The organism is Streptomyces sp. NPDC107765, assembly GCF_055657085.1.
Genome location: NZ_JBVKBL010000018.1, coordinates 64,570 through 122,240, shown reverse-complemented (window position 1 = coordinate 122,240; position 57,671 = coordinate 64,570). Strand labels below are relative to the sequence as shown.

44 protein-coding genes and 9 pseudogenes (1 of these 53 running past the window's edge) are annotated in these 57,671 nt (G+C 67.2%); 35 read left to right on the top strand and 18 right to left on the bottom strand.

The window, feature by feature from the left end; genetic code table 11:
* From ACZ7MX_RS33585 to ACZ7MX_RS33565, 5 genes and pseudogenes are all read left to right on the top strand, one after another.
* Positions 1 to 742, top strand: partial view of a helix-turn-helix domain-containing protein gene (locus ACZ7MX_RS33585; protein ID WP_472137687.1) — the 3' portion only. It extends 332 nt beyond the left edge of the window; 742 of the gene's 1,074 nt are visible here — the last part of the coding sequence; the start codon falls outside the window, past its left edge; its stop codon occupies positions 740 to 742.
* Positions 743 to 762: 20 nt separating this feature from the next.
* Entirely contained in the window at positions 763 to 1,284 is a 522-nt protein-coding gene (locus tag ACZ7MX_RS33580) for a hypothetical protein (RefSeq protein WP_472137685.1), read from the top strand.
* A gap of 46 nt (positions 1,285 to 1,330) precedes the next feature.
* Positions 1,331 to 1,520 (top strand): annotated as a pseudogene (locus ACZ7MX_RS33575) (IS256 family transposase); the annotation flags it as partial.
* Positions 1,521 to 2,143: 623 nt separating this feature from the next.
* Entirely contained in the window at positions 2,144 to 3,724 is a 1,581-nt protein-coding gene (locus tag ACZ7MX_RS33570; protein WP_472137747.1) for a TIGR03086 family metal-binding protein, read from the top strand.
* 254 nt (positions 3,725 to 3,978) lie between these two features.
* Positions 3,979 to 4,050: pseudogene (locus tag ACZ7MX_RS33565) on the top strand.
* Between the two features lie 692 nt (positions 4,051 to 4,742).
* Here the strand turns inward: ACZ7MX_RS33565 and ACZ7MX_RS33560 are convergent.
* Both ACZ7MX_RS33560 and ACZ7MX_RS33555 read right to left on the bottom strand, forming a co-directional pair.
* Positions 4,743 to 5,267 carry an Lsr2 family DNA-binding protein gene (locus ACZ7MX_RS33560; RefSeq protein ID WP_472137683.1) on the bottom strand — a complete coding sequence of 175 codons (525 nt, stop codon included), beginning with the start codon at positions 5,265 to 5,267 and terminating at the stop codon, positions 4,743 to 4,745.
* A gap of 6 nt (positions 5,268 to 5,273) precedes the next feature.
* Entirely contained in the window at positions 5,274 to 7,820 is a 2,547-nt protein-coding gene (locus ACZ7MX_RS33555; protein WP_472137745.1) for a DNA/RNA non-specific endonuclease, read from the bottom strand.
* A 669-nt stretch (positions 7,821 to 8,489) separates the two neighbouring features.
* Here ACZ7MX_RS33555 and ACZ7MX_RS33550 point away from each other — a divergent pair.
* A pseudogene (locus ACZ7MX_RS33550) lies at positions 8,490 to 9,155 on the top strand (IS5 family transposase); the annotation flags it as partial.
* A 59-nt stretch (positions 9,156 to 9,214) separates the two neighbouring features.
* Here ACZ7MX_RS33550 and ACZ7MX_RS33545 read toward each other — a convergent pair.
* From ACZ7MX_RS33545 to ACZ7MX_RS33535, 3 genes are all read right to left on the bottom strand, one after another.
* Positions 9,215 to 9,619, bottom strand: coding sequence for a hypothetical protein (locus tag ACZ7MX_RS33545; protein WP_472137681.1), 405 nt, complete (start codon positions 9,617 to 9,619; stop codon positions 9,215 to 9,217).
* A gap of 102 nt (positions 9,620 to 9,721) precedes the next feature.
* Positions 9,722 to 10,624: an aminoglycoside phosphotransferase family protein gene (locus ACZ7MX_RS33540; protein WP_472137679.1), complete on the bottom strand. Its 903-nt coding sequence runs from the start codon at positions 10,622 to 10,624 to the stop codon at positions 9,722 to 9,724.
* A 54-nt stretch (positions 10,625 to 10,678) separates the two neighbouring features.
* Positions 10,679 to 11,419: a class I SAM-dependent methyltransferase gene (locus tag ACZ7MX_RS33535; RefSeq protein WP_472137677.1), complete on the bottom strand. Its 741-nt coding sequence runs from the start codon at positions 11,417 to 11,419 to the stop codon at positions 10,679 to 10,681.
* Positions 11,420 to 11,552: 133 nt separating this feature from the next.
* Here ACZ7MX_RS33535 and ACZ7MX_RS33530 point away from each other — a divergent pair.
* From ACZ7MX_RS33530 to ACZ7MX_RS33510, 5 genes and pseudogenes are all read left to right on the top strand, one after another.
* Positions 11,553 to 11,711, top strand: a pseudogene (locus ACZ7MX_RS33530) (hypothetical protein); the annotation flags it as partial.
* The gene (locus tag ACZ7MX_RS33525; protein ID WP_472137743.1) at positions 11,635 to 12,249 is read left to right on the top strand and encodes a recombinase family protein; all 615 of its coding nucleotides are present in this window, start codon (positions 11,635 to 11,637) and stop codon (positions 12,247 to 12,249) included. The pseudogene ACZ7MX_RS33530 and the gene ACZ7MX_RS33525, both read left to right, overlap by 77 nt.
* Positions 12,250 to 12,482: 233 nt before the next feature.
* Entirely contained in the window at positions 12,483 to 14,339 is a 1,857-nt protein-coding gene (gene murJ, locus ACZ7MX_RS33520; RefSeq protein ID WP_472137675.1) for a murein biosynthesis integral membrane protein MurJ, read from the top strand.
* A gap of 1,052 nt (positions 14,340 to 15,391) precedes the next feature.
* A complete protein-coding gene (locus ACZ7MX_RS33515) occupies positions 15,392 to 16,969 on the top strand; it encodes a serine/threonine-protein kinase (protein ID WP_472137673.1) in 1,578 nt (525 codons plus the stop codon).
* A gap of 569 nt (positions 16,970 to 17,538) precedes the next feature.
* Positions 17,539 to 18,087, top strand: coding sequence for a hypothetical protein (locus ACZ7MX_RS33510; RefSeq protein ID WP_472137671.1), 549 nt, complete (start codon positions 17,539 to 17,541; stop codon positions 18,085 to 18,087).
* A gap of 112 nt (positions 18,088 to 18,199) precedes the next feature.
* On the opposite strand, the gene ACZ7MX_RS33505 is transcribed toward ACZ7MX_RS33510, so the two are convergent.
* Complete coding sequence (locus tag ACZ7MX_RS33505) at positions 18,200 to 18,427, bottom strand: hypothetical protein (RefSeq protein ID WP_472137669.1); 228 nt, start codon at positions 18,425 to 18,427, stop codon at positions 18,200 to 18,202.
* Between the two features lie 323 nt (positions 18,428 to 18,750).
* Here ACZ7MX_RS33505 and ACZ7MX_RS33500 point away from each other — a divergent pair, with 323 nt between their 5' ends.
* On the top strand, positions 18,751 to 19,185 hold the full coding sequence (locus ACZ7MX_RS33500) for a hypothetical protein (RefSeq protein ID WP_472137667.1): 435 nt from the start codon (positions 18,751 to 18,753) through the stop codon (positions 19,183 to 19,185).
* Between the two features lie 481 nt (positions 19,186 to 19,666).
* On the opposite strand, the gene ACZ7MX_RS33495 is transcribed toward ACZ7MX_RS33500, so the two are convergent.
* The 3 genes from ACZ7MX_RS33495 to ACZ7MX_RS33485 form a co-directional block, all read right to left on the bottom strand.
* Positions 19,667 to 20,152 carry a GntR family transcriptional regulator gene (locus ACZ7MX_RS33495; RefSeq protein WP_472137665.1) on the bottom strand — a complete coding sequence of 162 codons (486 nt, stop codon included), beginning with the start codon at positions 20,150 to 20,152 and terminating at the stop codon, positions 19,667 to 19,669.
* Positions 20,145 to 20,924, bottom strand: a complete 780-nt coding sequence (locus ACZ7MX_RS33490) for a hypothetical protein (RefSeq protein ID WP_472137663.1) — start codon at positions 20,922 to 20,924, stop codon at positions 20,145 to 20,147. The genes ACZ7MX_RS33495 and ACZ7MX_RS33490 overlap by 8 nt, the downstream gene beginning before the upstream one ends.
* 376 nt (positions 20,925 to 21,300) lie before the next feature.
* Positions 21,301 to 21,666 (bottom strand): DoxX family protein, encoded by a 366-nt coding sequence (locus ACZ7MX_RS33485; protein WP_472137661.1) that lies wholly within the window; start codon positions 21,664 to 21,666, stop codon positions 21,301 to 21,303.
* 60 nt (positions 21,667 to 21,726) lie between these two features.
* Between ACZ7MX_RS33485 and ACZ7MX_RS33480 the strand changes: the two genes are divergently transcribed.
* The gene (locus ACZ7MX_RS33480; protein ID WP_472137659.1) at positions 21,727 to 22,608 is read left to right on the top strand and encodes a LysR family transcriptional regulator; all 882 of its coding nucleotides are present in this window, start codon (positions 21,727 to 21,729) and stop codon (positions 22,606 to 22,608) included.
* Between the two features lie 927 nt (positions 22,609 to 23,535).
* Here ACZ7MX_RS33480 and ACZ7MX_RS33475 read toward each other — a convergent pair.
* Together ACZ7MX_RS33475 and ACZ7MX_RS33470 are read right to left on the bottom strand one after the other, a co-directional pair.
* Positions 23,536 to 23,853 (bottom strand): hypothetical protein, encoded by a 318-nt coding sequence (locus tag ACZ7MX_RS33475; RefSeq protein ID WP_472137657.1) that lies wholly within the window; start codon positions 23,851 to 23,853, stop codon positions 23,536 to 23,538.
* A gap of 91 nt (positions 23,854 to 23,944) precedes the next feature.
* Positions 23,945 to 27,943, bottom strand: coding sequence for a polymorphic toxin-type HINT domain-containing protein (locus tag ACZ7MX_RS33470; RefSeq protein ID WP_472137655.1), 3,999 nt, complete (start codon positions 27,941 to 27,943; stop codon positions 23,945 to 23,947).
* Between the two features lie 444 nt (positions 27,944 to 28,387).
* Here ACZ7MX_RS33470 and ACZ7MX_RS33465 point away from each other — a divergent pair, with 444 nt between their 5' ends.
* From ACZ7MX_RS33465 to ACZ7MX_RS33440, 6 genes and pseudogenes are all read left to right on the top strand, one after another.
* On the top strand, positions 28,388 to 28,891 hold the full coding sequence (locus tag ACZ7MX_RS33465) for a hypothetical protein (RefSeq protein WP_472137653.1): 504 nt from the start codon (positions 28,388 to 28,390) through the stop codon (positions 28,889 to 28,891).
* A 208-nt stretch (positions 28,892 to 29,099) separates the two neighbouring features.
* Entirely contained in the window at positions 29,100 to 30,668 is a 1,569-nt protein-coding gene (locus ACZ7MX_RS33460) for a S1 family peptidase (RefSeq protein ID WP_472137651.1), read from the top strand.
* A 303-nt stretch (positions 30,669 to 30,971) separates the two neighbouring features.
* Positions 30,972 to 32,696: a trypsin-like serine peptidase gene (locus ACZ7MX_RS33455; RefSeq protein ID WP_472137649.1), complete on the top strand. Its 1,725-nt coding sequence runs from the start codon at positions 30,972 to 30,974 to the stop codon at positions 32,694 to 32,696.
* Positions 32,697 to 33,722: 1,026 nt separating this feature from the next.
* Positions 33,723 to 33,890 carry a hypothetical protein gene (locus ACZ7MX_RS33450; protein ID WP_472137647.1) on the top strand — a complete coding sequence of 56 codons (168 nt, stop codon included), beginning with the start codon at positions 33,723 to 33,725 and terminating at the stop codon, positions 33,888 to 33,890.
* Positions 33,887 to 34,228, top strand: a complete 342-nt coding sequence (locus tag ACZ7MX_RS33445; protein ID WP_472137645.1) for a hypothetical protein — start codon at positions 33,887 to 33,889, stop codon at positions 34,226 to 34,228. The genes ACZ7MX_RS33450 and ACZ7MX_RS33445 overlap by 4 nt, the downstream gene beginning before the upstream one ends.
* A gap of 92 nt (positions 34,229 to 34,320) precedes the next feature.
* Positions 34,321 to 34,755, top strand: a pseudogene (locus ACZ7MX_RS33440) (transposase); the annotation flags it as partial.
* Between the two features lie 339 nt (positions 34,756 to 35,094).
* Here the strand turns inward: ACZ7MX_RS33440 and ACZ7MX_RS33435 are convergent.
* A complete protein-coding gene (locus ACZ7MX_RS33435) occupies positions 35,095 to 36,246 on the bottom strand; it encodes a hypothetical protein (protein WP_472137643.1) in 1,152 nt (383 codons plus the stop codon).
* Between the two features lie 275 nt (positions 36,247 to 36,521).
* On the opposite strand from ACZ7MX_RS33435, the pseudogene ACZ7MX_RS33430 reads away from it, so the two are divergent.
* From ACZ7MX_RS33430 to ACZ7MX_RS33405, 6 genes and pseudogenes are all read left to right on the top strand, one after another.
* Positions 36,522 to 36,645: pseudogene (locus ACZ7MX_RS33430) on the top strand (IS5/IS1182 family transposase); the annotation flags it as partial.
* Positions 36,646 to 37,438: 793 nt separating this feature from the next.
* Positions 37,439 to 37,591 (top strand): hypothetical protein, encoded by a 153-nt coding sequence (locus ACZ7MX_RS33425; protein WP_472137642.1) that lies wholly within the window; start codon positions 37,439 to 37,441, stop codon positions 37,589 to 37,591.
* 525 nt (positions 37,592 to 38,116) lie between these two features.
* Positions 38,117 to 38,491, top strand: coding sequence for a hypothetical protein (locus ACZ7MX_RS33420; protein WP_472137640.1), 375 nt, complete (start codon positions 38,117 to 38,119; stop codon positions 38,489 to 38,491).
* Between the two features lie 329 nt (positions 38,492 to 38,820).
* Complete coding sequence (locus ACZ7MX_RS33415) at positions 38,821 to 40,974, top strand: ATP-dependent nuclease (protein WP_472137638.1); 2,154 nt, start codon at positions 38,821 to 38,823, stop codon at positions 40,972 to 40,974.
* On the top strand, positions 40,971 to 42,785 hold the full coding sequence (locus tag ACZ7MX_RS33410) for a UvrD-helicase domain-containing protein (RefSeq protein ID WP_472137636.1): 1,815 nt from the start codon (positions 40,971 to 40,973) through the stop codon (positions 42,783 to 42,785). The genes ACZ7MX_RS33415 and ACZ7MX_RS33410 overlap by 4 nt, the downstream gene beginning before the upstream one ends.
* A gap of 142 nt (positions 42,786 to 42,927) precedes the next feature.
* On the top strand, positions 42,928 to 43,914 hold the full coding sequence (locus ACZ7MX_RS33405) for a helix-turn-helix domain-containing protein (RefSeq protein WP_472137635.1): 987 nt from the start codon (positions 42,928 to 42,930) through the stop codon (positions 43,912 to 43,914).
* A 181-nt stretch (positions 43,915 to 44,095) separates the two neighbouring features.
* Here the strand turns inward: ACZ7MX_RS33405 and ACZ7MX_RS33400 are convergent, their stop codons facing one another.
* The 3 genes from ACZ7MX_RS33400 to ACZ7MX_RS33390 all read right to left on the bottom strand — a co-directional run bounded on the left by ACZ7MX_RS33400 (position 44,096) and on the right by ACZ7MX_RS33390 (position 45,897).
* Positions 44,096 to 44,455 carry a peptidase inhibitor family I36 protein gene (locus ACZ7MX_RS33400; RefSeq protein WP_472137633.1) on the bottom strand — a complete coding sequence of 120 codons (360 nt, stop codon included), beginning with the start codon at positions 44,453 to 44,455 and terminating at the stop codon, positions 44,096 to 44,098.
* 43 nt (positions 44,456 to 44,498) lie between these two features.
* Positions 44,499 to 45,383, bottom strand: a complete 885-nt coding sequence (locus ACZ7MX_RS33395) for a hypothetical protein (RefSeq protein WP_472137631.1) — start codon at positions 45,381 to 45,383, stop codon at positions 44,499 to 44,501.
* 136 nt (positions 45,384 to 45,519) lie between these two features.
* On the bottom strand, positions 45,520 to 45,897 hold the full coding sequence (locus ACZ7MX_RS33390) for a peptidase inhibitor family I36 protein (protein WP_472137629.1): 378 nt from the start codon (positions 45,895 to 45,897) through the stop codon (positions 45,520 to 45,522).
* 879 nt (positions 45,898 to 46,776) lie between these two features.
* Between ACZ7MX_RS33390 and ACZ7MX_RS33385 the strand changes: the two genes are divergently transcribed.
* From ACZ7MX_RS33385 to ACZ7MX_RS33355, 7 genes and pseudogenes are all read left to right on the top strand, one after another.
* Positions 46,777 to 47,121 (top strand): hypothetical protein, encoded by a 345-nt coding sequence (locus ACZ7MX_RS33385; RefSeq protein WP_472137627.1) that lies wholly within the window; start codon positions 46,777 to 46,779, stop codon positions 47,119 to 47,121.
* A gap of 86 nt (positions 47,122 to 47,207) precedes the next feature.
* Positions 47,208 to 47,780: pseudogene (locus tag ACZ7MX_RS33380) on the top strand (sigma factor-like helix-turn-helix DNA-binding protein); the annotation flags it as partial.
* Positions 47,781 to 48,030: 250 nt separating this feature from the next.
* Positions 48,031 to 48,513 carry a hypothetical protein gene (locus ACZ7MX_RS33375; protein WP_472137625.1) on the top strand — a complete coding sequence of 161 codons (483 nt, stop codon included), beginning with the start codon at positions 48,031 to 48,033 and terminating at the stop codon, positions 48,511 to 48,513.
* Positions 48,514 to 49,090: 577 nt separating this feature from the next.
* The gene (locus tag ACZ7MX_RS33370) at positions 49,091 to 49,336 is read left to right on the top strand and encodes a hypothetical protein (RefSeq protein ID WP_472137624.1); all 246 of its coding nucleotides are present in this window, start codon (positions 49,091 to 49,093) and stop codon (positions 49,334 to 49,336) included.
* 119 nt (positions 49,337 to 49,455) lie between these two features.
* The gene (locus ACZ7MX_RS33365; protein WP_472137622.1) at positions 49,456 to 50,535 is read left to right on the top strand and encodes a helix-turn-helix domain-containing protein; all 1,080 of its coding nucleotides are present in this window, start codon (positions 49,456 to 49,458) and stop codon (positions 50,533 to 50,535) included.
* A gap of 33 nt (positions 50,536 to 50,568) precedes the next feature.
* Positions 50,569 to 50,979, top strand: coding sequence for a hypothetical protein (locus ACZ7MX_RS33360; protein WP_472137620.1), 411 nt, complete (start codon positions 50,569 to 50,571; stop codon positions 50,977 to 50,979).
* 303 nt (positions 50,980 to 51,282) lie between these two features.
* A pseudogene (locus tag ACZ7MX_RS33355) lies at positions 51,283 to 51,729 on the top strand (transposase); the annotation flags it as partial.
* On the opposite strand, the gene ACZ7MX_RS33350 reads toward ACZ7MX_RS33355, so the two are convergent.
* The 3 genes and pseudogenes from ACZ7MX_RS33350 to ACZ7MX_RS33340 all read right to left on the bottom strand — a co-directional run.
* Complete coding sequence (locus ACZ7MX_RS33350) at positions 51,712 to 52,875, bottom strand: hypothetical protein (RefSeq protein ID WP_472137618.1); 1,164 nt, start codon at positions 52,873 to 52,875, stop codon at positions 51,712 to 51,714. The pseudogene ACZ7MX_RS33355 and the gene ACZ7MX_RS33350 sit on opposite strands and share 18 nt — an antisense overlap.
* Entirely contained in the window at positions 52,865 to 53,236 is a 372-nt protein-coding gene (locus tag ACZ7MX_RS33345) for a hypothetical protein (protein ID WP_472137616.1), read from the bottom strand. The genes ACZ7MX_RS33350 and ACZ7MX_RS33345 overlap by 11 nt, the downstream gene beginning before the upstream one ends.
* A 337-nt stretch (positions 53,237 to 53,573) precedes the next feature.
* Positions 53,574 to 53,720 (bottom strand): annotated as a pseudogene (locus ACZ7MX_RS33340) (DUF6233 domain-containing protein); the annotation flags it as partial.
* 528 nt (positions 53,721 to 54,248) lie between these two features.
* On the opposite strand from ACZ7MX_RS33340, the gene ACZ7MX_RS33335 reads away from it, so the two are divergent.
* From ACZ7MX_RS33335 to fxsT, 3 genes are all read left to right on the top strand, one after another.
* Positions 54,249 to 54,527, top strand: coding sequence for a hypothetical protein (locus ACZ7MX_RS33335; RefSeq protein WP_472137614.1), 279 nt, complete (start codon positions 54,249 to 54,251; stop codon positions 54,525 to 54,527).
* A 547-nt stretch (positions 54,528 to 55,074) separates the two neighbouring features.
* Positions 55,075 to 55,578 carry a hypothetical protein gene (locus ACZ7MX_RS33330; RefSeq protein ID WP_472137612.1) on the top strand — a complete coding sequence of 168 codons (504 nt, stop codon included), beginning with the start codon at positions 55,075 to 55,077 and terminating at the stop codon, positions 55,576 to 55,578.
* A gap of 286 nt (positions 55,579 to 55,864) precedes the next feature.
* On the top strand, positions 55,865 to 57,671 hold a 1,807-nt coding region (gene fxsT, locus ACZ7MX_RS33325), incomplete at its 3' end, for an FxSxx-COOH system tetratricopeptide repeat protein (RefSeq protein ID WP_472137610.1).

Sequence of the window (57,671 nt, the reverse complement as noted above, 5' to 3'; positions counted from 1 at the left end):
GAAGGTGCTCGCCCAGCCCATGAACGTCAGCCAGGAGCGGCTGCGCAAAAGATGGACCGAGGACAAACTCGACCGCCGACTCCACCGGCGCCGCAGCATCCGTGAGCGCTCCGCCGCCACGCCCCACCGGCAGGCGCCCTCCAAGCACGCCGCCTCCCCGACGACGGAATCGAACGGCGGCAGCGTGCCGACGATGACCCCGCGATTCCAGTTCGCGAGCGCCATCTCCTGCCTCCAGCGCCAAACCGGCCGGACCATCAAAGAAACCGCCTCCGAGGCCGGCGTGTCCGCCTCCTACATGTCCCGCATCGTCAACGGCACACGCCTGCCGTCCTGGGGCATCGTCGAGCGCATCCACGAGGTCTGCGGTGGCGACCTCACTGAACTCCGCGACCTGTGGGAGGCCGCCCAGCGCCCGCCTGCCCCCGACACCGACAACCGCCCACCAGCTCCCGTCCAGCGACAGGCAGCCCAGAACGCCTTCCACGCTGCCCTACGCGGCCTCTATCTCAGCGCCGATCGCCCCCACCTGTGGGCCCTGCGCCGCGCCATGCACGACAGCGTCACCATCAGCATCCTCGCGCGCACCCTCAAAGGCAGCTACATCCCCGACTGGCCTGTCGTGGCCCGCCTCGTCTTCGCCCTCCACGGCCGCCCCGCCGACCTCCGCCCCCTCTGGCAAGCCGCCTACCAGGACCCGCCCCAGGAGGGGCCGCGCCTTGCCGCCGGCTCTTTCGGATGACCGTCACCCACGCCTCACTCATGGCAGGACCCATGACCCCGCACGCCACACCGGACACACCCGCACTCGCACTGCCCCCCGCCTTCGAGGCCTTCTACGCGCTCCACTACGCCCCCTACCTCGACTACGCCCAAGCCCACCTGTCCCTCGCCGAGGCCACCACCTGCATCAACACGGTGTTCGGCACCCTCATCTCCCGCTGGGACACCCTCGTCGGCTCCTATAACCCCACCGCCGAAGCCTGGGACCACCTGTCCCGCCAAGTCCGCCAGAGCACGCCGCTTTTAGCGATGCCCGGTGACCGCACCCTGCACTACGACGTCCAGGTCCTCGCCACCCTCGGCTACACCGCCGCTACCATCGCCGCCATAACCGGCCGTGACCCGAGCAAGATCCGCTACCTCTCCCGGACGCCAGCGACCCCACCCCGGCCCTGCCCATTACTGCATGCGGAAGGCGCACACGGACGGGCCAGTTGCGCGGAGCCCAGGCCTGCGGCTCCGTTCAGACAGGGGTTACCCGCGTGCTCTCCCGACCCATGACCGGCAACGCGGTAAGCCAGTGCTGAGCGGGCGATGCCACCGTTTCCGCCTCCGCAGCAAGGTCACCAAGGCCGCCGGCAGCCCAGCCGCCGCGTTGGCGAGGGTCTTCAAGCTCGTAGAGTCCGCTCAGCAGTGGTGGCGAGCCGAGACGCCCTTCACCTCATCGCCCTCGTCCGGGCCGAGGCCCATTCGAACGCGGCCACCTCGTCGAACGCCCCGAAACCCATGCAGCCTGAGCACGTTACTGAAGCACAGACCTTGGCCGCTCACGCCCGCGGCAACCTGCCTGGACAGGGGCTCACCCGGGGGCCGACGGGTGCATCAGCGCGAGCTCTGCCGGGTCGGCAGGACCGTGATCTCGGTTGGTGTCGGCCTGCCCGTGAATCCACTTCGGAGTACCGCCCTCAGCGGTGATCCAGCGCTCGTTCGCCTGAGGCACAGCACCTGATCCGCCCGAGCGGCGGGCTCGTAGAGCAGCTTCCAGGACGTTTTCTCTCGCAGGGCGACGTCCAGCCTCCGCAGGGCGTCGAACTGGCTCTCGGGGAGGGCCTTTATCCCACGTCGTCAACGGGATCTCATAGATCCGCGGGGAGACTTCGCGATCCCGGTCCCGGTGAGGTACCGCTAGGCCGCCGCCCGCTTGCGCCGCGGCACACGTAACGCGCGCAACCAAGGCTCGGTCAGTTCGATCGTGATGCCCGTCCGCCTCCCGCCTCCACAGCGGTAGATGCGGTACACCTCGCCCGGCGGGAAAGCCGGCTGTAGGTCGTGAAGCCCCGTAGAGGTTCTGCCGCAGTAGATGCGGCAGTGTACGAGGCTGCTTGACTCTCCCATGCAGGGAGAGTTGAGAGTGGAGCACATGCGTATGGACGACTCGTCGCGGCAGACGTGGAGCATCGGGGCTGTGGCGCGGCAGACCGCGCTGCCGGTGAAAGTGGTCAGGTACTGGTCGGACGTAGGCGTCGTGGCACCGGTCGGCCGGACCGCGGGCGGCTACCGCCGCTACGACACTGCTGGCGTGGCCCGGCTGCACATGGCTCGCACCCTGCGGGAGCTGGGGATGGGGCTCAGCGAAATCCGGGCCGCCCTGGATCGCGAGGACAAGCTCTCGGAGGTGGCTGCCGCACACGTCGAGGCGCTGCAGACGCAGATCCGCCGCCTGCGCACTCACCAGGCAGTCCTGCGCACCGTCACACGTCGCACTACCCACGAAGGACTCGCTCTCATGACCCGCACCGCCCGCATGTCCCCCGACGAACGTCGCAATCTGGTCCACGGTTTCCTCACCGGCGCCCTCGGCGATCTGGACGTGCCCCACTTCCGTGAGGGGCTCCTCGCGGCCGGCTCCGACCTTCCGGAGGACCCCACCGACGAGCAGGTTGAGGCGTGGCTGGAGCTGGGCGAGCTGGTCGCCGGAGAGGAGCTGCGTCCCGCCATGCGGCGCATGGCGGAGTACGCCGCCGGTCCTGGGCAGGGAGTGCAGGACTCCGCCGTGGCGGCGGAAATGCGCGCACTCACCGGCACCTGGACCGCACGCGTCCGCGAGGCGATGCAAGCCGGCATCGCAGCGGACTCCTCAGCTGCCGACCCGGTCGTCGCCGACATCGTCGCCGTCTGGCTGCCCAGCCGTGCGAACAACGACCCTGCCGTGACCTGCGACGGCGTCAAAGCCCGCAAACTCCTGTGCGAGCAGCTCACCGCCGCGGCTGAGCCCGCCGTCGAGCGCTTCTGGCAGCTGCTGTGCGTCCTCGGCGGCCGCCCCGCACCTGTCGGAATCGCAGAGGAAGGGCAATGGCTCACCACCGCCCTGGGCGCCAACCCCGCGCCCGGCGCGCGTAACGCCCGGCTCGAGGCCCTCTACGCGGACGACACCGATCCCTGGCCAGGCGGTGTGCTGAATGCTTTCACCCGCGTCCAGGACACCGTGGGCACACTCGTGCGCGCAACGACGCCGGCCCAGTTCGGCTTACCAACCCCCTGCAAGGACTGGACCGTACGGGACCTGCTCGACCATCTGGTGTGGGAGAACACCATCTGGGGCGGCCTGGCTCAGGGCACGCCCCCCACCGACGGCCACACCAAGCACCACCTCGGTGACAACCACATCGCCGCCTTCGAGACCGCCGCCGCCCAGGCCCGCGATGCCTTCCGCCAGCCCGGCATGCTGGCCCGCTCCTTCGGCCCCGCTCCCGGCCGTCGCGTGGTCGAGCAGCTCCTGGTCGAGCTGCTCGTGCATGGCTGGGACCTCGCGACAGCGCTCAGCCGCGAGCGCGACCTCGAGCCCGACATCGCACACGCCGCGCTGCCAGTGGTCCAGGAGATCTACGGCGATCTGCCCCGCACCGCCGGCGGGTCCATCGCCCCAGCACGGGCCGCCACCGATTGTGCCCCGGCCCTTGACCAGGTAGCTGCGTTCCTCGGCCGCCGCATCCCGCGCTGACCGGCAACCGACCGCGAGCCCCGAACCCCCAGAGCGCTACTCGCCGCTGGCCGTAACTGTAGCGAGAGTTGGGCCGTATCACGTCATCTGGCCAAGCTTGAAGGACCGGCGCGTGCCCATGGCGACACCCACGCGGCAGTCGTTCCAGATCTCACCGCGGCGGAATGGTTGAGCGCTCCGGGTCAAGCGGGCGGGAGCCGTCCGTCGATCCGGTATGATCTTGATGCAACTTCGGCCCGTGGGCCGGGGGTAGCGCGTCTGTGGTCCAAGGCAAGACGTCCACCAACCGGTGGGAGATGCAGGTGCAAGGCCTGCCGGGCGCTCCAACGAAGGTCTCTTCCCCGTACGGGGAAGAGACCTTTTTCGTGTCAGCAGCACAGCATCCGGTCGCGGCGACGGCGGCGGCTTGACCTTCCGGCACCGGAGGCTTGGGGCGAGCCCGAGGTTTGGACCCTGGACCTTGAGGTGTGGGTTTCGAGCAGGCTTCACCTTTCGCCCTGACCATGCGGGCAAGGCGAAAATGAGCCGCTCAGAACGGTTTGGTTGACGCATGAGTCAGCGGCGTGGCTTGATCCACGGGCTTTCCACGCCGTCTCTTGACCAGGAGCAGGAGTTGACCACAGTTCACGATCGGTGCGACAGCCTCCGGTTCTATAACGCGGGCAGTTCCCGTGAAATCCGTTACCGCTGGGAGTGTCACCGCGGGTCAGGGAGCGTGCGGAGCGGGCTCCACGACGACCGAGGGACATTGCGGGGGCCGCCCAGTAGACCTTCGCGCGGCAGCGGATGCCGGAGCCGTCGACCCAGCCGCGCGCGACCCGCTGGGAGAGTGGAGGCTCCATGGCAGCGCAGGGTACCGGTCGCCGGCATGCGCCGGTTTTGGGACGAGATGGGCCAGTGGGCGTGGGACGTCGACCCGGACGATGTGGACACAGCTCGGCAAAGAGTCCGCAGCTGAGGAGCCAGGTCTCCAAACGTCTATCTCATACGATTCCCGCTGCCCAGCCACCCGACCCGCTCAGGGGTCGGGCTGGAAGAAGGGGGCCAGCGTCTGAAGGTCGTCGGGGAACATCAGGACATTGGTGGTCTTGGCCAGCAGCGTGATGAGGAACTGGGTGAGGGTTCCGTCGTAGGTGAACCAGCGGGGGCCGCGAGCTTCGTTGACAGCGATGGTCCACTGGTCGGGGCTGTCTTCGGGATCGGTCACCCAGAAGAGGTATTCGCCGTTGTCGGTAACGCCCATGGCAAACAGGTGCTGAGGGTCGTAGGGGACGGGGTTCTTCTGCTGCGCGCGGTCCTCCTCCAGTTGACCACGGATCACGGTGGGCATGGGGCCGGTGATGTCGACCCATTCGGTGGGGGCGTGGGGCCGGAAGATGCGTAGGAAGTCCCAAAAGCTGCCGGAGCCGTAGGTATCGGTGAGGCGCTTGTAGTCGGCCGGAAGTGCCCGCCCCAGGGCTTCCTCGACGCTCGGCCAGTCGGTCGGCGAAGGCGGGGAAGTGGGGGGCGGACACAGCCGGGTGAGGACGGAAAGGTCGGTCACCGGGTGTTACTCCTGTTTGTAGGCGGGATTCTCCAGCACTACATCCAGGCTGAACCCACGGTCTCCTACGGCGTCCAGCTGAATGTACTTCGGGATCTTCGCGTTGCTGTTCGCGTACTCGAGATACACGTTGTAGGTCACCTTCTCGCCCGCGGCAACCGCGTCGTAGATCTTCGCTTCGTCGTCCCTCATCTTCGGACTGTTGGTCGGATTCTGCGTGATGGTGAACAGGTTATCCAGGGTGTCGCCGGAGCCTCCTAGCCTGTTGGCGAGCAGGTGGCCGCGGGCCTGGTTGTGCGCGCCGCCGGAGAAGCCCGGCGGCCGCAGCCGCTGATTAGCCTCGGTTCCCTTATCGAGCATGTCTCGGGTGAGGGTGGCGTTCATCTCGTGCAGGCGCCCCTGCCCGTCCCGGAGGAACTTGACGCGGCCGCCCCAGGTCGGATCGAGGCAGGTAGACGCGGTGGTTGCGATGGCACGCTTGTGCGGCCCGGTCGGGGTGTAGTAGGTCCAGGCTGTGCTGCTGGACTTGACGACACCGTTCGTCGGACGCTGCGGCGGGCAGGTCTGCCTAGCGTCGGGTGTGCCACTGCCCGAGGGGCTGGGAGAGGCCGGAGCCGCGCCGGTGCCGGTGCACCGCGCGCCGAGCCTGCGAAGGTCCGTCCACTGGTGAGTGCCCGACTCGTTGACGATGACGAGGCGGTCGACGCGGGGGCCGCCGCCGTTCGGCTCGCACAGGCTCTCCCCCACCTGACGGAACTGCTGCCCCGACGACAGGAGCTTCTCCAGGTCAGCCGTGGTGCCCAGCGCGAAAAGGGGGCCCACCGCCGGCTCAAGATTGATCTGCAGGACCCGTTCGAAGCCGGGCGGTGCCTTGTCATTGCTTGCGTTCCCCGAGCCCTGTTGTTCACCGTTGAGCTGCTCGGCGCCGCGGCTCATCTGCGACCCGAGCTGCCCCGTGCTCTGCACGGTCTTCGCCCGCACGGCCCGCTTGATCTTCTGGCCCTGGCGGGTGGTCGTGTAGGTGTAGTCGGCCCGGTAGGTCTTGCCGTCGACCTTGTACGGTCCGGCCCACGTGACCTTCGCGAGCCGATCGCTCTGCAGCAGCTGCGCGACCTGCTGCAGTACACGCTGGTTGTCGACTTGTTCGGTGGTGCCGACTTGGTCAGTGGAGGGGAGGCTCTCGCGCAGGGCCTCGGGGTTCTCCAGGCGTCCGGAGTCGCCGATCCTCCCCAGAGCGGGCAACTCGCCCTGGTCGTTGGCGTCCTTGAGCGCATCGAGTGCCTTGTCACCGGCCGCCGTGTCGCTGGTCGGCCTGTCCTTCGTCATCAGGTCCAGCAGCTTCGCCACCGTGGGCTTCAGCGGCGTGCCGACCGAGACGTCGCCCGGCCGCAGGTTGCGCGCGTGCAGACGGCTGCCCACCGTGGGGTCCGATCCGTACTCGGCGGACGAGTACACCCAGGCGTAGTCGGTGTGCTTCACGGTCCGCCCGGTGCCTACGGCGATGTTGGGGCGGCTGCCGCTGACGCTCTTGGACTGCTTGGGCTGCAGGGTGCCGAGGGGATGGGGCTGGTCCGGCACTCGCGGGAGGCTGAGATAGAGGGTGGCCGCGCCCGCCTCGTCCCCGCTGTTCGTGACCGTGAAGGAGTACGAGCACGGGTTGGTCGTGCACAGGTACCCGCTGTTGTTGGTGATGGTGAAGTTGGGCCCCATGGACTTGGAGACCACCTCGGACGAGGTGGCGGGTGCGACAGCGGTGGCCGCGGCGGAAGTGGCGGTCGAACGGACCGCAGTCGCCTGCTCGGCGGTCGCCGGCTTCGGAACCATCAGGAGGTACGAGCTGTAGTCACCGTCCCCGTAGGCGGCGGGCGTGGCCGTGGCACGATAGTCGGCCGACTCCGCGTTGCCCCTGGTGCGCCGTGGCGCGTGCCAGGCAGCGGGCTTGACCGGGCTTTGGTGGCTGGGATCGCCGCCGATGGCGAGCACGGTGTAGGGCGAATCGGCGGTGAGGACGACGGTCCAGCCCTGCGCCGTGTACGAGACCGCCTTGTGCCCCTCGATTTTTCCCGCGGTCTGCTCCACGGCTTCGGGATCGGAGGTGACTTGCGTGACCACCGCGGCAAGTGATTTCGGCGTCAGGGAACCGGCGTTCACGGCGAACCTGTCGAGCATGTAGTAGCCGGAGCGCTTCTTCGGGGCAACCCAGTGGCCGGTGCTGGTCAGATCCCTGCCGTACAACGGGTCCTGCTGCGCCCAGAAGTCCGAGTCCCCCTTCAGATACAGCCGGTCACCGGACCACGCCATGGCGGCCTTGCCGGTCACGGGTTCGGTCAGGGTTCCCGACGCCTGTCCCGACGCGGTCACCGTCAGGTCCGCGTGGGTCACCGGCGCGTGCTCGACGGGAGCGTAGGCCGTCGACACGTTGACGGCCGGAAGGGCACTCAGCGCCCGAGCGGCCACCGCCCCCCGATGGGCCGGCGACACATGCGGGGCCGAGGCTTCCTCGTGGGAGCCGGACCCGCTCGGCCACAGCACGTACACCAGGCTCGCGAGCACGATCAACGCGACGCCTATGGCGAGGACCGGCAGGGCGCGCCCTCGTCGGAGCCATGCGCCGGCCGACCGCGGCGGCTGGACCGGCGCAGGCACCGCGGGCGGCTGGGTCGGCGGCGGGGGTGTGGCGGGTGGTTGGGCCGGCGGGGGAGGCGCCGCCGGGGGCTTGGGCGGCACGGTGGGGGGCGGGCCCGGCGGAACGGGGGGTGCTTTCGGTGCCGGCGGGACGGCGCCCGAGGGTAGCGGTGTCGAGGTTACCGGCTGGTCGGGGCCGGACCGTGCGTCGGTTCCGTCCTGGTCGTCAGATCCCGACTGCCTTTGTTGGTCCCCCACAGCGACTCCCCCAAGTGGCTTCTGCTGGTCCCGGCGATTGGAAAGATACGGCACCCTGCGTGACCGTTATACAGCCTGAACACGCCTTGTATGCAAGGGACTTGACGAGTGTCATGAGACGATGACCGGTGCCCGGTTGAACGTCACGAGGCTCGCCATCGGCTCGTCGGCCGGATCTTCTTCGGGCGACGCGGCGAAATGCGCCAGCTCTACCGTGAGGCATGGAGGACCAACTCGGGGCCCTCGGCCTTAGAACTCCTAACGCAACACTGGTAGCCGTGCCCTCCGGACGGATGCGTCGGTTGCTTGGGTACGGGCAAGCCGAACCCTCAACCGTGGCTGGTTGACGCTGAGTCGTCGTCAAGAATTGAGCCGTTGCTGCCCTAGTCACCTGGTGGTCGGCGGCGGCCGGGGCGGAAGAAGGCACTGGAGGACCGCAAGGTCCCGTGCGGCATCTTGTTCGTCCTCTACACCGGCATCCAGTGGGAGTGGCTGCCTGGTGAGCTTGGGTTCGGCTCGGGATGACCTGCTGGCGGCGGCTGCGGGACTGGAACAACGCCGGGGTCTTGCAGCGGCTGCCTCAGGTGCTGCTGGACGAAGTGCGAGCCATCGACCGCCTGGACCTGTCGCGGGCGGTGATCGACAGCTCCCACGTCCGGGCGCTCAAGGGCGGCCCAAACCGGACGGAGCCCGGTCGACTGGGGCCGGCCGGGCTCCCAGCACCACGTCATCTGCGACGCCACCGGCATCCCGCTGGCGGTGACGCTGACTGGCGGCAACCGTCATGACGTCACCCAGCTGATGCCGCTGTTGGAAGCGATCCCGTCCATCCGCGGCAAACGTGGCCGGCCCCGCTAGCGACCGGAGGAGGTCTATGCCGACCGAGGCTATGACCACGACTGCTACCGCCGCCAGGTCTGGGCGAAGGGCATCAAGCCCGTCATCGCCCGGCGCGGCACTGAGCACGGCTCCGGGCTGGGGACCAAACGATGGCTCGTGGCCCGAGGTCGTAGTAGGCCCGAGGCAAGGCTTACCACTTCATCGCGCGCACTGCGCAGTTGGGCTTATGAGGCACTGTCTTCGTCGTCCGGGGGGACGTCGTGTGTGCGGTGGAGGTCGAGGTAGTAGCGCTCAGGGGTGGGGTTGTTCTGCCAGGCGCGTTTGAGGCTTTCGGGCTCGGTGTGTTCGGTCAGGGTGCGGTTGTAGTAGTCGCGTGTGGCGTTTCGGCCGGTCCACCAGGCGTGGCCTTCGTAGATCCCAGGGCGGGGGAGATCCATGGTTCCTGCGGGCCCGAAGGTGAGTTGGTTGATGACCAGGCAGGCGGTGGCGGACTCGATGGTCACGGGGGTGGAGCCCTCGGAGTCCTTGGGTGGTGCTTGTGGCTGATCCCAGATGCGGATGGTCACGTCGACCTTGATGTCGGGTTGCAGGCTGTGCAGGTATAGGTGGTAGCCGTTGCTGGCTACCACCTGCTGGCGTGATGCCTCGGCTGCGGCGCTGTCGTCGAGGTAGGGACAGAGATCGCGGCAACTTCGGCAGCAGGTATCAGATGAGGCTCAGTCGCTCCGTGCCTATATCAGACCGTCGCTCACAACACGATCAAGTGCTGCCCGGCCTGCGGGTCCCCATGTCGGCTTACCGCCAGGAAGGCCCCGGTCTCCGTTCTGGCCCATCAGCATGAGGAACAGGCTCTTCAGGGCAGCCAGCCCGCGGGCGCGCCGAATCGTCGCCTCGTCTGCCTGCGCGTATATGTCGAAGAAGCGTGCTGCGGCGCCCGCGGGAAGGATGACCCAAGCGGCGGCGAGGTCCCACGCCGGATCGCCGGCGAACATGTCACCGAAGTCGATCACACCCGAGAGTGTCCCGTCCGAGACGACGACGTTCGCGGGATGAAGGTCGCCATGCGCCCACAGCGGCGGGCCGCCCCACTCGGGCGCCGCGACGGCGTCGTCCCAGACGGCCCGGACATCGTCGGCGACGTCGTCGGGGACGACGGCGTGGAAGAAGGAGTCGAACCCGTCCGTGCACTTCTTGGGGTGGTCGCCGCGGTCCTCACTGATCGGCGCGTCTTCAGGTGCCTCCACGTGGAGCGCGGTGAGGAAGGCCGCCAACGTCTCGGCCGCGTGGTCGCTGCGGCTGATGGAGGTGTAGTCCAGTGGCTCGCCGGGGACCCACGTCATGATGGTCCAGGGCTTGGGGAAGCGCGCGGACGGCTCACCGATCCGTACGGGGTTCGGGACCGGGAGCGGCAGGCGCGGGGCCAGGACGGGCAGCCACCGGCACTCCTTGCGCAGGAGGTCCGGGGCACCTTCTGTACGTGGCATGCGCACAGCCAGGTCGTCCCCAAGGCGCCACATTTGGTTGCCCCACCCACCCGCTATTTCGCGGATGGTCAGTCCTGCGAGGTCCGGATGTTGCTCTTGCAGCAGGTCATGGACCAGGTCTGCGGTGATCTCGATCTCGGAGTCGGTCATGCGAAGCCACACTACTGGGGCAGGATTTTGGCTTCGCTCGTGATCCGCGGCTGGCTAGCTTCCTGAGGCGGTGGCAGACGGCGGTGCCTCGACGACGAAGAACAGGCAGTTGGGGTTGGTCGACAGGTCCTGGAAGCCGTCCGGGAACAGTTCGCGGGCGGCCGGTTCGGGCTGCGGCTCGCTGATGACGGAAAGGCGGAAGCCAGCAGTGGTGAAGGCATCGGTCATCGCGTGCAACGGCCTGCGCCACAACTCCATCGGGACGGAGTGCCCGTTGAGAGTCCAGTCGAAGGTATAGCTGGTGGTGGCGTGGTAGTCGGGTTGGGGTTCCCGGTGCGCGTAGGCCGTGAAAGGGTGGCTTACCGATGCGATCAGCCGGCCGCCGGGCCGGAGTACCCGCCGCAACTCGGCCAGCGTCGGCCCCCAGTCTTCCAGGTAGTGCAGCACCAGCGACGCGACCACGTCGTCGAACGTCCCGTCGTCGAACGGCAGAGGGTCGCGCAGGTCGACCACGTGGAGCGCTACATCGTCGCCGAGCCGCCGCCTCGCCAGCGCCAGCATCCCGGCGCTGGCGTCGATGCCGGTGACAACGGCACCGCGGTCGCGTAGTGCAGAGGACAGGGGGCCTGAGCCGCAGCCGGCGTCCAAGATCCGACGGCCAGTCACGTCTCCGGCTAAGGCCAACATTGCGGGCCGCTCGTAGTACGCGCTTACGAGGCTGTTCTCGTTCTCCGCGGAATAGGTTGCGGCGAAGCTGTCGTAGTCGTTCGCCTGGTCCCGATCTGTTGACTGCATCGTCGCAGCCTAGTAGTCACGTGATCCGCCGGACAGGCCTCCACGTCCCGATAGCCACTCGACCTTCGCTGCGAGAGATCATCCCCATCACCCTTGTCACGGAGTAACGCGGTCTCCAAGAAACGATCGTTTTCTGAAGCTCACGGAGCGAGCGCCCACACACCCCGCAGAGCCTTCAAAAACCCGACTCCTCGTCACCGAGCCGCTGGTCCGCACTGAGATCAAGATCGCGTACCCCCGGGTATCGGGAAGCGGCCAGAAGCTCGAACGGCAGATCGACGCCCTCACCGCCGCCGGGTGCCGGAAGATCTTCGCGGACAAGAGGTCCGGCAAGACGGCCCTCCGGCCGGAACGGAAGGGCGTGCCACGCCTTCCTCGACGCCGGCGACACCCTCGTCGTCCCGAGCCTGGACCGCTACGGCCGCAGCCTCCAGGACCTCATCACCATGGTCGCCGAACTGCGCGAGCGCGGCATCGGCTTCACCTCGCTCCACGAGAACCTCGACACCACCACCCCGGCGGCCGACTCGTCTTCCACGTCTTCGTCGCCCTGGCGGAGTTTTTCCGCGAACTCATCGTCCAGGGAACCCGCGGGGCTTGGCCGCCGCTCGCGCCCGCGGCCGGGTCGGCGGACGCCCACCGTTGCCACCGAAGAAGTCATCTGCGCTGCCCACGACCTCCTGCCCGCCCCCGGCCGCTCCATCACCTCGATCGCCAAGCTCCTCGGCGTCTCCCCGGGCACTCTCTGCAACCACTCCCCGACCTCCGCGAACTGCGCGTCAGCACGGTCGCTCATCAGCTCGAAGTTACGGAGCGGTGACCACGCTTAGCGTTACTGGTTGTTCTATTGGTCCTCAAGGCCGAACTTCCACCTCCGGCCGGAACGGTGGGGCGAAGACCGTTCTGGATACCGTGCAGTTCGGGCCGGAGAAGACTTTCAGCCGATCATGACTCAAAGGTCCCCGTTTGCGGCACCCTGCGAACGATAGGCCGTGCCCGGATGCGAAAGTGTCGTGTCGATCAAGGAGAAGGCCGATGGGGCCTGTGCTGACAAGGGGCAGGCATGGCTGAGCCACCTGGACATCACAACTTGTGGGGAAGGCAAGGGAGTCACCTGACGGATGACACCATCCCGCTGCGTGCAGTCTCAGAGGATGCTGCCGAAGCATCGCCTCACAGCGGGCACGATGTCACGGAGCAATCTCAGCGCTCTCACTCCGTAGGCAGCGAGGCTGGTGCCGGCAACCATGGTGATCAGTTGCCGCCCACGGTTCCCGCGCGGGGTGGCGTTTCCAGCCTGGCGAAGTCCAGCGCCTTGATGGCGGCGGGCACCATCGTGTCCAGGCTCACCGGTTTTCTGCGCACGCTCGTCATGGCGACCGCGATCGGTGTCGGTACGCTCAACGACTCCTACCAGGTCGCCAATGTCCTCCCGACGATGATCTACATCCTGGTCGGTGGCGGTGCGCTCAACGCGGTGTTCGTGCCCCAACTCGTACGCGCCATGAAGAACGACGATGACGGTGGCGAGGCGTACGCCAACCGGCTGCTCACCCTGGTCACGGTGGCCCTTGCCGGCACCACCGCGATCGGCGTACTGGCCGCTCCGCTGCTGGTTCACATGATGTCGCCGGACATCGCCTCCGACCCACGGCGTATGGCCATCACCGTGGCCTTCGCCCGCTACTGCCTGCCCACCATGTTCTTCATGGGAGTGCATGTCGTACTCGGGCAGGTGCTCAACGCCCGCGGCCGCTTCGGCGCGATGATGTGGACCCCTGTCCTCAACAACATCGTGATCGTCGCTACCTTCGCAGTGTTCATCTGGGCCTTCGGTGGCTTCACCGACTCCGGCATCAGCCCTGCCACCATCACCCCTGAAGGAGTCCAGCTCCTCGGCATCGGCACCTTGCTCGGGCTGGTAGTTCAGGCGCTGGCCATGCTCCCGTACGTACGCGACGCCGGCGTCACCCTCCGTCCGCGCTTCGACTTCCGGGGCCACGGCCTGGGCAAGGCAATGGGCCTGGCCAAGTGGACGCTCCTGTTCGTGCTCGCCAACCAGATCGGCATGGTTGTCGTCACGCAGCTCGCCACCAAAGCGGGTGCCGCAGCCGAACGGACCGGACACAGCGGTTCCGGCATCGCCGCCTACAACTTCGCCTACCAGATGTGGCAGATGCCGCAGGCGATCATCACCGTCTCGGTCATGACCGCAGTGCTTCCGCGGATCTCCCATGCGGCCCAGGACGGTGACATCGCAGCCGTTCGCGACGACCTCTCTTACGGCCTGCGGACCTCGGCCGTGGCCATTGTCCCCTGCGCTTTCGCCTTCCTGGCTCTGGGTGTACCGATGGCCGCTCTGCTCTACGCAGGCTCCGGCACTGAAGGCGCCCAGGGCATCGGCTACGTCCTCATGGCCTTCGGTCTGGGCCTCATTCCCTACTCGGCGCAGTACGTCATCCTGCGCGGCTTCTACGCCTACGAGGACACCCGCACACCCTTCTACAACACCCTCGTCGTCGCCCTGGTGAATGCTTCTGCCTCCGGGCTGTGCTTCGTTCTTCTTCCCCCACGCTGGGCCGTCGCCGGTATGGCCGCCTCCTACGGGCTGGCCGTCACCATCGGCAGCGCAGTCGCCTGGCGCCGCCTGCGCAGACAACTGGGCGGCGATCTGGACGGCCCACGCATCCTGCGCACCTACGCGCGGCTGACGAGCGCGGCCGCCCCGGCCGCGCTGGCCGCCGGAGGCGTGTCCTGGGCGATGCTCGAAGGCTTGGGCACAAATGCCCTGGGGTCACTCGCTGCCCTGCTTGTCGGCGCAGCCGTCCTGCTCAGTGTGTTCGTGGGCCTCGCCCGTCTTCTGAGGATCCACGAGTTCGGTGCCATGTTGGCCATGGTTCGTGGGCGACTCGGACGCTGAAAGGTATCGGCGTCTGCGCCCAGCTGCAGTCTCAGGGCCTCGGGGCGTGCTGCGAGGTATTCGACCCAAGAGGTGTTTGCGTAGTTTACTGGCGGAGTGGGCTCTTGTCCCTCGGTTCCGGCTTCCTTGCAGTGGTGACTTCAAAGGCTCACCTGAGCCACGTGGGCGCCCTTTCGGGCCGGGCCACAGGGCCCGTATCCGGCGAGTTGTGCGAGAGTGGGTGAAGGTCCCGATCTCCCAGTTTCCTCTGGCCTTTCGGCCTGCCGGCCTTCGCTTCTTGGATCTTCCTTCTCCCGCCGGGGACTTCAGCCTCCCTTGCGGTCGGCCTACCAAGCTGAGGCTTGGACCCCGTCGGGGTTTCCACGTTCCGCACCAGTAGGACGCGGCTGGGGTGGGCGCCCCCTCTACCCCGGGACCAGCGGTGTCCTCCCCTCGGGCTCAGTTACCCGAAGGTCGCTTGGCGCCTTCCAGCACCGGGTCCTGCGACCGCCGCCAATACGCCATCGACGCGGTCTTAAAGTCACGAGGCATCATCAGGGGTTCACTTACGTTCGCCCGTCCAGCCTTCCCCTCACCTGTTGCACCTCGATGGCCGAGACGCCCTTGGGCTTGAACGCTCCGCTTCACACCCCGCCGTTACCAGCGACGCATGGGAGTGCGGGGACGGGCCCTGGACACTGGCCCGAAGTTCAGCTCCTCAACTTCCCTTCATACGGCTGTCCTTACTTACCTGGTGCGACCTCGTGTCGCACACTGAGAGCTTCATTTGGCGAGTGAGCGCGTGAGTTGGCGACCAGAGCATCCGGTGTCGATGGCTTGGGAGGCACGGGTGCATTGGGTCTCGCTGTGGGTGACCTGCGTCTGGGGCTCGGCCTCGAAGAGGCCCACGGCTGGCCAGGCGCGTGAGCCTCGTCCGAGCGGCACCAAACAGGAGTCATCGCCTGATAACGCCTTCTGAATCGCAGATGTTGCGAGTGGCGCTCTGCGCCGCGTGCCATGATCGAGGGTCTCGGGCGACGGCGCACAGGCGAGTCCACGACGGGGAGGACGCGGTGGAGGGCCAGCTTCTGGGAGGCCGTTACCGGTTGGTCCGGCAGCTCGGCGAGGGCGGCATGGGCGAGGTCTGGGAGGCGCGGGACGAGACGCTGGACCGGCAGGTGGCTGTCAAAGTGATCTCCCTTCTCGCCGGCAGGGAAAGCCGTGGGGATGAGGCCCGCGCCCGTTTCCTGCGCGAAGCACGGATCACCGCCCGGCTCCAGCATCCGTACATCGTGTCCGTCCACGATCTCGGCGAGAGCGATACGCAGAGAGGCACCGTGCCCTTTCTGGTCATGGAGTTGGTGCGGGGCGAAGGACTCGACGTCAAGCTCCGCGAAGGCTCCGTCGACCTGGCCGAGGCGGCCCGGTGGGGCGCTCAGATATGTGACGCATTGGGTGACGCGCACGCTCACGGCATCATGCACCGAGACATCAAGCCGTCCAACATCCTCGTCACACCTTCCGGAACGGTGAAGGTCCTCGACTTCGGTGTCGCACGCGCCGCCGATCCCTACGCGACTGCTGACCGGCTGACCCAGACCGGATTCATCGTGGGCACGCCCCCGTACATGGCCCCGGAGCAGGCGCGCGGCCACCCGGAACCGAGGAGCGATCTGTACGCTCTGGGCTGCCTGCTCTTCGAGCTGGTCACCGGCAGGTTGCCATTCCAAGCACCGGACAGCGTCGGCTACCTGACGGCGCATCTGAGCCAGCAGCCACCCGCGCCCAGTTCCGTGGCCGCGGGTGTGCCAGAGGCCTGGGACGCTGTCCTGCTCAGACTTTTGCGCAAGGATCCCACAGAGCGGTACGCGAGCACCGCCGACGCCGCCCAGGCCCTGCGGAGGCTTGCGGACGCGCCCGAGCCCGTGCCGGCGGCCACCGCACCGCTGACAGAGGCTTGGCCGTCGTCGTCCCCCGGTGGCCCCTCTCCCCGGAAGCCCGTTTCGCTGCAGTCCTGGATCGCGATCGCGGTCTGGTTCCTCATCACGCTGGTGGCCGCCACGGTGACCGCGGCCAATATCGACGGAGCCGATGACGGTCACGACGTAGCCAGCGGCGCTGGCGCAGTCGCCATCGCCACTGTGGGGCTGATCGTATGGTTCGCCGTGCAGGCAAGACCCCGTTGGCAGGCACGCGTGGCCCTGCCGCTCCGGGTTCTCCCACCGGCGCTCCTTTTCTGCGCCTACGCCACGGTGGTCGCGTCCGCCGCGGTGGACGACAGCATCGACTGGGGCTACTGGTTGACCCCCGGCGGGATCTCCACGCTCACGCTCGCGGGCCTCCTGGCAATGGCCGCGGCCCTCACTCCCCGGACGGAACACCGGACGCGCGGAATCGGCTACGCCCTCGTCGGCGTTAACGCCGCCGCGGTACTGGGATCATCCACGCAGTTGGTCTCGGGTAGTCGGGTCTGGTTTCAGTACGTCGGTTTCGTCCAGCCGCAATGGGTCCCCCTCGCCATAGGCGTGTCGGCCATCGCGCTGTACTGCACGCGCGAGATCACAACGCGCCGGGCGGGTTCAGCATCGAAGTCTGGACGAACACCGCCGAGCACGACGACGAGAACTGGCTCTCCACGCTCATCTCGCTGATCGCCACGTGCGGCCGCAATTTGCCGGATGGCCCAGTTGACCACCTCTGCCAGGGGCCCTGGGCGACAGTGACCAGGGGAATGCGAGCCGGACCGAACCTGGTCAAGGGGCGGCGCGCACAAAGGTGCGGTCCGGGACATCGAGTGAGGCGCGCCCAGTACGCGCGAGAGTGCCGGACATCGTCGCACTTCGGCGCAGGGCTCAAGGTATTGGAGGCGGAACGGGGAGTTGGGGCCACCGCTCCTCGATGGCCCGACGGCGGCCAACCCGGAGGCCCACTTAAACGCCCCGGCCGGCTGACCCGTACGGCCCCAGGGGGCGGACCCCGCCGTTCCACCCGCACCGAACGCCCTGGCAGCGCGGTGCGCCCCGGTCAGCCCGCAGGTCGGCCGGGGTGCCGGTGGCGTCCGGAAGACAGCGGACCGCGCGGCACCAGCCTTGCCGGGCGCCCGTGCCCCTGACACGCTTCCGGCGCGCGCCCTGCGGCGGCCGGGGAACGGGCCAGACCTCCTGGCCGGCCCCCACCCGTTGACTCTGCCCGATGGACGAACCGACCAGGAGTGCCCGCCATGCCGCGTACGACCTTCCGTGTGCCCCGCACGCTGCTCGCCGGCACGGCGACGGCCGCCCTCGCCCTCGCCACGGCCCTCACCACGGCGACCGCCCCGGCCGCCGCCGCCCCGGTCACCGAAGCCGGGACCATCGCCCAAGCCCCCAAAGCCGGGACCACAGCGGCCACCGGGGCCACCGGGGCCACCTCAGGCTTCTGGGCCTGCTCCGTCCCGTCCGGCTACACGTACACCTCGTCCCGCAGCTCCTACACCTGCTCCGGAGGCAGCAGCTACCGGACCACCGAGTTCTACGTCCAGCCGCCCGCGGACGGCCTCTGGGCCTGCACCACCATGCCCGGCTACACCCACACCGGGGTCATGAGCAGCCAGACGTGCTCCGGCGGCGGGAGCTACACGACCAACCAGTACCTGCTCTACAAGCCTGTGACCGGCATGTGGGCCTGCTCCGTGCCGTCCGGGTTCACGTACACGGCCACCCAGCAGAGCTACACCTGCTCCGGCGGCGCCAGCTACACCACCACCCAGTTCCTGCTGCGCGCCCTGTAGACGCCGAGGGCCCCGGGCCCGGACGCGCTGGCTCACGAGCCCGGTCTCCAGCCCGAGGACCACGGGGTGCTGATCCGGTTGCTGCTGCAGGATCCGGGGCTGCCCTCGGGGATCAGCGCCTGGCGTCATCGTCGCAAGCGTGCGAGCCGTAGCCCGGCCCCTTCCAGGTGACCGGCGTCCCACCATCGTAGGGCGCACCGTCCGGCCAGTTGTAGACGACCTCGGTGGTGGTGCAGCGCATCCGGAGGTCAGGGCCCTCCCAGCGGGCACCCTGCCGGGCCTCAGCGGCGGCTTCCACAGCATCTGCCAGCCGCTCGAAGGACAGGTCGTAGTCCCTCATGTGGTCCCAGCTGCCAGGTCCCTGTTCGCGAACCAGCGATCGGAACATCAGCAGTAGTCGCGTTGCCCGACCCGGACGGTGTTGGTCTCGGGGTCGTAGCCGTACGGGTTCTCGGCGCCAGTCTTCTTCGGCATCGCACGTCTCCTCGTCTGCACGCTGGTGGCTGGAGTGTGCCGGGAACCGTGGCGCGAGTGAAACCGCGAGGGGCACGGGGCGCGCGTGTACTCAGGTGTGGGCGGCAGGCGGGCAGGGGAGAACCAAACGGCCCCTGCATGCAGCGAGTTGACCGAGATAGCGGGGCAGGCCGAGTGAAGGGTGACGACATGCGCGTTCTTGCACCAACGAAGCTGATCGTCTGCCCCGAGTGCGGCACCCCGACAAAGGCGAGCCTGCGCAGCGGGCACCTCTACGAGCACCCCGCGCCAGGGCGCCCCGGCATCTGCCCGAAGTCCGGGGAAGTGGTCGTGGCAGGCAAAGAGCTGACGAACAGCTACGAGTGCGCCTGCGACACCTGGGCCCGGGTCACCCACAAGAACACTCTCGCCCAGCACTCCATGCCGGAGGGGGAGCGGTGCCCGCTGTCCGGAGAGCCGATAGGGACTCCGTCCACTCCCTGTCCCGTCGTGGATGGGCTGCTGCGCATGGTGCCACCCGCGCCGACGCAAGGATGGCGGGCGGAGCCGGCCACCCGCAGCGGCGGTTCCAGCGTGTACGCCATCCCCGCCGGCCTGCCCGGCCACGGGCGACGTCGCCGCTAACCGCCCACCCCATATCCGGGCCCCGCGGGCGGGGTCTGGCAAGTCGGTGCCCGCACCGTGCGGCCCACCAGGCTGGTTCGCGCATCGGATCACCGGAGAACACGGGGCCCGGCCCCGGCTCGCGCCCCGGGCCGGTGTCACGCACCTGGTGTCACGTCAGCCCCAGCCCATGAGGTCTGTAAGGCTCACAGGGCGATTTGCCAGGTAGACGGGTTGAGCTGTGAGGGTGTGAGACTGTGAGGTTGGGCGCGCGCCCGTTGTCCCGTCTTAAATGATCTGGTTTCGAGTCGGCCCCCTGACCTGCGGCGACCAGTTCAGTTGAGACGTGGGCCTGCCAGGAATCGCGGGTGGTGTGGTCCTGGGCGGGTGGATGCCGGATGCCGTCTCAATTGATCTGGTCCGGCTCTGCTGTTCAGTGGCCGCGCCGTGGCGTAACAGTGGCTCATCACCCGCTGTTACCCGTGCCTGTTACGTCTGGTACTTACGTCTGCTGCTCAAGCCTGTTCCTCACGCCGGTGACTTGCGCGGATTCCTCGGCCGTCTTGGGGCCACCCGCTCCGCTGTCGGCGGTGGCCGAAGAGGAGGCGGGCCCCGGGTCCAGGGCGTCGCGGACGGCGGTCAGGATGTCCTCGGTGTCGGCGCCCAGCGCTCGGGCGGCGGAGGTGAAGTCCCGGGCCAGAGTGGTGAGTTGGTCGGCATCGTGCGCGTGCGGCTCCGACGGGAGCGCCGCGACCCGGGTGCCCGCGCCACGGCGGGTGCGGATCAGCTCGGCGGCCTCCAGCTCGCGGTAGGCGCGGGCAACGGTGCCCGGCGCCAGACCGAGGTCGGCAGCGAGCTGGCGCACGGTCGGCAGGCGCTCGCCCTCGGCCAGCCGGCCGGTGCGAATCAGCGCGGCCAGCTGGGCGCGGATCTGCTCGTACGGCGCTACCTGGCTAGTGGTGTCGACGCGGACGGCGGGGTCACTCATCGTCGAAAGTCCCATCGTCGGCTGCCTCGTCATTGACCGCCCGGGGTGCCACCACGGTGATCAGGGACCATCCGAAGGTGAACAGGCTCAGCAGGCCCAGGGGGCAAGTCACCACGATGGTGGCGGCGCCCAGCGGGCCGGCGCAGGCATTCTCCGTGAGCGCGACGAAGATCATCAGAACGACGAGCAGGACCTGGCTCGACACCAGTAGTCCCCAGGCTCCGGTGATCGCCCACGCGCGGTTGCGGCGCTGCTGGTCGTCGCCCGGGCCGTGGGCGATACGGCGCAGGGCCCAGACGCAGGCGGGGGTTCCGACCGCGAGGGCGGCGAACATCGGGCCACCGTAGTACAGGCCCGGCCAGGGGCCGAGGGAAGCGGGCATCCCTTCGCAGGTGACAATGATGACGCGCCCCGCGGGGTCGGACGAGGCCGTGACCGCACCGATCACCAGCAGAGTGGCGAGGGAGGCCGCCTGGAGAAGAAGCAGGGGCGCCATACGGGGCGGCACGTGGGCTCGGACCAGGCGCGGGGCGAGGCTCGCGGTGCGTACGGCTTCCTGGGGACGCAGGGTCAGGGCGTCGCCGAGCAGGACACCGCCCACCGCGCACAGGCCGAAAGCGGTGATGGCGAACACGAAGGGCATCGCGATGTCGCCGCTGTCCATCGTGACCAACTGCTGTGCGGCCACGATGCCGATGGCCAGACCGGACCAGCGGGCGTAGTGGTCGGCGTGCTCGAGGAACCGGGACTGGAGCGGGACGGTGTCGAGCATATGGAGATCCCCCAGATCATCATGTATCAAGCGGTGGGTACAAGATGCCCTGGTCGGGATCTTGTGTCAAATGCTCGATACAAGGCGATGTAAAGGGAGACACCTTCTGGCACAAGAGGTTGCCTCCGGCGCAACGCCCTCCGGGCTCAGGGGTGCCCCCTGAGCCGGGTGTGCTGATCCACGTTGTGTGCATGACCGCTTCCCGCGCGTCGTACCAGATCGCCTGAGACCAGAGGCGAATCGGACCAGACCACTTAAGGCGCAGGCCATGTCGACGGAGACGGGACACAAGGACACCGCTGCCCACGCCCGCAAGCTCGCTGACCTGTCGCAGCGAAAGTTGAGTGTTCTCATCGAACATTGAGTGGTGCCGCCATCAAGAGGACACCGTCAAGGCCAGCGAGGCGACGGCGGTGGCGAAGTAGAAACCGGGGAACGTGAGGTTGTAGAGCACGCGGGCGCGCAGATGGAAGGCGAGCGCGCCCAGATAGAGCAGGGCGAGACCGCCGGCCGCAGCGACGGCGAGGGGGCGCAGTGCGGCGTCGACGAGGCCGAGGAGGGGGCCCGCTGCGCCAGCCAGCTTGAGGGCGGCCAGCCGGCGCAGCCAGGATCGGGGGACACCCGCCTCCGCCGAGTTGGCCAGCACGAAGCGCGCCCCGGCGAGGTCGGCGGCGGCGATACCGGCGTTGATGGCGACGGTGAGCAGGGTGACAACGAGAAGAGCGAGCTGGGTACCGGTCATGCCTTCAGGATCCGCGGGCACTGCGGCACCTTCCAATACCTGCTTCTATAACCTGGCGGCATGGATGTGGACACGCGCCTGCTTCGGTACTTCGCCGCAGTGGCGGATGAGGGCAGCCTGACCGCGGCAGCGAAGAGGCTGTTCGTCTCGCAGCCTGCGCTGACCAAGCAGATCCGGCGCCTGGAGGAAGAGATCGGAGTACGGCTCTTCGCACGTTCGCGGTCGGGGATGGCGCTGACCGAGGCTGGTCGTGAGCTCGCCTCGCGGGTGTCCGCACTGCTGGACAGCTGGGATCAGGCGGTGCAGGCAACGGGCCAAGCGGCGCGGGTGCTGCGCCTGGGCTTCCTGGACGCGGGCGCAGTGGGTGCCGTCCCCGAGGTCATCGCCGCGTTCCGCAAGGCGCAGCCGGAGTGGCGGGTGGAACTGCGGCAGTTCGACTGGTCGGACCCGGGTGCCGACCTGGCCCGGGGTGAGGTGGATGCAGCAGTGGTGCGTTTGCCGTTTCCGGGGCAGGAGAGGTTGACGGTGCGGGAATTGTTTATTGAGGACCGTGGGGTGCTGCTACCGGCTCGGCATCCGCTGGCGAACAGCGAGACGGTGGAGTTCTGGGAGCTGTGGGACGAGCTGTTCGTCGCGTCCGGAGCCGAGACCGGAACCTGGAGGGATCACTGGCTGGCGGTGGAGGAGCGAGACGGGCACCCCGTCCGGGTAGGCGCCGTCACCAGCCGTCCCGACGAGTGGCTCGGAGCGGTGGCTGGCGGCTGCGTGGCGCTGGCCCCGGCGTCGGCGGTCCGTTTCTACTCCCACCCGGACGTGGTGTTCCGTCCAGTCCGCGGGGTCTCACCGAGCCGGGTTGGGCTGGTCCAGCCTCGGGGACGGACGCACGAGGCGGCGCTGGATGAGCTGCTGGAGGCCATCGTGCGGCGGCTGAGCCGGAGTTGACGACGGCGGTCGGCAGACCGCCGGGGCTACCCGGCCGTATCGGCACTACTGCCGACGGCGGCCGCGTTGAACGGCTCGCCCACCACGAGGTCACCCACCCGCGGCGACCGCCTCGGCTGGGTGCGCACAGGCCATGACCGCCGACCGCACCGACCTGATGGCACTCAATGTTCCTGGAGGACGAGGAACCCCACGGTCTGGCCCTGTGCAGTGATGGTGAAGTGGGGATTTGCCCTGCGGCGGCGATGAGACAGGGGCGCGAAGCCTGTCCTGCCGCATTGGATTGGCCTTCGGTTGCGGCAGCAGTGATCAGCGCCTGGGTGAGTCGGAGAGCACGCCCTTGTAGGGCTTCGTCAGGGCCAGTGGCTGACGTTCGTTCTGCGTGGCCGGGGCCTCGGCATGCGGCCGGGCGAGCCGCGAGGGCACGGGTACGGGTACGGGTTCGAGGACGGCAAGGCGCCAGTCGGGGATGTCGACGAGCTTGATCCCGTACCCGCCACGGCACCAACCCCCCGTAGAGCTCCTTCGTCTCCGGGATCATTCCAGGACCTGCGTGCTGCGGCGACGCGGGACGGCTAGTTCTCGGAGTTCGGACCGCTGCCGTTCTTGACGAGCCGGCCGCCGTCCTCCGCGAGCTCTTGCAGCAGCTGCTCCGCGAACGTCACGCGAGGCTGTGGGGGAGGGCTTGGTTTTCGCTCGGAGACCGGAGTTTCCTGCGCCCGGTTGGACGGGGGTTGCGGAGCGGCGGCCTGGGGCTTCTGTAGGCGCGAACTGCGGGGAGGATACCTGCCGTGCGCCCCCGCCCCCTGACGCCAACGTACAGCGTGGCGGTCATCCCGCCTCCGAGGTCCGCGTCAGGGGTAAGCCGGCCCGGAGGATGAACGCTGAGGCCCCGTCGTGACGTACCTGACGGGGCCTCAGTGAGAACTACTCGAGGGCTACTTCGAAGGCCACCGAGCGAGCCCATTCGGCGTGGTCACCGATGAGGGGACCATGCGATTCACCCTTCACTACCCTTGTCTCCCCGGATGCCGTTGTCACAACTGCGCGGGCAAAAATTACCGGAAAGATTTCTGCTGTGATGCCATTGGGGCCTCCAAGAGGAAATGGCATCATTTGACTGAAAACGGCTTCTCCGAATTCTGCGAGCCAATCGAGATCCGCAGATACGTTGATCCAACCGTCCCTATTCGTGATGCGGACGTCGGATGCGCCGCACAGCACTGCCTCCGTGGCGATCAACATCGCCGTCTCCGCGGCGTTGTATGACCCGCTGCGGAAGTAGCGATGCTGGTTCCTCCGTACGTATTCATGGAGCCCGACGGAGGTGATATCTTCAGGGTGAAACAATGATACCTCCGCTGGATTTGAGCTGGTTGAAAAGGTCGAAAGCCGAGGTTGGAATGTGAAACTCCTCCCCTTCGAAGGTTGGCGATTTCGGTCCACTCGGGATGCTGCGGCTGACCGCACCGGCCTCGCGGAGCCTGGCCATTGCGCCATCGGAGATAGAAATCTTTATCACCCCTCCGGCGCCATTTCTGACGGCGAAGTGCGTCGCGTCCTCTGCGTGTGTAGCGATAAAGAATCCGCCCGGGCCGTCGGTGTAATTAGCGGCCGCCTTGCTCGCGTCCAGACCGTTGTTCAGTATGTCGACCAGTGATCGCACATCTGAACCATGATAGAACGTCGTCAAAGCACAGTCGCTGTTATGTACCAGAATCGGTGTGGCATCAGCGACTACGTAGTACGTATGAAGGCCGTCGACGGTGAGGTTGTAGGTTCGTGCGTGCCTGTCGAAGGAGCGATTGGCCTGAACCCGCACAGCGTTTCCGTTGCTACTGAGGAGCGCTGTTCCTGGCGCGAGGGCGTGTGCCTCGACCCAGCGATGCTGTGACCGGCTCCAGAACGGGTGCTCGTAGGTGGCCGTGAGCTTCCGCGGGCCATCAGGGGTCGAAATGGTGAGTTCGTTGAAGTGTTTGTCGTCTTCGGTAACGATCCGGCGTGTGACCTTGCGGGGAGCGCTTTCGCCTGTTTCAGGGTCGGTTGCAAGCACCCTCTCGCCTGGTTCGACGTTCTCGATGTTGCGAGTGGAGGCATCGCCCATCAGGACTTTGGTGCCGGCAGGGAAGCACTGGGTGCATCCCTGGTCGAGGGCTCGTAGCGCTTCGTAGGCCCTGGAAAGGAGTTTGAGTTTGGATCCGAAGGTGGCGTCCCGGGCCAGTTGGGTGCAGGAGTCGAAGTCTCCGGTGTCCACGCACTCCTGGAGCATGCCGATACCGATGAGGTCCTTCTCGAATTTCCAGATCTTTTTAAGACCGGGCTCGAGTTTTGTTCCCGCGGCGAGGATGGTGCAATAGCCCTCGTTGCGTATGCACCAGCTGGGGAAGTTATGGGCGGCGTCGCACCCCATGACTCCGCACATGTACTGCTCCCGGGCGATCTTCCCGGGATCCTTGGCGTCCTTCTTCTTGGCTTCCGCTTCGGCCTTGCGCTGAGCCTCGGCCTCGGCCTTGAACTTGTCGACAGCAATGTCGAAGGCGTCGCTGGCCGCCTTGCGGGCGGCGGTGGCGTCCTTGCCTGCCGCGGTGGCGGAGGTACGGGCGCGGCGGGCTTCGGCCCAGGCGGTGTTGGCGGAGACGTGCGCCAGCTGCGTGGAGGCCGCGGCATCAGCTGCGGAAGTCGCGGCGTTGGACGCCGCGTGGTTGGCGTCGGCCTCGGCCTTGCGGGCGGTCTTGGCGGACTCCGCAGCGCGCGCGGCGGAGGTTTCGGCTTCCTTGGCGGACTTCGCCGCGTCGGCGGCGGAGTTCTTTGCCACCTCGGCTGACTTCTGTGCCTGCTGCGCGTACTTCTTGGCTTCGTCCTCCTTCTTGCGCGCGAAGGCGGCGACCTGGTGGGCCTCGGCGGCGTTCTGCTGTGCCGTGGCCGCCATACGTGCGGCTTCGGCGATGAGCTGTTGGGTGCGGGCCTTGTGGGTGGCGGCCAGCAGATCCTTGCGCTGGGCCGTGTACTGCCCGGATTCGATGAAGGAGTGCAGCAGCTGTGGCGGGCTTTCCAGAGCAACGCGGCCCGCGGCCTTCATCTCGGGCCCACCGCTGTTGATCAGCTGCGCGGCACGGACGCGCTCGTCCTCCGTGCGAGCGGTGTCCTGCCCACCCGCCAGGAACTCGCAGTACTTCTCGACGGAACCGGAGTTCAGCGCGGCCCGGCCGGCCTCGCGCACTCCAGGCCCGCCGCGATCGATGACCTGTGCGATCTCGACACGGAAGTCCTCCGCACCAGCCTGATACTGACCAGTCGCCAGGAAGGCACTGACCTGCGCCGCATCACCCTTGAGAGCTTGCTCGGCAGCGGTACGCACCGACTCCAGCGGGCTCTCCCCGGCCAGCCGCCCCACATCAACGCGGTCGTCCTGCTGGGCAGCCTCCTTCCACCCGGCCCGGACGTACTCCGCGACATCGTCATCGGTGCCACCCAGAGTTGCCTCGGCGGCAGCCTGGCTCCACGGGCCACCGGACTTCAACGCCAGCAGGGCGACCTTACGGCCCTTACTCACGACGTCGTTGGGCTCGGTGCCCTCCTGGCTGGCTTCGGCGGCCAGGCGCTGGGCGTCGGTCTGGAACTTCTTGAGATCCTCGGCCGCATGCGTCCGATCGGTTTGCAGTTGGTCGTTGTCCGCCTTGAGGTCCTTGGCTCGCTCGATCCCCTCGTTGGTACGAGTGAGGATTTCCGCGGCCTCGAACTCCCGCGCCAAGCCGTAGATGTCCTTCGCCTTGTCGACCGCCGCGCTCGCGGCATCGGCGTCCTCCTGCGCCGCCTCGGCCGCAGCGGTGGACTTGGCCGCCGCGTTCGCGGCTTCACCGGCGTGATCGGCAGCCGCGTCGGCGGCATCGGCGGCCGCGTTGGCGTGCTGGGCCGCCGACCTCGCGGCATCACGCGCCTGGCCCGCAGCAGTGGCGGCCTTGCGAGCAAGGGAGGTGGCAGCGTTGGCGGCACGGGTGGCCTCATCGGCATGACGACGGGTCGCCGCCGCCGCGCGCCGCGCCTCGGCAGCGCTCGCATCGGACTGACCGGCGTAATTGCTGGCCTCCTCTGCGGCGTTGGCGGCAGCCTGGGCGTTCGCACCGGCGGCCACGGCATCCTGGGCGGCATCCCCGGCAGCCGTCGCGGCCTTGTTCGCCTCATCGGCAGCGTCCGCACCTGCGCTGGCATTCTTGGCCGCAGTTCGCGCATCGGCAGCGGCCTTCCGTGCTGCAGCGGCATCGCTCGCCTTGGTCGCGGCAGCGGCAGCTGCACCACGAGCGCGGGAAGCGGCCTGGGACGCACCAGCCGCGGCAGACGCTGCCCGTGCGGCGGCGTTCGCTGCGATGCGCGCCGAATGCGTGGCCGCACGCGCCGCACCGATGGCCTCCTGAGCGGCGGACGCAGCCTCCGACGCTGCTGTTGCCGCACGCTGCGCCGCAGCAGCAGCCTTCCGTGAGTCGTCCTTGGACCCCTCGGCTTCCGTCGCCGCCTTCTTGGCCTCCTTTTTGGCCAATTCGGAAGCCGTCACGGCGTGTGCCGACGCCTTCTTGGCGGCTTCGGTCTCCGACTTCGCGCGTCGGCTCGCCTCACGAGCTTGGGCAGCTAACTCCGCTACGGAGGTCTGTTCTTCGTCACGCGCACGTGCCACGTACTGGCCGACTTCGAGGAATTCACGGATGTCGTCCGCGGTACCGTTGAGCGCGATCCGGCCGGCGGTACGGACCTCCGGACCACCAGAATTCAGAATCTGCGCGAGTTCGACCCGCTGATCCTCATCGCGCTTGGCGTACTGACCCTCGTCGAGGAATTTCCGGATGTCCTCAGCGGAACCGTTCAGCGCCGCACGTCCGGCCTCCCGAACACCGGGGCCGCCCTCATCGATGATCTGCGCAACACGGACGCGTTGATCTTCCGCGAGTGGGCCCTGCCAGCCACTCTGAAGGAACGTCGCCAGGTCGTCCGGGCCCGCACCGAGTGCGGTGCGCGCGGCCTCCTGCAGTGCCCGGCCGCCCACGTTCGCCTTCTGGGCGGCGGCCACACGGTTGTCCTGAAACGTTTGGCCGTCAACCACGGCGAAGAAGTGCAGGACGTCGTCGTCACTGCCGACCAACGCAGCTTCCGCTGCGGCCCTGACTCCCGGCCCCCCAGTTTTCCACCGCTCGACGATCCATGCCCGCTTGGCGGCACTCTGCCCCTCGGAAGGCTTGTCGGAGCCCGTGGTGCCGTCATCCGCCCACGCCGGCGCAGGTGCAAGAAGTCCCGCCAATAAGGCGCATAGCAGAGCCAGGTGTAACGCGCGTAACGCGCGGCACATCCGCCTCATTCTCCCTCTTGAATGCGTTCTCCGTTTCAAGGGATTACTCTTCCCGTAGGTCGGCAAACCTCATTGCCGAAAATCGAGCATCAGCGGGATGAGCATAGCCACGCCGAGACCCGGGAATCCGTAATATTCCGGCCAACAAGTAACAGGAACTGGCCCGCCGACGGAGATGCTCTATCCCTTCGCAGGGAATGCTGAATAGTTGGCAGGCTTCCCTCAAGTCCCCTGCTTCTGCTGAATGGTCAGGGGAAGGGAGTGGACCTTAGCACTCAAACTCACACCCAGAGCGCTTTAGTGACTCACGTCACATTGCGTGGATTATTCGCAAACAAGATCTGTCCGATTTCAGCTGTGGTTTCGTGATACCTTCCCGTCGCTTCTACGCTGTCATGACAACCACGGGGCTGTGAGTGTGCCGGCCCCCGGGAAGGAACTCTGGTGAGATCCCGTACCCGCAGCCTGTTACTTGCTGCCGGCCTGTTCAGCCTGCTCGGCGGCGTGATCGGCCTGCCGTTACTGCCCTCTGCCTCCGCCGCGCCAACTGGGGTGACCGCCGGTCAGGAACCACCCTCCGCGGTGGAGGAGTTCGACTACCCGGACGCGGCGAAGATCCTCGAAACCAAGAAGATCAAGCTCATCAAGGGCGACGGCCACCTCCTGCTCGCCGACTGCGGGAATTCGCCCCAGCAGGTCAAGGTCTGGACGCGCAGCGGCGACTTCTGCTTCCTGGCCAACGCCAAGCGTGGCTACGTCACCCTGGAAGTCGCCCAGGTGTGGGCGCTGGAGACCGCGAGCCATCCCATCAGCGCCGACCTCACTTCCCGCGGTAGGACCGAGACGGTCAACGTCTCCAAGTCTGGCCCGCAGAACGGCTATCAGAGCGTCGGTGAAGGCACCACCAGCGACCCGACCGTGCTCGTCGAACTCCGCGTCACCGGCTGACCCGCGGCTGACCCGCACCGAAAATTCTCCCGCGCATCGCGCATCCGCCCGCGGGGCTCCCGTCCTGATCAGGGTAGCGACCGGCTGGTCCGAGCAACCCCGACCACGGCGCTCCCGGCCCGTCCCGTTCCAAGGGCCACGCGTAACTGACGTCAAAGGAAAGAACATGTCTGGCATACGTCCGCGCCGAGCGTGGATGACGTTATCCATGGCTGCTGCGCTCGCAAGCAGCGCACTGATCACCGCACCGGCCCACGCCGTCTCGGGTGAGACAGCCACAGACGGCACCTACGCGTTCGCCGCGAAGCTCGACATCGAGCGCGACGGCGGCAAGCGCAGCTGCTCGGGTGCATTGATCGACAAGCAGTGGGTGCTCTCGGCCTCCCGGTGCTTCGCTGCCGACCCCGGCAAGGACTTCAGGATCGACGAGGGCGCTCCCAAGGGGAAGGCCACTGCGACGGTCGGCCGCACCGACTTGTCGGGTGCTGCCGGCAGTGTGACGGACATCGTCGAGCTGGTGCCCTACGCGGGACGCGACCTGGTGATGGCCCGGCTCGCCAAACCAGTGACCGGCGTGACCCCTGTGGGCGTCGGCACGACTCCGATCGCCCCGGGGGAGCAACTGAAGGTGGCGGGCTTCGGCCGCACCAAGACCGAGTGGGTTCCGGACAAACTCCACACCGCCCCCTTCACAGTAGACGCCGTCCAGGACGCGACGATCGGCATCACCGGCAAGGACGCGGCGGTGTGCCAGGGCGACACCGGCGGCCCGGCGCTACGCGACAGTGGCGGACGTGTCGAGCTGGTCGCCGTCAACGGCACATCCTGGCAAGGCGGTTGTCTGGGAACCGACGCGGCCGAGACGCGCACCGCCGCCGTGGATGTCCGGGTGGACGACCTGGCCGCCTGGGTGCAGCAGGTCCGCTACCGCCCGGTCTTCGCCGCCGCACCGTGGGAGAAGGCGACGCACATTGCGTCCGGGTATTTCACCGGCGGTTCGGCCGGCGGTACCCGGCACATGGACATGATCGTGCGCTGGAACGACGCGGAAGTGACCCTCTACCAGGGCTCCGACGACAAGGACCCGCGCCACCCCTTCTCCGCCGAATACCAGCTGGCCGAGCCACCGAAGCCGGGCAAGACAACCATCTGGCAGCACGCCAAGCAGATCACCGGCGCGAGTTTCGGCGGCGGCACGGATGGCCTGATCGTGCGCTGGGGCGATGGGGAGCTGACCCAGTACACCCACGTCGACGCCAAGGGCTTCCACGGCGAGAAGCAGCTCGCCAAGCCCAAGAACACCGTCTGGACCCACGCCCAACAGATCACCGCCGGCCGCTACTCGACCAATCAGCAGCGCGACGACATGCTCGTGACCTGGGACGACGGCCGCGTCACCCTCCACCCCGACCTGAACATCAACGGCGTGGTCGACAAGGCCCAGAAGCTGCTCGTCAACAAGAACACGACCTGGTCATACGCCACGCAGATCAGCGCCGGCGAGTTCACCGGGAAGCGGACCGCGGACCTGCTGGTGCGGTGGTCGGACGGCGAGGCCACGCTCTATCCGGGTGTCGATGCCGCCGGCTTCCACGGGGAGATCAACGTACGGCCGAAGAAGTCGGCCTGGATCAACGCCACCGTGGTGAACGCCGGTGCCTTCGTCGCCAACGAGCGGCCCAATGACGTCATCATCCGGTGGGCCAACGGAACGGTCGGTCTCTACCCGGCCGTGGACGCCACAGGAACACCTGACGAGATCAAGATCGCCGAATAAGTCGCCGCCGCGTGGTGCGACCGGACGGCCAATCTCCCGCCCGGGGCGCGCCACGCGGCACCGACGAGACCTCTCGATCGGCTGGCCTCGCCGATCCCGCCGCGTCACATCGACACCGCATCGGAAAGCTCCGTGAAACGCATACCGTGGCTGTGCACCGCCGCTTTGGCGCTATGCACGGCTCTCTCCGTCACCGCACCGCCGGCCGCCCGGCCCCATGGGGGTCCGGGCACCGGTACGGGAACGGCAATCCTGAGCCCTCACCCGCCTCTTACCAGCACCGGGCACGACCGTGGGCACGACGTGACCGACGGACAGATGGCCAAGGCGCGTGCAGCACAGCAGTACTGGACCCCCGAACGCATCCGCGCCGCCATTCCGGCGGACGCCGCGTCGACCCGCACGACGGACGGGCGAACTCACCCGGACACGGAGCAGCGGCACAAACGGTCACTGGCGAACGAGCCGACCCGCCAGATACCGGAAGGCATCGCCACGGTAGGCGTGTTCTTGATCCGCAGCACCGACGGCTCACCTACACCGGACCAGTTCTGCACCGCCAGTGCAGTGGCCTCGCCGGCGAAGAACCTGGTCATCACCGCAGCCCACTGCCTCAAGGGCGACCAACGCCATCAAGACTTCGCCTTCGTTCCCGGCTACCGCCCCGGCGCATCGACAGCGGGGCAGACAGGGGAGACCCCCTACGGCGTCTTCCCTGCCCAAGCGGGCAAGGTCTGGATCGACGTCCGCTACCGCGCCGCACATCCTGACGACGACGTCGACTTCGCCTTCCTACGGGTGGGCCCCAACACATCCGGTCAGCTCCTGGAGGACGCCGTCGGTCGGGGCAACGAACTCACCTCCGTCCCCACGGCGAAGCTCGCACGCAAGAACGTGACGCTCCTCGGCTATCCCGGTGGCCAGAAGACTCCGCTGCAGTGCACCAACGACACCACCGCCTTCCAAGGCCGCTTCATGGAGATCGCCTGCGACGGCTTCCGCTCCGGCGTCAGCGGCGGCCCCTTCCTGGAGAACTTCGACGGCCGCCGCGGTGATCTCACCGGCGTCATCGGCGGCTACAAGACCGGCGGCGTGTTCGACCACACCAGCTACACCTCACAGTTCGACGAGGACGTCTTCCGCCTCTACCGGCAAGCAGCCACAGACGCCCCGCCGGACCTGGACCCGGAAACGAGCACCGGAACTTCCATGGGCAGCGCCGACACCTGGACCCACGCTCGGGCCATGACCACCGGCCGCTTCCACACCGCCTCCGTACGCAACAACGTCAGCGACCTCATCGTGCGCTGGTCCGACGGCGAACTCTCCCTCTACCCCGGCACCGGCGCATACGGCTTCGACAAGGACGTCCAGCTCGTCAAGGACAAGGAGTGGCAGCAAGCCGAGGCCATCACCGCCGGTGACTTCACCGAAGGCGCGAACGACGACCTCCTGGTCCGCTGGACCGACGGCAGAGTGACGCTCTACAAGGACGTCGACGAACACACCAAGCTCACGAACAAGGTGGAACTCAAGGGCCCCAACGACACATGGACCCAGGCGAACACCGTCGCCGCCGGACGCTTCGGCGGAGCAAATGCACGTCGTGACGACCTGGTGGTCACCTGGACCGATGGAGAAGTGACCCTCTACACCAACGTCGACGCCGAGGGCCTGCATGCCGAGAAGCAGCTCGTCAAGCCGCCCGACACCACCTGGCCGCATGCCCGGAACGTCTCCGCCGGCGACTTCCGCCCCGACACCGGAGACCAGGACCTCTTCGTCCGCTGGAGCGACGGCGAAGTCACCGCGTACGAGAACATCGCCGCCGAGACCTTCAAGCGCGAACACCGGCTACGGCCGGCCAAGTCCCCATGGCGCGAAGCCCTGCTAGCCACAGTCGGCACCTTCGGCGGCCCCGCCCGCCAGAACGACGTCATCGCCCTCTGGCCCGGAGGGAAGCTGACCCTCCACCCCGAGACCACCAGCGCGTCCCTGCCCGCAGAACGCGTCTTGGTCCCGCAGTGATCCCGCGCGGCCGCTGACGCTACGACCTCCCTCGGTTGGGCGGCGGTGGGGCCCTGACGCGTCCGAGTGCCGAGCGCCTCGTGTGGTTCTCGCAGGGCGAAGACGGCAGACGGAGTTCCTTGCCCGGTTCCTCATGACGCATCATGTGGAGTGTGTGGTGGTGCTGGAGAAGGCGGCTAAGGGCGTCTGACCTGCGGTTTTGTGCGTGCGCATGATGTGCGGTGTGGGCGTTATGGGCGATATCTTGACGCTGGAATGGCGCTCGTGACGCTCAAATGACGCTCGTTCTGACGGTGCGTCAGTCTCTATGCGTCGCTGGTCAGATGGTCTGCTGTCAGTGCGGGTGGGATAGGTTGCCGGGAATCTCGTGGTGTCAAGCGGTCTTGCTTGACCACACGTGTGGAAACGTGTGGAGAGCCAGCAGGTTCTTCGTCTGCTGGTGGTACAGCATTCATGGCGTTGTGACCAGGGGAATGAAGATCGTACTCACTTTGACTGGGGTCTTGGCCCGGGTATGGTCCGGATCTTGGTCTTGATCGGTTGGGCGGGCGTAACTCGCGGAGAAGTGCTTCTCTTCAGGCGCTCATGGGAGAGCGAAGGCCAGCTCGCGGTTGCGGCGAGCCCGGATTGGCGGCGTGGCGGTCGCCTGGGGGCGAGGGGATCGCATTCGCCGTCCTTGGGCGCGGGCAGTGATCCGTGCGGGTTCTGGGTGAGTCCGAGAACGGCAGTGTGGCGTCGTGCCTGGGTAAGGGCGACGTACAGGGAACGATGCTCTTCGCCTTCGAGGACGAGGCTGCTGTACATCGGGTGTGGGGAGCAGATGGCTGCGCCTGCCTGGCATGCAGGCCGAGATGGGAGCAGTCCCGCGGGTGCGGGGATGCTCCCGCGCAGAAGGCCCGCCGGACTGCCAGGCTCGGCTGCTTCTCGCGCCCGCGGGGATGGCCCCCGAAACGGCGTTCAGGATGAGTCTGGGGCTGTGCGTTCTCTACAGCGTGGTCACGGTCCTGAGGCGGAGGGGTTGAGGTAATGGCGAGATATACGGTGGCTCCGCACGGTCACGCGGCGCTGCGCGTCGAGGTGGAAGCGGAGTCCGTGCAGGAGGCCAACCGCCTGGCGGTCGCGAAGGCGCCGAAGGCGAAGTATGTGCAGAGCCGGACGCCGGTGACGACGAGCAGGCTGGAGGGGCCGAAGTGAGCGAGATCAGGCGCGACGAGTGGGTTGGGATGACCAAGTCGGCCAGGAGGTACGAGCCGTTCTGGGAGAGCGTCCGGGAGGCGGAGGCGCAGGGTCGTCCGATGATGCACGTCGTTAAGGCCAGCAAGTTCATCATGCAGGCGTCCACGGACATCGAGCTGGCCAAGCTGTTCGCGGAACACCAGGTCTTCGACCAGGATGAGGTCGGCGAGTTCGACTGGGTGCCGGACGAGTTCGAGGTGCTGCATCTTCGGTTCAAGAACACGCGGACCGGGGAGTGGGAGTCCACCATCCAGTCCATCTCGACGGTGCCGGCGCTGCCGGAGGCGCCGAAGTGAGTGAGCCGCAGGTCGATTGCGTGCGCTGGAGAGCGGCCTGCTGCGGCGGGCTCTTTTAGAGGTATGTGGTCCCGTGCTGCTTGGGGGTGACCGTGGCACGGCGGAAGCCGTGGGAGGTCAGTGACGAGCTGTGGGCGGTGATCGAGCCGTTGCTGCCGAAGCATGAACGACGGTTCCGGCACCCGGGGCGCAAGCGGATCGATGACCGCAAGACGCTGCAGGGAAGAACTCCAACGCGTGCTGCTGGACCGGCTGCGGGTGGTGGACCGCCTGGACTCCTCCTGCGTCCCCGTTGAGGCGTGCAGGCCAAGCGGGGCGAAGCAGCCCCAAGAGTCGGTCCGAGCCTGGTTGACCGTGGACGGCTGGGCTCGGAGCACCATGTGCTGACCGACGCGCACGGCACCCCGCTGCGGGTGTAGTTGACGGCCGGGCACCGAAACGACATCACGCAGCTCCTGCCGTTGGTCGACGGCCTGCCGCCGGTGCGGGGCAAGCGGGGCCGGCCCCGGCGCAAGCCCCGCACCTTGTGCGGCCGAGACGAGCAAGGGGGATCTCGACCTCGCTGGTGAGCGGTGACGGCGGTCGGGGATCCTCTGGGAAATCGGCACCACTCTCGGCGCCCTCGGTGCAACCGGGGAGGCTCTAGCGTCGCCCCGGACAGGCCACACCACCATCGTCGACATTCGCATCGACCTGGTGGAGTTACCACGTTGGGTGCCCGGCGAAACTCGTCTCGCCGGACCGACGGGGACAAGCCGATCTACACAGCGCGTGGACCGGGAAAGAGCCTGACAGGCCCTCGGCGGCATCCACACCGCGGCGGTGAATCTGCAGCGGCCGTAGGGTGCCCGGCGGCCGTCCATGCCTCAGCCCTCGAGGAGATCACCCTGGGGGAGGATTCCCGGCATGTAGCCCCTGGCGGGGGACAGATCCCGCCAGTCGAGGTCCCCCTCCTCCACGGTCACCACTCGCCAATCGTCCTCCTCGTTCATGCTGCGGAACGCCTCGTGCAGGAAGTCGGGGAGCACCTCGCTGTCCCGACGGCCCGGGCGGCGCCGGTCCTCAGGAACCGTCCAGTCTGCCGCGAAAAGAGTGCCGTCAATGTAGAGCGTGCGCTCCTGGCGAGGCCGGTGGCGGGCGAGCAGGCCCAGGACGTCGTCGCGAAGGCCCGCGATTTCGTTGCGTCGAGCCGCCCGCTCCACACGCTGCAGCACCGGTGCCAAGACCCCGAGCGTCACGCCGAGTGCCGCGAAGCCAGCCACGACGTAGTCGCCCAGAATGAGTGGTTCCTGATGGGCGAAGGCGTCCAGGAACGGCGTGTAGTAGGCCAGCACATGTAGGTCCGGGTCGACGGGAAGGTCTACGGCGCGAGGGTCGGCCGTGTCCGGGTCGATCGCCGACAGACGCATGGGGCTATGGGGGGAGGAGAAGTGCACCGCGCTCGCGTATGCGATCTTCGGCACTTCGCCCTTGATGGTCTTGACTGTCCTCTTCTGTTCCTCCATGGCTTCGCGCAGCTCCTTTGTCAGTGGGCCTGAGCGGCCCTTGGCTTCCGCGACGACATAACCGCCGACGGTCCGCTCTCCGAAGAAGTCCGCCCGGCTCCGGCCGGGGGCGAAGGCGAGATTGTAGGCGGAGGCGTAGCGGGCGACGTGCATGAAGAACCGGACGGATAGCTGCCTCTCGGCGAAGATCTGGCACATGGCCTGCCCCAGGGTGTAGGACAGCATGCCCTTCTCGGAGGGGTCGAGTTCGCGGGCGAGGTCGGTACGTGTGATGCGACGGACCGGATCATCGCTCCAGCTGAGATAGGCGGGCAGGACCGCCACCCTGTGGCACCACTCGTACGTCGATGACCTCCCGTGCTTGGTTTGGTCGTACGGGGCCCTGCCCGTGATGAACAACGCGCGCGCCAAGTCTTGGGGCAGGACTGGCAGATCCTGCTCGACGGGGACGCCGGTGCTGTTCGGGAAGAGCGTGGCATGGGTGCGCACGTGCGCGGGGCCATTGAAGAACATCGTCGCCGCTTTCCGGGTTCAGGGCCGTCATACACAGACCGTGAGGATCGTCGTACCGGCATCTCTCTATCACCCCGGTCCGCAGTCCGCCCCGGCATTAGCGGAGACGGAAGCGATCCCCCGGGAACCCTGGCTTGCCGCATGGCTCCGGCCACGCCAGGCGCCTGTGTCCGCGTGCCGCCCTGATGGCGACGGGCGCGTCGGACCGCGTCGGCCATCAGTCACCGAAGCGACCCACGACAGCCGTATGTTGCTGGAAAGTGAGAGTCGGCGTGAGCCACCACATCATCCGGATCTGTGAGCGACCAGGCGTCCCCGTCCTCGCCGACCGCGCCTATACCGGCCCCGGCCCCCCACGTCGCTGCCGGCCTCAAACGACCACCCGGGGGCGAACTCACCCGACGTTGCGCTACCGCGGTCCTCCAGCGAAGACGGCGGTGTCCGAGTCCCGATCCGGGAACCGGAGGCCAGTTGTAGGCTCCCGCCATGCCGATCTTTGAATACCGGGGCGAAGCCGCGAACTTGAAGGTGCTAGCACGGGAAATAGAGGCGGATCAGCACCTCGCCGGAACGTGCTCCCTCGCACTCACGCCCCTGCAGCAGACCAGGCGCGACTCCTTACGCCCCGCCCACTGGGCGGAGATCTCCATCTCCGTCGCCGACTGGCCACGAACAGCCTGTATGACGCCTTGAAGGCACTGGTCGAGCGGGCGCGTGACCGGGGGCCCGTGGAGGAGGCGCCTCCTCGACCGGAAGACGACGGCAAGGGTGCGGTCGGCTCGGAAGGGTGAACCGGTGACCGTCCACTCTCCACGTCTACGGAACTCGAGCGGCGCCGAGTTGAATCTGTGCAGCCAGATCCTCTTCCAGGATCAGACCTGCACGCGCACCAGCGATCTTGTGACGGTGGTCGGCTCCTGGCACAAGACCTACGTCCACGAGAGCAGCCACTGGGCGCGATATCACGGGTCCACTGTCGGCATTCTTCTGAGCTTGCTGCGGCGCACGAGGGACCAGTTGGCCGCGTACACGATCTCTCACCTGCCACGGCAAGACGTGGAGCATCTCCACGAGGACCGGAGCAGCGGACTCCCCTTTTTTCTCCTTCGAGCGCTATCCCAAGCACGCCCAAGGCGAACTGAAATACAGCGAACTGGATTGGCTCCACCTCCACTTCGCCTACTACCTCCTCTTGGACCCGGAGGGTCTGACGGAGTTCGACACCGCCACCTGGGACATCCGGGCGGCAATGGAGCACTCCCTCGAAGACATGTGGCGCCAGAGTTCGGGCACCGAGATGGTCGAGTGTTCGATGACGTACGCGTCGGCATCGACGGGCCCCTGAAGCTCGTGCACACCTTCGAGGCCCGCTCACCACTCACGTCATCTTCGAGTGCGCGGCGGTGCTCGACGAACTCTTCCAGTTCGAGGGCGCCTTCATACGGAAAGCTGACCCGGCGCTGCGCGAGTTCCTGCTCGAGGTGCTGAACGGCGAATACGGGATTCCGTCTCGCCTGGCACGTGCCCTCGCAGGGCGCACCCTCGGCGGAAGTACCGTCCTGGCGCTCATCGACTTCGCACTGAACCCTGTGGTCCCGGGCTTGAACTCCGACGACCCGTCCGTCGACTGGAAAGAGCTCTACCCTCCCTACCGGTTCGTGACGGCAGCCAAGGCGATGACGGGCTGGGAGACGGACCTAGAGTTCCAGTATCCGAGCCACGAGGCGACGGTTCACTTTCAGCACATGCTGTCCAAGCGCAGTGGGTCCGGGTGGGAAGCGTGGCTTCCCGTCTGTCCGACCTCTCGCCCCTCCGGGAAGCCGCCACGACCCCCATGCACCTGTCCGCGCGTACGCCTGCCATGTCCCTCATGTGCGCTTCACGTCTGCTTGCCCTGCGGGAAAGAGACGTCCGTTCGATCTCGCACTACGGCGTCAATTTCCTGGGCGAGAGAGCGACCAGGTTCATCAAGCCCGACCGGGACATGCAGTGGCTGTTCCCGGTGTTCCAGGTGAGTCAGGGTGAGTACCGGTGGCCGGCGGAGCACGTGGGCCTCGATGAGGCGACGGACTTACTGATAGGTGCCGCCGTGGCGTCGGCGTACGACGACATCCTGCACGGCGTCGGCCCTCTCGCCCACGACCACCTTCCCCGCAGCCTCTTCGATCACGTCGGACAGGTCGAAGCGCTGAACCAGGTCCTCAAGGACTCGACGGGACTGGACGTGGGCTGGCATCGGACCTGATGCGGACCCATTCACCGCTCCTGGCGCAACGCCTTCGCTGAGCACCGGTCACGCTGTGCGCCTCGCACATGGCCATCCCTCGCCCGATCCGTCGGCCTATGAGGTGATGGCCATATGGGTGCCATATCTCGAACATTCGGGAGTGAATTCAGATCGATGGGCGACCGAAACTGAATCAAATGCGACCGCTGTGCATTTAGAGAATTATGGTGACAAGATGCGGCCCCAGATCCTGAGGGGTGGCGGCATCTCATGGGGCTTGTGGCTTCCTTTGCCGTGTGTTCCCGCCGGACGTCCCAGGATGTGTACGAGCGCAGCAAGGAGCCGCGATGACCCAGCCCAGTGATCCGCGTGCCATCCCAGGCCCGCGAGACGGCTCCGCCGAACCACACGGGACCGTAGCGCCCCGGCTCACCAAGGCGGTCATCCGCAACTTCCGGCTGCTCCGCAGAACCGAGCTTTCCTTCACGGACAAGGTGACACTGTGCGTCGGACGCAACAACACGGGAAAGACCTCGCTGGCGAAACTGTTCGAATTCTTCGTGGCGAGGAAGAAGGCCGCGCTGCGCATCGAGGACTTCTCCGCCGACTGCTACGAGGAGTTCCTGGCCGCCCATCGCCTCTTCGCCTCGGGTGAGGCGGAGCAGGCGCGCGACACGGTTCCGGCAGTCACCCTCACCCTCCACATCTCCTACGACAAGGACTGCGGCCAGTACGGACCCCTGGCCCCCTTCGTGGTGGATCTCGACCCCGACTGCTCCGAGGTGATGATCAGGTTCGCCTTCGCGTTGGGGGACGGTGCCCTGAAGGAGTTCTTCGGCGGCGTGCCGGTGGGGCCGGATGCCACGGCCACGCTTGAGCAGCTGGGCAGCGGCATCCCGAAGCACTTCGAGATGTCGGTGGTGGCGGTGGACCCGACCGATGAGGCGAACGTCCGACCGGTCGACCTCGCGGACGTGCGCACCCTGGTGAGGGTGGACTTCGTCGAGGCACAGCGAGGGCTGGACGACGAGAGCGACGGGCATGCCGCACCAATCGGAGCGGTCTTTGAGCAACTGCTGACTGCGGCGGAGAAGAGCCAGAACGCGACGTGGCTGGAGGAGCTCGCCGCGAACATCGACAGGACACTCGTGGACACCTCCGGCAGTCTCGACAGCAGCCTCCAGAAGGTCCGCGAACGGGTGGCGCCGACGTTGAAGGCATTCGGCTATCCGGGTCTGGCCAACCAGGAGTTCGTCACAGCCGCCCGGCTGGACTCCAAGAGGCTGCTCAGGAACTTCGCGCGCATTCACTATCCAGGAGTTGCCGGTGTGCGGTTCCCGGAGTCGTACAACGGCCTCGGTACGCGGAACTTGGTGATGATTCTGCTCAGGCTCTTCACCTGCTATCGCGACCACACGGCGACCTCACCGGCGTCGGGGATCCATCTCGTCTTCCTGGAGGAACCGGAGGCCCATCTGCATCCGCAGATGCAGGAGGCGTTCATCCAGCGACTCACGTACTCCGTCAATCTGTTCCCCCGGATCGACGCGCAGATGAGAGCGACGATGCCCGGGCAACGGGGAGCGGTCGAGGAGAGCAGCACCGCAATCGACAGCAGTCCCCGGTGGAACGCTCAGTTCGTGGTGACCACCCACTCGGCACACGTGGCCAACCGGGGATACTTCTCCGACATCCGGTACTTCCGGAAGGAGGAGGACACCGTGGAGAGCGGAAGCGAGCCGGGGCCGGCCCGCACCGTCATCAAGGACCTGTCCCAGGTGACCGGCGACGAGAGGTTCCTCCGCAAGTACCTGACCCTTACCCGTGCCGACCTCTACTTCGCGGACAAGGCCATCCTCGTCGAGGGCGCCAGCGAGCGTATCTTCGTCCCGGCCGCGGAGGAGAAGCTGGCGGCGAGGAGACCCGGAGAGACGCCCCAGCACCAGTACGTGACCTTGATGGAGGTCGGCGGGGCGCATGCCCACAGGTTCTATCCGCTGCTGAAGACCCTCGGGATCCCAGCCCTGATCATCACGGATCTTGATCCCGTCGACGACAGGGATCCCAAGATCCGCAAATGCTTGGTGTCTGAATCCGGACGCACGTCCAACCAGTCCATCAGGGCGTGGTCCCCCGAGATGGCCGACATCACGGTGGCCGAGCTGCTGCAGCGGGCCGAGACGGATCCGCCGATTGCCGGCGGCAGCATGTGCCTCGCCTACCAGGTGCCGGAAGAGCCCGGCGGCCCGTGCGGCCGCACTTTCGAGGACGCCTTCGCGCTGGCCAACCGGGCCCTGTTCGGTATCCCCACGGGTGCCGCTCCCGCCGAGGAACTGGAACAACAGGCCCGTAGCAGCGTGGAGACCAGGCGCAGCAAGGTCGACTTCGCCCTCGACCACGTCCTCGGAGACCACGACTGGCAGGTCCCGAAGTACATCAGGCGCGGCCTCGAGTGGCTCATGGCACAGGACGGGACGGCGACGAAGGCGGACGTCCAGTGACGACCGAGGCGGAAGACGTCACGCACACGATCCTGACGGCTCTCCAGGCGGGCCGTCACTTCAAGGTGGAGGCCGGTGCCGGTGCGGGCAAGACCAGCTCACTGATCGAGGCGCTCCAGAGCATCCTGGCTGACCGCCCCCGCTACCTCCCGTGGCCCCACCAGCGCATCGCCTGCGTCACCTACACCAATGTGGCCCGCGACGAGATCATCAGCCGTACCGACCGCAGCCCGTACGTGTTCGCCGAAACCATCCATGGTTTCCTGTGGCAGCTGCTCTCCCCTTTCCGCGCACACCTGTTGCGCCACATCGTCGAGCTAGACCTCATGCTGTCGAAGATGGAGGGCCACACCGCACTGGACGGCTATACCGTCGAGTACAGCACCGGCTTTCAGAAAGTGGACCACGACAGCGGTCGTGTTCAGCTGGGTCACAACGATCTGCCCGTCCTCGCGAGGGCGTTTTTCGCCCTTCCCAAGTTCCGGGCCCTGGCTGCCGACCGATTCCCGATCGTCTTCGTGGACGAGTACCAGGACACCCCCGCCGGTCTGGTGGAGGCCATGCTGGGCACGCCGGGCGATGAGGCCACCGCGCGCGGCCCCCTCTGTGGCTTCTTCGGGGACCATTGGCAGCAGATCTACGACAACGCGTGCGGGGCACTCGAGGACGCCCGCCCGACACCGGTCTTCAGACGGCGCAATCGGCGCTCGCAGCGCGCCGTCGTGAACCTCCTGAACACGATGCGTCCCGAACTGACGCAGACCACGGCGTCAGGAGTTGGCGAGGGCACCGTCGCCGTCTATCACACCAACGAATGGGCCGGGACGAGGCTCACCCACCACCGGAAGGGTCAGCTCGGCTGGGACGCGGCCCACGCGGCCCGGAAATGGGTACTGGACGACGTCCGCGACCGGTTATGGAGCACCGGGGTATCCGGTCACGATGCCCAGGCGCGGGCGGAGGATCCCAGCACGAAGATCCTCATGCTCACGCACGAGACGATCGCCGGCGAACTGGGATATCAGAAGCTCCACGGAGCCTTTCGGCGCAACGATTCCTACGTGAGGAAGGAGGACCACGCCATGGCCTTCTTCATGGACACTCTGGAACCGGCCCTGCTCCACCACCGGAACAAGCGCTACGGCGCGATGTTTGACGCACTCGACCCCCGTGGCCGCCCACCCATCAACTCGTCGGCCGACAAGCAGGAATGGATGGCGTTCCTGACGAAACTGGGGGAGGCCCGCAAGACGGGCACGGTCGGCGACGTCCTCGACCTCTGTTTTGAGCAGCAGCTCTTCGACGGCCTGGGGAAGGTGCGCGAGCGTCACCGGAAGGCCGTGTCACCATCCGGCACCGGCCCGCAGGCTGTGAGTGACGACAAGGCCGAAGCCCGGGCGGCGGCGCGGTCGAAGGAGTACCAACAACTGCGCCAGGTGCCGTACGCGGAGTTGCTGGCGCTGAACGAGCACCTCGGCGGCGGCACGCCCTTCGCCACACAACACGGAGTCAAGGGACTGGAGTTCAACCGGGTACTCGCCGTGGTCAGCAAGGGACACTCCCGCTTCCAGATCCCCGAGATGCTGGCTAACTTCTCCCGGCGCGACGAACTGATGGGCAAGGAACTGGAGGCGTTCGTCAGGGCACGCAACCTCTTCTACGTGGCATGCTCACGGGCCAGAGAGCATCTGGCCATCCTCTTCACCACGAAACTTGAGCCCGCTGCACTGGACACCCTCCGGGAGTGGGTCGGCGAGTCGCGGATCACGTCGCTGCGGTTCGACGGGGATACGGTGGTGGGTGGCGGATGAGGGACGAGGCAGGCCGGACGGATCCCCGGGCCAATCCCGCCAAAGGATGCCCCGTGTGAGGCGCGCTCTGGACCATGGTGGAACGTCCGTCGCCTGCAGGGAAGTTCGCGACGGCGGCGGACTAAAAGGGGGGAAGGGAATCATGCTCGGAGAGCTGGAGTTCCGGAGCGAAGAAATGGCTCCGGCGGACCGGTTCGACTACTGGCGTGAGCAGGTCGTCGAGAGCTTCATGCCGATGGAAGTTCAGAGTGACCACGTGGCCGACTTCGCCGTGTGCCAGCGGATCCTGGACCTCGGTGCCGTCCGTCTGCGCATGACGGAGCACACGCCGATGACGGTGCGGCGCACGGCGCAGCTGGTCCGGCGATCCGACCCAGGGTGCTACCACCTCTCGCTCGCTGCCAGAGGGAGGACGACGGTCGTCCATCCCAACGGTGATGCACGTTACGACGTAGGTGACTTGATCCTCATGGACACCTCCAGGCCCCACCACGTAGAGATGGGCAGGGCTGCGAGCGATGACCAGGTGCTGGGAATGGGAGTCTTCGTCCCCCGGGAGCTGCTTCCTCTGTCGGCGAACGGCGTTGACAAGCTCGTCAACCGGCCGATGTCGGGGCGGGAGGGCGTCGGTGCCCTGCTGGCCCAGTTCCTCACCCAGGCATGCCGGGACAGCGGCTCCTATCAGCCCGCCGACGGGCCCCGGCTCGGGACGGTGGCCCTCGATCTGGTCTCCACGCTGCTCGCCCACACCCTCGACGCCGAGGACACGCTCGCGCCGGAAACCCGGCGGCGCTCCCTGCTCCTGCGCGTCCAGGGGTTCATCCAGCATCACCTGTCCGACCCCGACCTGACGCCCGGCATGGTCGCGGCCGCCCACCACATATCCCTCAGCTATCTGTATCGCGTCTTCGAGGACGAAGAGGCCACCGTCGCCGGCTGGATCCGCCGCCAACGCCTCGAACGTGCCCGCCGTGACCTCACCGACACGGCCCTCCGCCACACCCCCGTCCACACGATTGCCGCCCGCTGGGGCTTCCCTCGGCCGGCGGACTTCACCCGTGCCTTCCGCAGCGCGTACGGCATGCCGCCCACGAGCTACCGGAACGAGTTTTGCCGGCCCGCTGAGTAGGCGGACCTCTCTCCTGGATGGCGTTCGCGGCTCCACCTACGCCTCTGGTTGCCATGCTGAAGGCTCTGTGCGACGTCGACCCCCGTGCGGCGTCGGCACGCGCAGCTGGCTGAAGTCCGCGCCAATGTGTGCCAAGTGGGCGGCGTCCGAGGACGGCGGCCCGCCCGGCATTGGCTGTCTGTCAGCGGAACACGAGGGAGCCGACGTACGGCATGACACTGCCGAAGTGCGGTACGAGATGGCCCGGCGCGGGGGAGAAGTGGGCGCCGTGGTAATGGCGACCGGTGTAGAAGACGGCAGTGCGCCTGCCCGCGTTCTTGGCGGAGCCGATGTCGGACCAGGTCCCCATACCGGGCATGGCGTGGGTCAATACGGTGAACCTGCCCCTGAACACGGGGTCCTCGTAGAGCACGACCTTCGACCTGCCCTTCTTGACCGTATCGACGGCCGCCTGGGAGCCATCGGCGGAGGCCGGCCGTGCGGCGCCGAGCGTGAGTTCTGCTGCGGCGACGCTCGCCGCAGCAATGCGTGTGATGCGCATGGGGAATCCCTTCAGTTGCTTGGCTGACCAGTTGTCTGGTTGCCTAGCCGTCCACACGGCCCAGGACGCGGTGGGCTGCGGACAGCCACCGGTCCTTGCGGGCCTTTGCCTCGTGCAGACGGTTGGCGTTCTGTTGGATCAATCGGCGTTGGATGCGAGTCTCGGCTGCCGCCCACACCGTCACCAGCTTGGACGACCGTTGACAGGCCGCATCGGCACGGGCGGTGCGGCGTTCGGCCGTTGCGGGCTCGTCCGTGCTCCAGCGTGCGCTGCCGGCGGCTGTCAGGGGGTCTGGGTAGTCGAAGCCTGCCTTGGTCATGCAGACGTGCCACGTGTGTATGGCTTTGCGAACTTCGGATGCACCCTGGGACGCTTCGAAGGTGGTTCCGGTGAGTTGGTTGAAGAGGTGGTAGTCGAGCGGAGCCGTGTCGCCGACGAGTTGGTGTTGGGCGGTCTTGAGACAGCCGCCCTGCCCGGAGGCCCCGTAGGCCGCGCGTTGTATCTCGGCGGGCAGCGCCTCGCGCTCGTCCCAGGCGCGATTTCGCCGCACCATCGACGGCGGGTCGGGGCGTGGGTGGTACCCGTAGCGGGCGGCCTCGGCCGGGTCGACTCCGTAGCGGCGGAGGTTCGGAGGTGCGATCTCCCGGGCATCCACCCGGGGCAATGCCTTCCACTTCAGGCCCAGTTTGTTCATGCACCTACTCATCAGGGTGTCCTGTGCGTCCTCCACGGTGTGAGTCTCGGCATCTGTCGATCCGTAGGCGTCCAGCGGCAGTCTCAGTTCTCCGGTATGCCGGTATGTGAACGGTGGCGGTGCGGTGGCGTGATGGGCGGGTGCGGGCTTCTCTTCCCAAGCTGTGCATGCGGTGGTGGAAGTGGCCAGGAGCAGCGCGAGTGCGGTGGCGGCCCGTACGCAGGAGAGCGACATGGTTGCCTCTTGGAGTGCGTTGCACGGTGTGCGTGGGGCGGGGCGGGCTGTGTTGGCTGGGGGCGGGGTTGTGGCCTTGGAAGGCCACAACCCCGCCCATCAGCTACTGACTGTCAGTGGAGCTCGAAGCCGGCTGTTAACTGAACTTGATGGAGCTCGTGCTGTCGGACATGCCCTTGTGGTTGCCGAAGTGCGGTTCGCTCTGGTGCCGCCCGAGGGTCAGCTTGTAGCCGTAGTAGCCTGCGTTGGAGTAGAAGGTGACCGTGCGCGAGCCCAGGTTGTGGGCCGAGCTGATCGTGTCGTTCCAGCCGTCCTTCTTCAGGTTCTTCATGTTCGTGGTGAAGGTCGTGTTCCTGTTGTGGTAGTTGGCGTCCTGGTAGACTCGTACCGCCTTGGCTCGCTTGACCTGAGGCGTGGCAACGGACGCGTGGCCGTTGGCGAAGGCCGGCAGTGCGGCGCCGAGCGTGAGTGCCGTGGCCGCGGCGCCCGCAGCGGCTATCTGGCGGATACGCATGATGCTTCCTCTTTCACTGGTTCTTCCGTATTGACGTGATCTACGGGTGTAAGCGGTCTCCGTGAGGTGCCGACCGGTCCCCTCTGACCGGCTGTGGGCCGGCCTTCATGGACTCTCGGCCGGAGATCACTGGGCACTGCGCTCGAAACCCCCGTTGGCCTGGACGCCCCGTTCCAGGGCGTCCAGCTGCTGGCCCGGTTGATGCCGTCCAACTGCCTCCATCAGAGTGCCGGGGAAGCCCACCAGGTGTCGTTAGCTGTCTTTCCACAGTCACTTGGCTCTGCGTCCACTGCCTCAGAGGCAGGCACCCATGCCATCGCGGATCGACTGTGGGTTGTGGTGCCTTCCGGGTGGTCCGGCAGATCGACCGCCCCGCTGCCGTTTCCCAAGCCCGCGCCACGCGCAGCCGCTGGGCTCACGTCCATCCACCAGTAGCAGAGACGGAGTGGAACCATTTCAAGCTGCCCGACCTGCGACAACGTCACTCGACCCAAACTCGCAACAGAGGCGGCGCTTCCCATGGCGGCCAGACTCCCCGGTGGGGCCTGGCTTCATTTCCCGGCTGGGTCCAGGCCTGCCAGGAGACGGTGACCATCAACCACCACTAGCTTCGGGACCTGGACAGGGAGATCGAGTCCATCGCCGACGCCGTCGGCTCGCTGAGGGAGCGGCCGATCACCCAGCGTCTGGACACGATCGAACATGTTCTGGCCGCTCTGGCCCGCGCGCAGGGCACCGACCTCGCGTTCGCAGACGCGCCGATTCAGATCCGGCCCCCAATGCACCAGGTGTGGCCTTGGTGGAAGGGGACAGGATGCGGGACGATCACAGGCTGGCAAGCCCAGGGGCGTCGCTTGTGAGGCGAAGGGGGCGGTTCGCGTGGTGGAACAGACGCCGGCAGAGCGAGTCCTGGCTCGCTCGTACACCTCTGGCGACGGGCAGGTCAGGTTTGAGGTCACGGACCTGTCGGTTGTTCACCACGCCAACCGCAGCGTCACCTTCACGTACCGGATCACCGTCGTGCGGCAACAGCACCCGGAAGAAGACTGGGAGTTCATTCTTCCGTGGGACGACAAGTCCTTCATCGACGTGCTCACCTCACCGCAGCCTGATCCTGAACGGCTGAAGCACCTCGTGCACATGGTCCACGCCCTGCTCGAAGAGTGGTGGGACACCAAGGGGCACAACCGTCGGTCGGCAAGGATGGGACACCGGCTGCGTTGACGCGGTACGCCGGCTGAGCCCACCAGGCGTGCGAGGGCCTGGGTCATTCGACCGCGCTGTTCCAGCTCGCAGCTGAACTGCCCGCTGCCGTGCTCGCCCTGCGCGAGGCCTTCTCCTACCCCCACGCCGAGATCGCCGGCATCCTCGACATCACCGAGTCCGCGAGCCAGCAGCATGTCCACCGGGCCCGACGCCGGGTCACCGCCGAGCGCCGCGGCGGCAACGAGGTGGACCCCGCGTCCGCGCGCCAGATCGTCCAGGAATTCCTCACCGCCGCCGTATCGGGACGCACCGAACGGCTGGTGGCGATGCTCACCGCCGACGCGACCGCGGTCTCGGACGGCGCCGGACTGGCCAAGCGGCTGCTGCGGTACAAGACGCGCGAGCGCATCGCCTCCTACGTGCGGGCCGGCTTCAAGCCCACTCCGGCGAAGCGGCGGCTGGCCGGCGGCTCCGCCGCGATGCACATCGCGATGGTCAACGGCTCCCCGGCCGTCGTCGCCGTGGTCGACGACCGGGTCGTGGGCGCCGTGGCGTTCGAAGTCAGCGACGGCAAGATCGCGTCCCTGCGCGGCATTGCCGCCGCGCACCGGCTCACTCGCCTCAACGAGGCCTGGCGGCAGCACGAACCCGACGCGCCGGTCATCAACGCATGGTGACCCAAGGCACCGGAATCCAGTGACCTGAGCCGGAGCGAGGACGGCCCCCCTTCGCCCCCCCGCGCTGCGCAGCAGCACGGGGGGGGGACGGCTGAGGCGGCGCCGGGCCGGGGAGCGGCTCGGGCATCCGTCATCGATGTGTGCCCCGATTACCGTGCCCGCCGTGCCTAGAATGCACCTCTGGCAGCAGTCAACTCGCCCGTAACAGGGGATGGTTCGATTCAGTTCGATGCAGGGGGCATCCGCGGACATGGCTACGCAGCCCGCGAACCGTACCGATCCGGCCGCCAGTGAGGCGTGCCGGCTGCTGTGTGCCGGGGTCTATCTCGACGCGGCCTTCCGAGACAGGGTAATCAACGAGCTGTACGTCCACGATGAACGTGTCGTCGCGCCGTCCTCCGGCTTCGACGCGGCCAGGGTGCTGGCGCATGCGCTGCGCGCCAGGCGCGCCGATCTGGTCTGCGGCCTGGCGATTCTGGCCGTCTGGACGGTGACCGTGATGCTTCTTCCGGCCCTGGCCGAGGCCGCCTCCCACTCCGCCGATGCCGCACAACGGGCCTTCGACGTCCTGGAGCAAGTACCTGCTGCCAAGTTGCGCTCGACGGCCCGTGCTCGGCTTGCACGCCTGGACCGTGGCCTGGCTACCTCCGCCATCGCGGCCAGTGACATGCACGAACGTCTTCGGTCGCTGCCGCCGGCCATTGACGATCACGGAACTGCGGTCAGCGCCTGATCCAGGCAACTCGACCACTGGCATGGCGTTTCTGGCGTCTTCGGCTGGTCGACGGTACTTCTGCGTGGTCAGGCGCCTCCCACGCAGTGGGTTCGGTGGCGTGATGTGGCGGAGGGTGGCGCGAGGGCACGCGGGAGGCAGCGTGTTCGATTCCTCTGTGTGAGTGCTGGGCTGCGGGAGCGTGGCTGGATCGATCCTCAGCGCCTTGAAGTGCTCTGCTTCAGAACGCTCCTGACGCCCTTTTGATCGTTTCCTTATCGGTGAGATCAGTTGTGTCCACATGGGCGTGAATAGCGGTAAAGGGACGCTGGGGGAGGGGTTTTTGGGGCGGCTGGTCGTCTCCGGCCTTAACCCTCTGTGCTCGTGGCGCGACGGCGAGGTGCGAAGTAGTGTCCTGGCAACCGGAATGACAATCCGGGAAGACAGTGACCCTGGCCGGGGCGTCCACTCCATGGCCAGGGCCTGTCGAGCAACGTGATCCCGACCCCTTCGCCATGCACTGGAGAAGCCCATACCGAAAGGCCGCAATCACCACCAAAGTCCCTTTTGGGCTTTGGAGTCAGGTGCCGAAATTATCATGCCGCCGCCCACCTGCGATGAAACGCTCAGCACTGATGTCTTGACGGTCACGGTGCCCGCAACCCTCATCACCGCGGCACTGATCCTGCCTGGCCTGGCCGCCTTCAACCCGACCGACAGCATTGCCACCGCTGCTGCGTTCGCGGTTTGCCTCAAGGCTGCGGCTGGTACTCAGGTCTCCTACCAGCGCATTCGCCGAAACATCACCAGCGGCCACCCGCTACCGATCCCCGCCGGCGAGTAACTCCCACCCCGGCGCGGAGCACAGTCGTTCACAGCCCTGCCGTCGTGAATTTCGCGCGCGGCAGGGCAAGGACGACCACCCCCAGGCTTTCCCGCTGTAGGCCCTGAAAGAGGCACCTCATGACTCCCGCCCCACCGTCGCGGCGGATCTGCGTCAAGTGCAACCAGCCCTTCCTGCAAGAGACGCGGCGCGGACGCCCCCACTCCGCATGCCCCCGCTGCAGAGTTGCAGCCCGCAAGAAGGACCTCAACCCTCCGGACCTGGAACGGCCGGAGGCGGACCTGAACGAGGCTGCTGAAGACCTCAACCGCTCCGCCAGTGACTTCCTTGCCGCGGTCCAACAGCACGCCCCCACTCCGCTCCTGCTGTACCGCATCAAGGACCTCCAGCAGATGGTCGAAGACGCCGAGGCGACAGCCATCCGTCGCGGCCGCTTGCAAGGCGACCCCTGGAAGGTGCTCGCCCAGCCCATGAACGTCAGCCAGGAGCGGCTGCGCAAAAAGTGGACCGAGGACAAACTCGACCGCCGACTCCACCGGCGCCGCAGCAACCGTGAGCGTCTCGCCGCCACGCCCCACCGACAGACGCCCTCCAAGCGCGCCGCCTCCCCGACGACGGAGCCGAACGGCGGTTGCGTGCCGACAATGACCCCGCGATTCCAGTTCGCGAGCGCCATCTCCTGCCTCCAGCGCCAAACCGGCCGGACCATCAAAGAAACCGCCTCCGAGGCCGGCGTGTCCGCCTCCTACATGTCCCGCATCGTCAACGGCACACGCCTGCCGTCCTGGGGCATCGTCGAGCGCATCCACGAGGTCTGCGGTGGCGACCTCGCCGAACTCCGCGACCTGTGGGAGGCCGCCCAGCGCCCGCCTGCCCCCGACACCGACAACCGCCCACCAGCTCCCGTCCAGCGACACGAAGCCCAGAACGCCTTCCACGCTGCCCTACGCGGCCTCTATCTCAGCGCCGATCGCCCCCACCTGTGGGCCCTGCGCCGCGCCATGCACGACACCGTCAGCGTCGGCACCATCGCGCTCACCCTCAAGGGCAGCTACATCCCTGACTGGCCGGTAGTCGCCCGCCTCGTCTTCGCCCTCCATGGGCGCCCCGCCGACCTCCGCCCCCTGTGGCAAGCCGCCCAGCAACAAAACCCACCGGACCAAGACGGGCCGCGTCTTGCCGCCGGCTCCTTCGGATGACCAACCGCTTACGCCTCACTTTGGGCAGGACCCATGACTCCGCACGCCACACCCATCACACCCACGCTCGCCTTACCCCCCGCCTTCGAGGCCTTCTACACCCTCCACCACACCCCTTACCTCGACTACGCCCAAGCCCACCTAACTCTCGCCGAGGCCACCACGTGCATCAACACGGTCTTCGGCACCCTGATCTCCCGCTGGGACACTCTCGTCGGCTCCCTCAACCCCACCGCCGAAGCCTGGGATCACTTGTCCTCCCAAGTACGCCAGAACACACCGCATTCGCTTCCCCCGGATGGCTGCGTCCTTGGTTATGACGTCCAGGTCCTCACCGCCCTCGGCTACACCGACACCGCCATCGCCGCCATAACCGGCCGTGACACGAGCAAGATCCGCTACCTCTCCCACACTTCGGCAATCTCACGGTCAGCGCCTCCCTGATTGGCGGTGCCATCCCCGACGCGGCGGTCACGTCGACGATGACCAATCGGGTTCGCTGAAGCCCATTTGGAGACGTAGGACCAGGTCCGAGCAGAAGGCCGGCGGCTGCACGAAGACCTTCACCGACCCCCCCGCTCGTCGCGGCCATCGTCGACGGTCACCTTCAAACGGCACCATCACCGAGACGCGTTTTCCTGCCCCAGTAGCCTCCTTCTGGGCTGCTCTCTTGCTCACCGCTTCTGACCGCTGTTTACCACCTTTAAGACGTCGTTTGCTTTGGTGTGATCGTTCGTTGAGTCGTGCATAACGGATCTGATTGAGCGCTTGGTGCCGGATGAGTTATGGAGGCTGTTCCGACGGATGGTTCCGGCGACTGAGGTCATACGTCCGCAGGGCGGCGGGCGACGGCGGGCGGATGACCGCGAATGCCTGGCGTCGATCATCTTCGTAGCCACCTCGGGATGCACCGGGCGGCAATTGCCCCCGGTGTTCGGCCCGGCCTGGCCGACGGTCTACCAGCGCTTCGCCCGGTGGAGCCAGGACCGGGTCTGGGCCCGGCTGCACCGCGTCCCCCTGGACGGGCTCGGAGGCAGAGGCGAACTGGACTGGTCGCGGTGCGCCATCGACTCCGTCAGCCTCAGGGCCGGAAAAGGGGGGCCACTGACCGGACCGAATCCGAGCGAGCGCGGCAAGAACGGATCGAAGATCCACCTGATCACGGACCGGAACGGTCTATCTCTGTCGCTTGGTTGCCTCAGTGACCTGCTGCCAGCTGTCGATGAGGGCTTGGACGTCCTGCAGCAGTGCGATCTCCCGTTCCATCTGGTCGTCGGTGAAAGAGTGGTCGAACTTGAGGTAGTTCAGCGCCGTGATGGGGACGCAGTGCGTCCCCTGCTGGGGTGGTTCGCTGAACCGCCCGAGGAAGCACTCTTCGTCGAGACGCCAGAACGCCCTGGTGCACCGCCTCCATCCGTCTCCCTCGTGTTGCCGCCAGTCGGCGAGCCACTCGGGCTGGTGGGTGCCCAGGTAGTTGGCGCAGACACGTGCGAACAGCTTGTGACGGACCACCGGATGCGCGTACAAGCCGTCGGCGTACAGGCCGAGCGCTTTTCTGCGGGTGTCGTACATGCCAAGGAACAGGGCGACGGCGAAGCCGATCCACTCGAAGGCATATACGCGGTAGTCGGACGTCTCCAACTGTTCGAGCTGCGCCCAGACCGCGAAAAGGAACAGCGCGCAACCGCTGACGTCGGCATCGGTCTCCAGGCCGCGTCGAAACTCCTGGATACTGAGTGCCGGACGCCGTCCGGGCTCCAGGGCCTGGAATTTGCGCTGAGCAGCCGGGTGTCCTCGCAGGACGTGGGCGACCTCGTGCATGACGGCATAGCACATGACGGCCCAGGTGATGTCTTGCAGCGCGAAGTTCAGCTCGCTGTTGGGGGTCAATTCGGCGGCTAGCCGACCGAGTAGATCCCAGTGCTGGTCGTGGTCATCGAACTCCCCGAAGACCGGGCGCAGTCGAGTCGGTAGTTCCCAGTCGCTCTCCGGCCTATCGTCGAGAACGGAGGCGGGGAAGCTGATCGTGACATCGCGGCTCGGAAAGGTCAGCAGCAGTGTGGCGAGCAGCCGGGGCCGCACGATGGCGCCAATGGGGAGCAGGAGCACGGTAGAGCCGTCATCGAGCTGCCGCATCCGCAAGGTCAGCGTGGGGGAGCGGGTGAGTACTGTGTACATCCGCCCACTCCGCGCTCCTATGCCCAGTTCGTCGATGATCGGTTGGATGCTCTGCAGCCAGCTCTCGATCACCTCCAGCTCGTTTGTGGGGAGCGATCCGCGCAGTTCTGCAGGGTCGGTGATTCGCCCTCCCGCGACGGTGACGGCGGTCTCAAGATCCATTTTGCTCAGCCAGTGTCGCGGCTCCACAGACGCGGTCCAGGCCGTAGTGAACCAGCCGCGCGGAGAGAACGGTTACGGGAACCGGAAGGCCCGAGAGAGTGAGCAGGCCATCGATCACGGCCGCAAAGAGCAGGTCGCGCTTCTCTGCCTCAGTGCCGAGGAAAACGGCCCGCAGGCGTGACCCGCAGACAGCGGGGCGGATCCGGGCGAGGTTCTCGGTTAGCCAGTGACGTGCGACCGCCTGCTTCTCGATGTCGCTCAGATCCTTCGCGCCGAACTCCTCTGCCGTCAACGCTTCGCCCAGCATGACGTCGAGTTGCCAGTCCGGCAGGTCAAGCAGAGCACGATCTTCTTGAGCCACCACCAGGACCCCTCTCGTCGCCCCACTCGACAACATTGTCCGTCCAACCGACGGATGCCGCACCATCGCGGGAAGATCTGGAGGGCCGCTGCTCTATCGACGCGCCAGCCGTCCGCGATCGGCTGGGCGGAGCCCTACCCGAGCTGGGCCAAGGCCAGTGGCGACAAAGACGCTCACCCATGTCGCTACGGCGGCGAAGTGGGCGAAGGCGGAGGTCGACACACCCACAGTGAGCGAGACCAATGAGGGCCACACCCAGTGACCACCAATACGGACGCGGCGTTCATGGCCGCGTACACCGTGGCCCCTCCAGGCGGCCCGAGGGCATTGCCGCAGGTCAGTCGAGCAGCTGCAGTTCGCGGTCCGGGCGGCACAGCGCACAGGGCACGATCCCACCCGAAAGGGTCTCGATGGCGTCCCGCCGGCTGAGCTGCTTCAGCCGCCGCCCACCCACGGTGCAATCGCCGTGATGCACGGCGACTGGGTGCGGTTCTCCCTCTCACATCCATTGCAGCGTCCACTCGGGCGCTGAGCGTGGGCGCGCCGCTGCCGCTCCGGATTCTCTCATTGCTCAGCTTCGGCGATCCGCTGCGGACTTTCCGGAGCTGTAGCTGAAGGTAGGTCGCTATCGCCCGGAGTTGCACCAGCTGTTGCCATTGCAGCAGGTCGCGTGGTCGAGCTGAATGGCCAAATCCTTGAGGGTGCGTTTTTAGCACTTCGGGCGCACAGTGGCACTGTGGACGCCGGGATCTTGGCCGTGATTGTGGGCCCCTCGGTAACGGCCATCGGTACCTTCCTTGTGTGGAGATACCGTTGCCTAGATCGTCGGGCAAAGACGCGGGAAACGGTCCAATCACTCGTCCGGGACTGTGAAAGCCGCCGGGTGCTGTGGGAGCGCCTGGCATGGGAAGAGCCCAAGGCTTGCTACGACTCGGTACAAGCTCTGCGGGAGTCGATCCGTAAGGCTCGCCGGGAACTACCGCGAGCAACTGACTGCGCATCGTTCGATGCGATGAGCTCCGCTGCGGAGGCTTACTGCACCTGGTATGAGCAAAACTGGCTGCCCAAGAGGCGCTGGCCGCACAAAGGCGTGACCATCTTTGACCACGCCAAGGTGCTGCAACGGCTGCGAGACGTCTTCGTTGCTGAGCTCGTGAAACTGCGGCGGACATACCGCATTCGGGAAGGGAAGGCCGCGACCGCCAGGGATGGGTTCGACGAGCCCGGTGGGATCGGCAAGCCTGAGAAGGAGATTCACGTGGTTCCGCAGGACAAGCGGAAGCTTGGATGACTCTGGAGGCCCAGCCCTGGAGTTGGGACGGAGCGCCGGGTTGCCGGTGCACGAACTGAACAGCCAGGACCTCGCCGCGTTCCTTGCGGACGGCCGCGGCCTTCTTCAGTGCCTCGGCGCGGGCCTCGGCGGTCAGTGCGTGCAGAGCCATCGGGCACCGCTCCTTGGCGAGTCGTACGGCGTTGCGGCGGCCCCGCCGCGGAGCCACACCCCCCGAGAACGAGTCCCAGGGCCTCAACACGGCCAGCGAGCGGACGCCGGCGAAAGTGATGGCCTTGTCGTCCCGCGCCCGCATGTCGACCAGGTCGAGCATGGGCAGGTACCTGTCGAGAAGAGCCTCGCCACCGAAGGCATGGGCTACGGGGGCCGAGATTGGTGTCGGCGTACACGTGAATGAAGCTGCCCAGCTTGGTACGCGGCTACGTGCGCAGCATGGCGCGCTTTGCGATGTCGGATGGTGCGAGCTTTGCTGGATGTGTGGGCTGGAACGTGCACTACTGCCCTGCGGCACAACGGAGCTGGCCCACTTACGGAGAGTGGTGATCGCATGCTGGTCGAGGCGTTCACGGCGCTGGCACTGTCTGGGGGTACCGCAGTGGTCCAGGCCGCAGGGACCGATGCGTGGAACGGCCTGCGGAGACGGGTTGGGGATCTTTTCGCGCACGGCGACGCCGCGCGGGCGGACGATGAGCTTGAGCGTCTGGACCACACAGCCGAGGTCCTGAGCAGCGCGAATGACATCTGCACCGAACGTCTGCGGCAGGAAGGAGTGTGGCAGGGACGCTTCGAGGATCTGCTGGAGAGTCTCGACGCCCCCGGGCAGGAACGGGCGGCTGAGCAACTGCGGGAGATGCTGTCGTTCGTCGCCGATTCAACCGGTGATACGGCCATCGGAACAGGGAAGGCCACCGCCCGAAAGGGTGGCAGCGCGGTCACCGGTGTCAAACGTACGGGCGGCAGTCAGACCGGCCCCGCGACGGCGATAAACACAGGGGACGCGGAAGCGGAGGGGACCGGCTCCGGCGCCGTCAGCGGCATCGTCAACGAATGACTGCACGGAACCACCGCAACTGATTGAGGCGAGCCAGGGAGCTGGCATGGTCCGATGGCGGAGGGGCAGGCGAGACTCCGGCAAGGTCGTCGCCGCGCCAGCGAAGGCGGCGGGAGGCAGCGACCGTTTCGCACGGTGGGCTCCCCGCGACGACCTGTCGGCTGCGGAGCCGGGAGCCGGGGGCACTGGGCAGGTTGTGACCCAAAGCGGGAACGCGACTGCAACCCACGGCGGAATCGCCGTTACCGGCATCTTCAGCCCCACCGTCCACCTTCCGTCCGATGCGATGCGACCTCCCGCCGAGGTGGACGCCCCCGCGGGCCTGGACAACCTGCCACACCGGCCAGGGCACTTCGTCGGCCGCTCCCGAGACCTCGACCGCCTCGACGCCGCCCCGCGCACCCCCGGTACGGCGCTGGTGCAGGTGGTGCACGGGCTGGGCGGAGTCGGAAAGAGCACCCTGGCCGCCCACTGGGCCGCCACCCGCCCCCACGGCTGTGCACCGGTGCGCTGGATCACCGCTGACAGCGCCGCCGGCGTCCAGCAGGGCCTGGCCAGCCTTGCTACCGCTCTGCAGCCGGCCCTGGCCAAGGCGCTGCCGGTCGAGGCACTCGCTGAGTGGGGGATGCAATGGCTGGCCAGCCACACCGGCTGGCTGCTCGTCCTGGACAACGTCAACGATCCCGCCGACATCTCCGCCCTGATCGCACGCGCCCCCAGCGGCCGATTCCTGATCACCAGCCGGCTCGCCACCGCCTGGAGCGACGCCACCACACTGGTCCGCCTCGACGTCATGGACGAGGCCGAGTCCCTCGCCCTGCTCACCCGCATCACCACCACAGCCAGCCCCCGTGACCTGGACGGGGCTGCCGACCTGTGCGCCGAACTGGGCCACCTGCCCCTAGCGATCGAACAGGCAGCCGCCTACCTCGCCCAGAACCCACTGGCCACCCCCCATGGCTACCTCCACCTGCTGGCCCAGCACCCGGCAGCAATGTTCGGCCAGGGCGGAGCCACCACGCCGGCCCAGCGAACCGTCGCCCGGATCTGGGACATCACCCTGGACCAGATCGCCACCCGCCAGCCCGCAGCCGCCGACCTCCTGCGCACCCTGGCCTGGTACGCCCCCGAAAACATCCCCACCACCCTTGCGGACGGCTCCACCGACCCGCCCGCCCTGAACCAGGCAATCGGCCTGCTTACCGCCTACAACATGATCACCCTTGACCCAGGCGCCGGGACCCTGGCCATTCACCGTCTCGTCCAAGCACTCGCCCGCACCCCCGACCCCCACCGCAATCGCAACCACATCGACCACGCCCGCGAACAGGCCACCAGCAACCTGTACGACGCCCTGCCTCCCACCCTGGATGACCCCGCCACCTGGCCAACCTGGCGAACCCTGCTCCCCCACATCGACGCCCTCGCCGACCACACCGACCCGACCACCGACACCAGCATCACGGCTCTCCTCCTCCATGACGCCGGACGGTTCCTGACCCATCAGGGCTTGCCCGCCCGCGGGATCATGCACCTCCAACGCGCCCTCACCGCCTACGAGCGCGTACTGGGCGAAGACCACCCTGACACCCTGACCTCCCGCTACGGCCTGGCCGGGGCCTACCAGGATGCGGGGAACCTGGACCGCGCCATCCCCCTATACGAACAAACCCTCAGCGACCGGGTTCGGGTGCTGGGCGTAGACCACCCCGACACCCTGACTTCCCGCTACGGCCTGGCCGGGGCCTACCAGGATGCGGGGGACCTGGACCGCGCCATCCCCCTGCAAGAACAAACGCTCAGCGACTCGTTGCGGGTGCTGGGCGAAGACCACCCCAACACACTGGCCTCCCGCAACGACCTCGCTCGCGCCTACGCGGCGGCGGGGGACCTGGACCGCGCCATCCCCCTGCAAGAACAAACGCTCAGCGACTCGTTGCGGGTGCTGGGCGAAGACCACCCCAACACCCTGACCTCCCGCAACAGCCTCGCCTCCGCCTACGCGGCGGCGGGGGACCTGGACCGCGCCATCCCCCTGCAAGAACAAACGCTCAGCGACTCGTTGCGGGTGCTGGGCGAAGACCACCCCAACG

Bases quoted from the DNA above. Each gene is read 5' to 3' on its own strand.
- ACZ7MX_RS33580 (WP_472137685.1), top strand. From the start codon at position 763: ATGGCAGGACCCATGACCCCGCACGCCACACCGGACACACCCGCACTC.
- ACZ7MX_RS33485 (WP_472137661.1), bottom strand. From the start codon at position 21,666: ATGACCGGTACCCAGCTCGCTCTTCTCGTTGTCACCCTGCTCACCGTC.
- ACZ7MX_RS33475 (WP_472137657.1), bottom strand. From the start codon at position 23,853: ATGTTGATCGCCACGGAGGCAGTGCTGTGCGGCGCATCCGACGTCCGC.
- ACZ7MX_RS33350 (WP_472137618.1), bottom strand. From the start codon at position 52,875: ATGGATCTTGAGACCGCCGTCACCGTCGCGGGAGGGCGAATCACCGAC.
- ACZ7MX_RS33395 (WP_472137631.1), bottom strand. From the start codon at position 45,383: ATGTCGCTCTCCTGCGTACGGGCCGCCACCGCACTCGCGCTGCTCCTG.
- ACZ7MX_RS33365 (WP_472137622.1), top strand. From the start codon at position 49,456: ATGACTCCCGCCCCACCGTCGCGGCGGATCTGCGTCAAGTGCAACCAG.
- ACZ7MX_RS33370 (WP_472137624.1), top strand. From the start codon at position 49,091: ATGCCGCCGCCCACCTGCGATGAAACGCTCAGCACTGATGTCTTGACG.
- ACZ7MX_RS33390 (WP_472137629.1), bottom strand. From the start codon at position 45,897: ATGCGTATCCGCCAGATAGCCGCTGCGGGCGCCGCGGCCACGGCACTC.
- ACZ7MX_RS33500 (WP_472137667.1), top strand. From the start codon at position 18,751: ATGCGCGTTCTTGCACCAACGAAGCTGATCGTCTGCCCCGAGTGCGGC.
- ACZ7MX_RS33330 (WP_472137612.1), top strand. From the start codon at position 55,075: ATGCTGGTCGAGGCGTTCACGGCGCTGGCACTGTCTGGGGGTACCGCA.
- ACZ7MX_RS33490 (WP_472137663.1), bottom strand. From the start codon at position 20,924: ATGCTCGACACCGTCCCGCTCCAGTCCCGGTTCCTCGAGCACGCCGAC.
- ACZ7MX_RS33540 (WP_472137679.1), bottom strand. From the start codon at position 10,624: ATGACCGACTCCGAGATCGAGATCACCGCAGACCTGGTCCATGACCTG.
- ACZ7MX_RS33375 (WP_472137625.1), top strand. From the start codon at position 48,031: ATGGCTACGCAGCCCGCGAACCGTACCGATCCGGCCGCCAGTGAGGCG.
- ACZ7MX_RS33335 (WP_472137614.1), top strand. From the start codon at position 54,249: ATGAGCTCCGCTGCGGAGGCTTACTGCACCTGGTATGAGCAAAACTGG.
- ACZ7MX_RS33480 (WP_472137659.1), top strand. From the start codon at position 21,727: ATGGATGTGGACACGCGCCTGCTTCGGTACTTCGCCGCAGTGGCGGAT.
- ACZ7MX_RS33360 (WP_472137620.1), top strand. From the start codon at position 50,569: ATGACTCCGCACGCCACACCCATCACACCCACGCTCGCCTTACCCCCC.
- ACZ7MX_RS33415 (WP_472137638.1), top strand. From the start codon at position 38,821: ATGACCCAGCCCAGTGATCCGCGTGCCATCCCAGGCCCGCGAGACGGC.
- ACZ7MX_RS33510 (WP_472137671.1), top strand. From the start codon at position 17,539: ATGCCGCGTACGACCTTCCGTGTGCCCCGCACGCTGCTCGCCGGCACG.
- ACZ7MX_RS33495 (WP_472137665.1), bottom strand. From the start codon at position 20,152: ATGAGTGACCCCGCCGTCCGCGTCGACACCACTAGCCAGGTAGCGCCG.
- ACZ7MX_RS33460 (WP_472137651.1), top strand. From the start codon at position 29,100: ATGGCTGCTGCGCTCGCAAGCAGCGCACTGATCACCGCACCGGCCCAC.
- ACZ7MX_RS33400 (WP_472137633.1), bottom strand. From the start codon at position 44,455: ATGCGCATCACACGCATTGCTGCGGCGAGCGTCGCCGCAGCAGAACTC.
- ACZ7MX_RS33535 (WP_472137677.1), bottom strand. From the start codon at position 11,419: ATGCAGTCAACAGATCGGGACCAGGCGAACGACTACGACAGCTTCGCC.
- ACZ7MX_RS33435 (WP_472137643.1), bottom strand. From the start codon at position 36,246: ATGTTCTTCAATGGCCCCGCGCACGTGCGCACCCATGCCACGCTCTTC.
- ACZ7MX_RS33405 (WP_472137635.1), top strand. From the start codon at position 42,928: ATGCTCGGAGAGCTGGAGTTCCGGAGCGAAGAAATGGCTCCGGCGGAC.
- ACZ7MX_RS33505 (WP_472137669.1), bottom strand. From the start codon at position 18,427: ATGAGGGACTACGACCTGTCCTTCGAGCGGCTGGCAGATGCTGTGGAA.
- ACZ7MX_RS33470 (WP_472137655.1), bottom strand. From the start codon at position 27,943: ATGTGCCGCGCGTTACGCGCGTTACACCTGGCTCTGCTATGCGCCTTA.
- ACZ7MX_RS33570 (WP_472137747.1), top strand. From the start codon at position 2,144: ATGCGTATGGACGACTCGTCGCGGCAGACGTGGAGCATCGGGGCTGTG.
- murJ (WP_472137675.1), top strand. From the start codon at position 12,483: ATGGCTGAGCCACCTGGACATCACAACTTGTGGGGAAGGCAAGGGAGT.
- ACZ7MX_RS33420 (WP_472137640.1), top strand. From the start codon at position 38,117: ATGTGCGCTTCACGTCTGCTTGCCCTGCGGGAAAGAGACGTCCGTTCG.
- ACZ7MX_RS33450 (WP_472137647.1), top strand. From the start codon at position 33,723: ATGGCGAGATATACGGTGGCTCCGCACGGTCACGCGGCGCTGCGCGTC.